Source organism: Streptomyces viridifaciens (assembly GCF_001888885.2).
Taxonomy (GTDB): Bacteria; Actinomycetota; Actinomycetes; order Streptomycetales; family Streptomycetaceae; genus Kitasatospora; species Kitasatospora aureofaciens.
In genome coordinates, this window is sequence record NZ_CP090841.1 from 1,909,579 (window position 1) to 1,966,547 (window position 56,969).

Below are 56,969 nucleotides of genomic sequence, written 5' to 3' on the forward strand. Positions count from 1 at the left end.
CGCAGCAGCCCGAGGCCGGAGCCCGCCGCGCTGAGCACGGCGGTGATGCCGAAGGCCTTGGCGAGGAAGCCGCTCCGGGGCGCCCGGTCGGGCCCGGGGACGGCGGCCTGGACGGGGGCGCTGCGCGGGGCGGGGAGGGTGCGGGTGAGCGCGGCCGGCTGGTCCGTGGTCACAGTGGCATCGCCCGCCCGTCGCTTCCGGCGGGCTCCGGGCCGGCCGCCCCCTGGAGGGCCGCACGCGCCGCCAGGCCGAGGACGACCGAGGTCAGCACGGTGGTGGTGCCGCCGATGTCGGCGTAGAGGAAGTCGACCAGCACCCAGGTGAGCAGGGCGAGAGCGGCGAGAACCGTGCCCCGGCGGTGGCGGAGGCAGCCGAGCAGCAGGGCGAGGAAGAGCGCGGCGTACGCGGTGATGCCGATCAGGCCCTGCTCGCTGAGCACCAGGAAGTACATGTTGTGCGGGGAGAGCAGCGGTTCGCGCTGGAAGCCGATGGTGGAGTCGGCGGCGTCGCTGCCGGAGGACAGCCGCAGCGGGGCGTGGCTGTCGCGCAGTTCGGGGAAGGCCTTCGGGCCGGCGCCGTGGACGGGGTGGTCCTGCCAGATCCGTCCGGCGGTGGCCCACAGGTCGTAGCGGTCGGAGACGGACTGGTCGGGCGCGGCGGAGACCGAGCCGATCGAGCTGAGCCGCTCGGTGACGCCGGAGGCGCCGAGGCCGAGGCCGCCGACCAGGACGACGGCGGCGGCCAGGCCCAGCACGGCGCCGCGGACCAGCAGCCGGGCGTCGGCGCGCAGCAGCAGCACGGTGGCGGCGACGCCGGTGGCGATCCAGCTGCCCCGGCTGAAGGAGACGGCGAGCGGGAGGACGAGGAAGGCCGCGGCGGCGAACATCGCCCGCCGGAGCCGGGCGTTGCCGCCCTCGCCGCGTTCGCCGAGGGCCAGGGCCAGGGCGGCGAGCAGTCCGTAGCTGACCACGGTGGACATCGCCATGATGTCCAGCGCGCCGAAGGTTCCGACGGCCCGGATCGGCTGGCCGGTGTAGGAGGCGCCGGTGCGGGTGAGGTACTGGTTCGCGCCGACCACGCCCTGGATCAGGGCGGCGAGCACGAAGGAGCCGAGGACCAGCCGCTGGTCGGTGCGGTCGCGCAGCGCGCAGAGCACGGCGACGGGCACCAGGACGAACACCTGGGTGAGCCGGACGAAGCCGGTGAGGCTGGTGGCCGGGTCGATCGAGCCGACGGTGGCGACGGCGGCGGCGGCGGCGATGCCGCCGAACAGCACTCCGGTGGTGCGGGTGATCGCGGGCAGCCGTCCGCGCAGCAGGTTGACCGCGGTGAGCGCGACCAGGGCGAGCGAGGCGACGTCGGCGGCGGTCACGTGGACGGCCGCGGTGACGTCCTTCTCCCCGGCGGGCACGCAGACCAGCAGGACGGTCGCCGCGGCGAGCAGGCTCGGCCGGTCCGCGAGCGCGGGCAGGGCCCGCCGTAGGGTCGGACGCGGAAGGGCCGGAAGGGTCAGGTCCACGCCGGGTCAGCTCCCGTCCGGGTGGAGCATCAGGGCGGCCGTGCGGCAGAGGATCTTGACGTCCTGCCAGAGGCTCCAGCTCTCGATGTAGCGGTTGTCGAACCGGGCCCGATCCTCGATCGAGGTGTCCCCGCGCAGGCCGTTGACCTGGGCGAGGCCGGTGAGGCCGACCGGGACGCGGTGGCGGTCGGCGTACTCGGGGTAGGCCTGGCTGAACCGCATGACGAAGTACGGGCGTTCGGGGCGCGGGCCGACCAGGCTCATGTCGCCGCGCAGGACGTTCCACAGCTGCGGCAGTTCGTCGAGCGAGCTCTTGCGCAGCAGGCGGCCGACGGCGCCCATCCGGTGGTCCTGGGCGATGTTCCAGCGGGTCGCCGACTCGTGCTCGTTGCTGGGGCGCAGGGTGCGGAACTTCAGGACGGTGAAGACCCGGCCGTCCAGGCCGGTGCGCTGCTGGCGGAAGAGCACCCCGGGGCCGGTGTCGAAGCGGACGGCGAGGGCGCACAGCGCGAGGACGGGGGCGAGCAGCAGCAGGCCGGTCCCGGCGGCGGTGACGTCCAGGGCGCGCTTGACGGCCCAGCCGGGGCGGCGCATCGCGGGGCTGCCGAGCCGTAGGCAGGGGAAGCCCCACAGGTGGTCGCCGCCGGCGATCGGGGCGGTGGGCAGGGAGCCGTGTTCGCGCAGCGCGGGCACCAGCCAGACCTGGCAGCCCAGCCGGACGGCGTCGCGCAGGGTGGCGGCGGTCTCGGCCTCGTCGGCGGCCCCGGCGGTGGCGATCACGTGATGGATCCGGTGCCGGTGGACCTCGCGCTCCAGCGCCTCGCGGCCGCCGAGGACGGGCAGGTCGGTGCCGCCGGCGAGCAGCGGGGGGTCGGCGTCCAGGAAGCCGACCGGGCGCATGCCGTACTCGCCGTGCTCGCGGAGGGCGGCGGCGACCGTGCGGCCCAGCCGGCCGGCGCCGAGCACCAGGACGGGGCTGGGGCGGCCGCGGCGGATCCGCCGGACCAGGTGGTAGAGGAAACCGCGGCCGACGGCGGCGATGAGCAGTTGGGCGCCGAGCAGGACGGTGAGGCGGGCCGGGGTGGCCGGGCCGCAGTCGGGCCAGCGGCCGTCCAGGCAGCCGGCCAGGGTGACGGCGAAGGCGGTCGCGACCACGGCCCTGACGGCCAGGGCGGGCAGTTCGTCCAGGACGGACAGGGTGAGCCGGGTGCGGTAGAGGCCGCCGGCCAGGTTGAGCACCAGGAGCAGGGGCAGGACGGCGGCGGCGCCGACCAACGGGGCGAGCGGGACGGTCGGGTCCATGACCCGGTTGGCGATGCCGGTGCCGGTGCACAGCGCGATCGCGTCGACCTGGACCAGCGCGAGCGGCAGGGCGAGCCGGGAGCGGGTCGTCCTGCGGTGCCGACGGGGCGACGGCACGGCCCGGGTGTACGCCGCCCCGGTCGGCCGGTCGAGCAGCCCGGTGGCGGGCAGACGAGGGCCGGACAGGGGCCCGCCGGATCGCGGCACACTCTCGTGGTCAATGGTCATCAGCGCACGAACTCCCCTGCTGTGTGCCCGGGGTGACGACCCCCCGGCGCCGATGGGCGAGGAGCGGCCGTCCCGGCCCGGTGGGCGCGGTCCTGACAGCACCTGCCATCGCTGGCGGCTCTCGGTGGTCCCGCGGAGGGGCCGGTCGCGGAACTGCCGGTCACCTTGGAAACGGCCGCGAGGGGCCCGGACGCGAATTTCCGGGACGAAATCGAAACGAGGCAGGCAAAATCCGACGATACCGAACCTGTCGATGGCGGCCGGAAGTTGACTTGCCGTTTCATTCCAGCCGCCCATTAATAGGTATTACGGATTTAACGCCTCGCCCTTATCCGGTTGAGGGTGCGAATACTCCGGCGCCGGAACGGCGGGGATTCACGGCATGTGAAACGATCAGATCCGCTCTGGGACACGGGCCCGGCGCCGTCCGGCCGCCGGTCCGGCGCCCAGCAGATCGCGGTACAGGGCGTCCACCTGTTCGACCACGGTACGGACGTCGTGCCGGGCGACCACGTGGTCCCGGAGCCGGGCACCGCGTCGCTCGCACTCGATCGGATCGGACAGCGCTTCCGCCATCCGGGTGGCGAGGGCCCCCACCCCCTCGGACGGCACCACCGACAGCGCCCGCTCCGCCTGCGGCAGGCACTCCCGGGCGCCCGGGACGTCGGTCAGCAGCACCGGACGGGCGGCCGCCATCGCCTCCAACGGCGCCAGCGCCATGCCCTCCCAGCGCGAGGGCAGCACCACCAGGTCGGCCGCCGCCAGCCACGGCCGCGGATCCGGCACGTCCCCGACCAGCCGGACCCGGCACGGCTCGGCCGACTCCCGGACCGTCTCCGCCATCCGCTGCTGCTCCGGCCCGCCGCCGACCAGCGCCAGCCGGGCCCGCGGCACCCGACGCAGCACCTCCGGCCAGGCGGCCAGCAGCACGTCCTGGCCCTTCTGCCGGCACAGCCGCCCGACGCAGACCGCCAGCGGGGCGTCCAGGTCCAGCCCGAGCGCGATCCGGGCGGCCCTGCGGTCGGCCGGCGCGTAGTGGCGGACGTCCACGCCGTTGGGCACCACCGCCCAGTCGGCGTGCACCCCGGCGGCCACCCCGTCCGCCCGCTCCTGGACACTGACGCACAGCAGCCGGTGTGCCCAGCGGGTCGCGAAGCGCTCCCAGCGCAGGGTGGCGGCGGCCATCGGGCCGTCCACGGCGGCGAAGGACCAGGCGTGCGGCTGGAAGACGGTCGGCACCGCGCCTCGCACGGCCAGCCGGCCGGCCAGCCCGGCCTTGGCGCTGTGCAGGTGGACCACGTCGGGCACGGCGGCCCGGACGATCCGGCGCAGCCGCCAGGCCTCGGCGGCGGTGGCCGGGCCGGGCGAGCGGTCGGCGGACCAGTCCCGGACCAGCGCGCCCACGGCGGCGGCCTCCTCGGCCAGCCGCCCGCCGCGCGGGCAGGCGACCAGCACCCGGTGCCCGGCCTCGCGCTGCCCCCGGGCCAGATCGGCGACGACGCGGGCGACTCCGCCGTCCACCGGCTGCGAAATGTGAAGGATCGTCATATGCACGGCGGCGAGCCTAGGGTGGCTCCCCCGTGCCGGGCGGCCCCCGTCACCCGCAGGTGGCGGGCCGTCCACCCGTACGGCTTGCGGCTCGTACGGGCGGACGAGCTGCTCGAAACTCCGGGCGATTCACCCGGTTCTCCGGAACGGCTGGTACTCCGGCCGGGTCGGCCGGGTCAGCGGACCTCGGCGGCCAGGTTGGCCAGCACCTGGTCGTGGATCCGGTTCAGGCCCTTGGGGGCGAAAGTGCGCTCGAAGAAGCCGCCGATGCCGGTGGCGCCCTGCCAGGTGGCGGTGACGGTGACCTTGGAGCGGCCCTCGCCGGCGGCCGCGACCGTCCAGGTGATCACCATGCTGGAGTTGGCGTCCTTCTCCACCAGCTGGTCCGGCTTCGGCGCCGAGACGGTGAACAGGCAGTCGCGCACCCGCTTCTCGGTGGCCTGCAGCTTCCAGTGCACCTGGGTGCCGGCGCCGGTGCCGCCGACCCGCACCTCGTACTCGCTGTACTGCGCCGGCAGCAGCTTCGGGCGGGTCACCTGGTAGTCGGCCAGCGCCTCGTACACCCGCTCAGGCGCGGCGTCGTAGACCCGCTCGGTGGTGGCCTGCACCTGTCCCATGACCTTGCTCTCCTCGTGTGGTGGGTACCGGTCCCCGGACCGTTCTCACCGGCAAGCCAATCACAGCGGCACCGCGCCCACGCGGCGGGATAGGCATCACCGGCCCGGGTGGCCACAGGCGTCACGACCACGGCATTCGAACGGACCGACAGCAGCCCCTGGCTACACCGATCCGCTATCAACGAATTAGGGTGGCCGGTGTGCTCGATCTGGTGACTGCGCTGCGCTACGTGGACCCGCTGCGTGCCGGGGGCTCGGTGCCCGGGGTCGTGGAGACCGACGACCTGGGGACGTACGTGGTCAAGTTCACCGGTGCCGCGCAGGGCCGCAAGGCGCTGGTGGCCGAGGTGATCGTCGGTGAACTGGCCCGGCGGCTCGGGCTGCGGGTGCCGGAGCTGCGGCTGGTGGACTTCGATCCGGTGGTGGCCGCGGACGAGCCGGACACCGAGATCCAGGACATGCTCAAGGCCAGCGCCGGCCTCAACCTCGGGATGGACCTGCTACCCGGGGCCGCGGACTACCGGCCGGGGATGATCCGGGTGGACTCCGCCGAGGCCGGGCGGGTGGTCTGGCTGGACGCGCTCACCGGCAACGTCGACCGCACCGTGCACAACCCCAACCTGGTGGTCTGGCACGGGCGGCTCTGGCTGATCGACAACGGCGCCGCGCTGATCTTCCACCACCGCTGGGCCACCGCCGAGGCCTCCGTCGGCAAGCGGTACGACCTCAGCGCCCACGCGCTCGGCGCCTGCGCCCCGGACGTCCGGCTGGCCGACGAGGATCTCGGGCCGCTGGTCACGGTCGAGCTGCTGGAGCAGGTGGTGGCGCTGGTCCCGGACGAGTGGCTGGCCGGCGAGCCCGGCTTCGACTCGGTGGACGCCGTCCGGCGCGCGTACGTCACCCACCTGGCCGCCCGGGCGGTCCTCTCCGAGGCGTGGCTGCCGGAGGGCTTCGCCACTGCCGAGCAGCTGCGCGAGGCGGAGCTGCGGCGTGCGGCCCGCACCCGGGCCGGTCGGCCGGCCTGGCTGCAGGAGGTGCCGGACCTGCACGGCAAGCCGTCGGTGGAGACGGTCTGGGAGCACCACTTCGAGGGCTGAGGCGCCGCCGGGTACCGGTGCCGGAACGCAGCCGGGGAGCGGGGCCCGTGGCCCCGCTCCCCGGCTCAGCACTCGTTGCTCAGCGCTTGGTGGTCAGCGCTTGGTGGTCAGCGCGTCAGCGCCACCACTGGACCGCCTTCTCTGCGTTGATGATGCCCGCGCCGTAGAAGCCGTTGTCGTCCGCGCCGCCCTCGCAGGTCGCCGTGAACTGGCCGGTGTTGCCCGGGTTGTACACGCCCTTCGGGCAGGCGTGGGACTCGGCCTGGTTGGTGAGCAGCTCGGTCAGCTCGTCCGGGCTGGCCCACGGGAAGGTGCTGGCGAGCAGCGCGACCACGCCGGTGACGTGCGGGGTGGCCATCGAGGTGCCCTGCATGTACCCGTACTTGTTGCCCCGGATGGTCGACAGGATGCGACCGTTCTTGTCCGGGGTGTTCGGGATCTGGTAGCGGGCGTCACCGCCCGGCGCGGCGACGGTGACGACGCCCTTGCCGTAGCTGGAGTAGTACGACTTGTCGCCGTTGACCCCTACCGCGGAGACCGCGACCACGCCGGGCAGCTCGGTCGGCAGCGACAGGCAGTCGTTGGTGATCGGGCGGCTGCCGGGCTTGGTGTCGTCCGGGCTGGAGACGTCGGTGGTCTTGTGCGCCAGGTCGATGTTCTCGTTGCCCGCGGCGGCGACGTTCAGGACGCCCTTGCGCTGCGAGAAGGCGACGGCCTTGCGGATCGCGTCCGAGATCGCGGCCTGGTCCTTGTCGTTCGGGCAGTTGAACATCCACGGGTCGACGTAGTAGCTGTTGTTCGTCACCTTGAAGCCGTGCTCGCCGGCCCAGACGAAGCCGCAGACCGCGTTCTCCGGGTAGATGAAGCCACCGTCGTCGACGACCTTGACCGCGGCCAGCTTCACGTTGGGGGCGATGCCGATGACGCCCTTGCCGTTCTTGGCCGCGGCGATGGTGCCGGCCACGTGGGTGCCGTGGTCGCTGGTGGTCGGCTGCCAGGCCTTCCAGTCGGTGTTCGTCCTGCCGTCGATGCAGGAGACCGACTGCGAGGCGTCCACGTTGGCCGCCAGGTCCTCGTGGGTGGCGTCGATGCCGGAGTCCAGCACGCCGACGGTGACGTTGCGGCTGCCGAGCGAGAGCTTGTGAGCCTTGTCGACACCGATCTGGCGCATGTCCCACTGGTTGGGCTCGTACGGCTCCTGGCCGTCGGCAGCGGCGGCGGCGCCGGTCGGCTCGGCGGCGACGTCGGCGTTGCCCTGGTCCGAGGCGAGGATGCCCTTGGTACGGCTGGCGCCGACGGAGTCGACGCCCTTGGCCAGGCGCAGCTTCTCCGCGAACTTGGTGTCGTTCGAGCGGGCGACCACGACGCCGACCTGCTCGTAGGACTGGACCACCGTGCCGCCGAGGCCGGTGATGGCCTTCTCGACCTTCTGCACCTGGCCGTGGTTGGCCTTGGTGTTGACGACGTAGCTGAGCAGCGGACCGGTCGTCGAGTCGCCGGTGGGCGCCGCGACGGCGGTGCCGGCCGGGAGCGCGAGGGCGCCGGCGGTGGCGAGCACGAGGCCCACTGCCGCGTACCGGGTCCGGCTGATCCGAGGAACTCTCATTGGGGTTGGCCCTCCCGAGTCGTCAAGCGGCAGCTGCGGTGCGGCAGGTGCGCTGGGATGACCGGGACGTTAATGAATATTCGCTGAAAAGCGCAAGAGGTAGTCATCTAATCGTCACATCTCAACCAACAGCGTCGGTTAGCGCTCCATCGGCCAACAACCGCAACAGAGCGGAAGATTGTTAAAAAGTGATGGTTCGCCGACGGGACGACCTGACTGGTCATGTACGCGAAGAGCAGCCGGAAGCGTCTACCGGAGCGCGTACAACCGGCGCGCATTGTCCGCGGCGATCAGCCGCGCCAGCCGCCGGGCGTCCGACGCCGAACAGGCGCCCCCCGCCTGCCAGTCGGAGAGCAGCATGCCCAGTCCGTACCGGAACTGTGCGGCGCCCACCGAGAACAGTTCGGGAAGTCCGTAGGCATCGGTGGAGAACAACAGTTTTCCGAACGGCACGAGTTCGAGCATCTCGCCGAGCACCGCCGCCACCCGCGGCCCGGTGTAGGAGGCCGTCAGCCCGAGATCCGTGTACACCGTCGGAAAGGCCTGGGCCAGCCAGGCGGCCTGCCGGTGGTACGGATAGCCGTGCAGCAGCACCAGCGGGACGCCGCTCGGCTCGGCGGCGCGGACGAAGTCGGCCAGCAGGGACGGGTCGGCGCGGTGCAGGGTGAGGTCGGGATCGCCGAAGCCCGTGTGGAGCTGGAGCGGCAGGCCCAGCTCGGCGCAGACGTCCACGGCCGTCCACAGCAGGTGGTGCAGCAGCACAGGGTCGGCCAGCCGGGCGCGTCCGTCGCGCAGTCGGGCCCCGGCGGCGGCCACCACGGCCGGGCGCGCGGGCCGTTCGGCCGGTACGGCCAGGCCGTACCGGTAGGCGAGCACCGACTTGACCGCGACCGCGCCGGTGGCGGCCGCCGCCAGCGCCTCGCCGACGGCCCGCGGCCAGTCCTCGGCGCCGGACGCCACCGTCTCGGCCACCGACTCCAGCCGGACCACCTCCCGCACCACCGCTCCGGTGGCCCCGGCGAGTTCGGTCAGCGGCAGCAGCTCGCGGCCCGCGGCGGCGGTCAGCCCGGTGTCCACCAGGCAGGTGTCCAGCCGGGCGGCCGCGAGCAGCCGGCGGGTCGCTTCGGCGGCGCCCAACTCGCGCCGCCGGGCCAGGTACTCGGCCGCCGGAGCGTGCGCGGGCAGGCCGAGCACGGGCGGGCACCAGCGCCGCACGGCCAGGCCGAGCGCGCTGTCGAAGGGCGAACAGCCGGGCGCGGGCGGCCGGTCGGACTCGGTGAGCAGCCCGGCCAGGGCGTCGTCGGTGAGTTCGGCGGCCACCACGCTGTGGCAGTGGTGGTCGACCAGCACCCCGACCTCCGGAAGCCGGTTCTCCGGGACCTCCGGGACCTCCGACCGGGCCACCGGTCAGTACCTCCAGCGCGTCGCCGCGACCAACTCCTCGGGGCCGGCGTCCGCGTACTGCTCGGCCTCGGCCCGGCGCACCGCCAGCACTGCCTGGTGGAGCGGCTCGCCGAGCGCCCCGCGCAGCACCGCCGAGCGCTCGTACGCGGCGATCGCCTCGGCCGGGCCCTGCGGCAGTCGGGGCACCGTTCCGGGCTCGGCGGCGGCCGGATCACCGGTGAACTCGGGGGGCAGCACGTGGCGTTGCTCCAGCCCGGCGAGGCCGGCGGCGATCACCGCGCCGACCGCCAGGTACGGGTTGGCGCTCGCGTCGAAGCACTTGACCTCGGCGTTCGCGGTGGCGGCCCGCTCCCCGGTGGAGCCGGTGACCAGGCGCAGCGCGGCCTCGCGGTTCTCCAGGCCCCAGCACTGGTACGCCCCGGCCCAGTGCGAGGGCACCAGCCGCAGGTACCCGGCGGGGCTGGAGCAGCCCAGCACCAGGAGTTCGGGCAGCGCCTGGAGCACCCCGGCGAGGAAGCCCTCGGCCTCGGCCGTCAGCCCGTGCGGACCGGAGCCGCCGTGGCCGAGGTTGCGGCCGTCCCGCCAGAGGCTGAGGTGCAGGTGCCCGCCGTTGCCGACCCCGTCGGGCTCGACCACGGGGGCGAAGGACGTCCGCAGGCCGTACTTGGCGGAGACGGCGCGGACGGTCTGCCGGACCAGGACGGAGGTGTCGGCGGCGCCGACCGGGCCCTCGGGGGCGACCGAGACCTCGAACTGGCCCGGGGCGTACTCGGGGTGGATCTGCAGCACGCCGAGCCCCTGTTCGCCGAGGGCGCGCACGACGTCCCGCAGGTAGTCGGAGAGGTCGGTGAGCCGGTGCATGCCGTAGGCGGGGCCGTGCGTCGGGTACTGCGGCGGCTCGTTCGGGGGGCCGGCCAGGGCGACCACCCACTCCACCTCGATGCCGGCCTTGAGGCTCAGCCCGCGGGCGGCGGCCGCGGCCTCCATCCGGCGGGCGAACAGCCGTTGGCAGCCGGGGTGCGGGACGCCGTCCTGGGCGTGGCGGTCCCCCGGGGCCCAGGCCCAACCGGGCTGGGCGGCCAGCGGGACGAGCCGGTCGAGGTCGGGGTAGAGCCTGAGGTCCCCGGTGGGGCCGCCGATGACCGGGCTGGTGGTGATGGCGTCGTCGGCGAGGAACACGTCGAAGCAGGGCGCGGTGCCGACGCCCCACTCGGCCGCGTGCACCAGGCCGCTGAGCGGCACGGCCTTGACCCGGGTGATGCCGGCGTTGTCCACCCAGGTGACGGCCACCGCCTCGACGGCGGCGGTGCGCAACCGGTCGACCGCCTCCTGGGCCCGTGCGGCGCGCTCGGCCCGCGGGGACAGCGCGACGGCGGCCGCGAGGGCGGCCTCGGACGCGCCGGGGCCGGACGGCTCGGCGGGGTCGGCGGCCTGGGAGGCGGTGACGGTGCCCATGCCACCATGCTGCCCCGCCGACGGGGTGCCGGTAACTCCCCTATCGAGTGGAACAAACGGACGCCCGTCCGCCCGTTCACTCGTTGGGGGAGCCACTGCTCGGCGCGGCGCGGGCCACCAACTCCCCTGCGGTGATCCGCCCCAGGGCGTTCGGTTTTCCGCCCCGCCCCCTTCCTACCGGCGAGTAGCTTCGCTACAGTGGCCGCACGCACCACCGCCGGGCTTCGGGAGCCGCACCGGCGGGAGGTCGCGGTCGCCGTGTCTGCGGCACCCGCGCGGTGCGTCTTCACCGGCCGGTGCCGCGAACCGCGGCGGGCCGGGTTTCCCTCCTCGTATCAGCGTCGCTTCCTTCACCTTCGAGCGCCTGAGTACCACGGCACACCCCGCAGTTCGGCCGGAGCGGACCGGCCGACGCCGGGTTGCCGGACCCGTCATCTCCCCAAGCCCCCGCGCGTGGACCCTCCTCCGGCGGCGGCCGCCCCCGTTTCGCCGACGGGCGCGGTGGCCCGCCCGTCGGAGCACGCGCGGGCCCTTCATGACTAGGAGTCAGGACATGGAGCGTCCCTTCCCCACCGTGGCCGTCGTCGGCCTCGGCACGATGGGTACCGGCGTCGCGGTCGCGGTCGCCAGGAGCGGCCGCCGGGTGATCGGCATCGAGGCCACCGAGGACTCGGCCGCCCGGGCACTGGCCCGGATCGAGGAGGCGACCGCGCACGCGGTCGACCGGGAGCGGATCACCGCCGCGGAGCGCACCGCGCTGCTGGCCCGGATCACGGTCGGGCACGCGCTGACGGCCGCCGCCGAGGCGGACCTGGTGATCGAGGAGGTCCCCGAGCAGCTGGAGCTGAAGCGGGAGGTCTTCGCCGAGCTGGACCGGATCTGCCCCGAGGGCACGGTGCTGGCCACCGGCACCACCGCCCTGTCGGTGACCCGGATCGCGGCCGCGACCGCCCGTCCGGAGCGGGTGCTCGGCCTGCACTTCTTCAACCCGGTGCACACCATGAAGCTGGTCGAGGTGGTGCGCACCGTGCTGACCTCCCCGCAGACGGCCGAGGACGCCGCCGCCTTCGCCCGGGACCTGGGCAAGGAGCCGGTGGCGGCCGGGGACCGGGCCGGGTTCGTGGTGAACGGCCTGCTGTTCGCGTACCTGAACCAGGCCGCCGCGATGTACGAGTCCAAGTACGCCTCCCGGGAGGACATCGACGCCGCGATGCGGCTCGGCTGCGGGCTGCCGATGGGCCCGCTGGCGCTGCTGGACCTGATCGGCGTCGACACCGCGCGCACCGTGCTGGAGGCGATGTACGAGCAGTCCCGCGACAAGCTGCACGCTCCCGCGCCGATCCTCGGCCAGCTGGTCTCGGCCGGGCTGCTGGGCCGCAAGTCCGGCCGCGGCTTCTACACCTACGAGGCGCCGGGCTCGTCCAGGGCCGTGGACGCGGCGACCGGACCGGCCCGCGCCAAGGTGCCCGGCCGCGCCGTGCACACGGTCGGGGTCTGCGGCTCCGGCACGATGGCCACCGGCATCGCCGAGGTGTTCGCCAAGGCCGGGCACCCGGTGCTGCTGGCCGCCCGCAGCCAGGAGAAGGCCGACCGGGCCAAGGCGCAGCTCGCGAGGTCGCTGGAGCGCTCGGTCACCAAGGGCCGGCTGAGCGGGGATCAGCGGGACGCCGCGCTGGCGCTGGTCACCCCGGTCGGCCAGTACTCCGAACTGGCCGAGGTGGACCTGGTGGTCGAGGCGGTCGCCGAGGACCTGGCGGTCAAGCGGGAGCTGTTCGCCATCCTGGACAAGATCGTCCGGCCGGGCGCGGTGCTCGCCACCACCACCTCCTCGCTGCCGGTGATCAGCTGCGCGACCGCCACCTCGCGGCCGCAGGACGTGATCGGCATGCACTTCTTCAACCCGGCCCCGGCGATGAAGCTGGTCGAGGTGGTCTCCACCGTGCTAACCGCCCCGGACGTCACCGCGACGGTGCTGGAGCTGACCGCGAAGGTGCGCAAGCACCCGGTGGAGTGCGGCGACCGGGCCGGTTTCATCGTCAACGCGCTGCTGTTCCCGTACCTGAACGACGCGGTTCGGATGCTCCAGGAGCACTACGCGACGGTGGACGACATCGACACCGCGATGAAGCTGGGCTGCGGCTACCCGATGGGCCCCTTCGAGCTGCTGGACGTGGTCGGCCTGGACGTCTCGCTGACCATCGAGCAGGTGCTGCACCAGGAGTTCCGCGAGCCGGGCCTGGCCGCCGCGCCGCTGCTGGAGCACCTGGTGGCGGCGGGCTGCCTGGGCCGCAAGACCGGCCGCGGCTTCCGCGACCACGCGCGCCGGTGACCACGGCACGGGCCGGGGGCGGGCAGCTGCCGTACGACCCGGCGGCGGGGCCGGGCGGCGCCCCGGGCAACGGCGGCGCCGCGTACGGCTCCGGGTCCGCCGCGCGCCCCGCCTGGACGCCGGGCGCGGTGTCCGCCCGCTGGCCCAGACCGGCCGTGACCGGTCCGGTCACGCCGGTGCGCCGGGGAAGGGCGGCGGGCGCGCAGCCCGGGCCGTGTAGCGTTCCGGGCATGGATCGGGTTCAGTCAGCCTCCCCGCAGCACTCCGCCGGACCGCGCGGCACCGACCGGACGGCCGGCCCGTCCGGGGGCGCCGCGCCGGAGGCGGGGCCGGGCAGCCGCCGGGCGGCGGCGCAGCGTCAGCAGATGCGCCAGGACCTGGCCGCGGCGGCGATGGAGCTGTTCGCCTCGCAGGGCTACGAGGAGACCACGGTCGACCAGATCGCCGCGGCCGCCGGGGTGGCCCGGCGCACCTTCTTCCGGTACTTCCGGTCGAAGGAGGAGGCGATCTTCCCCGACCACGACGACACCCTCGTCCGGGTGGCCGACCTGCTGGCCAGCGCCGAGCCCGAGGAGCACCCGCTGGACGTGGTCTGCCGCGGCATCAAGGAGGTGCTGCGGATGTACGCCTCCACCCCGGGAGTGTCGGTCGCGCGGTACCAGCTGATCCGTCAGGTCCCGGCGCTGCGCGAGCGGGAGATCGCCGTGGTGGCCCGGTACGAGCGGCTGTTCACCCGTTACCTGCTGGGCCGGTTCGACACCGGCGAGCCCATCCCGTCGGGCTGGCAGCGCGGCGGCGAGGACGACTCGATGCTGGCCGAGGTGTCGGCGGCGGCGGTCGTGGCGGCGCACAACCACGTGCTGCGGCGCTGGCTGCGGGCCGGCGGCCGGGGTGACGTGGAGGCGCAGCTGGAACACTCCTTCGATGTGATCCGGCGGACCTTCTGGGCCGCCAGCACGCCGGGTGCCAGACGCCGGGGCCCGGTGGTGGCACCGGGTGCCAGTGGGATGCCTGGGGACGGGGTGGCGGAGAGCGCACTGAGTGCCAGCCCCGGAGGTGAGGTGCTCATCACAGTCGCCCGGACGGACGCTCCGCTGGACGTCGTGGTGGACAGCATCCGGGCCGCACTGAGCGGCACCCGGGACGCCTGAGCCCAATAAAACAGCAGGTCAGCGGCAGAACGAGGGCCCGCGCTGGATCGCCGGCGCGGGCCCTCGGCACACCCGCACCACGCGCGTTCGGCGCCCTTCCGGAGCGTCGGAATTCCTGGCACCCGGTGTCTTTACGAGTGGCACAGGGTGCCACTACCTTGTTACTCACCAGTCGCGGCGCCGCGGCTCCCCACCTCGGCGCGCCGTCGGCCGGCGTTCCCACACCCCGGGAGCTGTGCCAGACCAAGCAGTGCCGGATCCGCCCGAACCACCCCGGGCGCCCGCCTGACCACCAACCACCCACCTCAGCGAAGCCGGTGTCCGCTCCCGGCTCCCCCAGACGCCCTGTGACCCTCACACAGGTACGCCTTCGGAGGCAGCCATGCAGGAAATCCTCGACGCGATCCTCAGCTCCGACGCCACGTCGGCGGACTTCGCGGCGCTCAAGCTCCCCGAGTCCTACCGGGCGGTCACGCTCCACAAGGACGAGGAGCAGATGTTCGCGGGTCTCGACAGCCGCGACAAGGACCCCCGCAAGTCCCTTCACCTCGACGAGGTGGCCCTGCCCGAGCTGGGCCCGGGCGAGGCCCTGGTCGCCGTCATGGCCAGCTCGGTGAACTACAACACCGTGTGGAGCTCGATCTTCGAGCCGGTCTCCACCTTCGGCTTCCTGGAGCGCTACGGCCGCCTCTCCCCGCTGACCAAGCGCCACGACCTGCCGTACCACGTCCTGGGCTCCGACCTCGCGGGCGTGGTGCTGCAGACCGGCGCCGGCGTCAACGCCTGGAAGCCCGGCGACGAGGTCGTCGCCCACTGCCTCTCGGTCGAGCTGGAGTCCCCCGACGGCCACAACGACACGATGATGGACCCGGAGCAGCGCATCTGGGGCTTCGAGACCAACTTCGGCGGCCTGGCCCAGATCGCCCTGGTCAAGACCAACCAGCTGCTGCCCAAGCCGAAGCACCTGACCTGGGAGGAGGCCGCCTCCCCCGGCCTGGTCAACTCCACCGCCTACCGCCAGCTGGTCTCGCAGAACGGCGCCGGCATGAAGCAGGGCGACAACGTCCTGATCTGGGGCGCCAGCGGCGGCCTGGGCTCCTACGCCACCCAGTACGCCCTGGCCGGCGGCGCCACCCCGATCTGCGTGGTCTCCAGCGAGGCCAAGGCCGACATCTGCCGCGCGATGGGCGCCGAGGCGATCATCGACCGCTCCGCCGAGGGCTACAAGTTCTGGAAGGACGAGAACAACCAGGACCCCCGCGAGTGGAAGCGCCTCGGCTCGAAGATCCGCGAGTTCACCGGCGGCGAGGACGTCGACATCGTCTTCGAACACCCCGGCCGCGAGACCTTCGGCGCCTCCGTCTACGTCACCCGCAAGGGCGGCACCATCGTCACCTGCGCCTCCACCTCCGGCTACATGCACCAGTACGACAACCGCTACCTGTGGATGTCCCTCAAGCGCATCGTCGGCTCCCACTTCGCCAACTACCGCGAGGCCTTCGAAGCCAACCGCCTCGTCGCCAAGGGCAAGATCCACCCGACCCTCTCCAAGGTCTACACCCTGGAGGAGACCGGCCAGGCCGCCCTCGACGTCCACCACAACAAGCACCAGGGCAAGGTCGGCGTCCTGTGCCTCGCCCCCGAGGAGGGCCTGGGCGTCCGCGACCACGAACTGCGCGAGAAGCACCTTCCGGCCATCAACCGCTTCAGGAACGTGTGATGACCGAGGCTCAGAAGCGCGACCGCCCCTGGCTGATGCGCACCTACGCCGGCCACTCCACCGCGAGCGACTCCAACGCGCTATACCGGCGGAACCTGGCGAAGGGCCAGACCGGTCTGTCCGTCGCCTTCGACCTGCCGACCCAGACCGGCTACGACTCCGACCACATCCTCGCCCGCGGCGAGGTGGGCCGGGTCGGCGTCCCGGTCGGGCACGTCGGCGACATGCGCACCCTGTTCGACGGCATCCCGCTCGAACGGACCAACACCTCCATGACGATCAACGCCACCGCGATGTGGCTGCTGGCGCTCTACCAGGTGGTCGCCGAGGAGCAGGGCGCCGACATCGCCAAGCTCACCGGCACCACCCAGAACGACATCGTCAAGGAGTACCTGTCGCGCGGGACGCACGTCTTCCCGCCCGGCCCGTCGGTGCGCCTGATCACCGACATGATCGCCTACACGGTCGGCCACATCCCCAAGTGGAACCCGATCAACATCTGCAGCTACCACCTCCAGGAGGCCGGGGCCACGCCCGTCCAGGAGATCGCCTACGCGATGTGCACCGCCATCTCGGTGCTCGACGCCGTCCGCGACTCCGGGCAGGTGCCCGCCGAACGGATGGGCGACGTGGTCGCCCGGATCTCCTTCTTCGTCAACGCCGGCGTGCGCTTCGTCGAGGAGATGTGCAAGATGCGCGCCTTCGCCCAGCTCTGGGAGAAGGTCACGCTGGAGCGGTACGGAGTCACCGACCCGAAGCAGCGCCGGTTCCGCTACGGCGTCCAGGTCAACTCGCTCGGCCTGACCGAGGCCCAGCCGGAGAACAACGTCCAGCGGATCGTCCTGGAGATGCTGGCCGTCACCCTCTCCAAGGACGCCCGCGCCCGTGCCGTCCAGCTGCCCGCCTGGAACGAGGCGCTCGGCCTGCCCCGCCCGTGGGACCAGCAGTGGTCGCTGCGGATCCAGCAGGTGCTGGCGTACGAGTCCGACCTGCTGGAGTACGGCGACCTCTTCAACGGCTCCGAGGTGGTCGAGGCCAAGACCGCCGCGCTGCTGGCGGGGGCCGAGGCGGAGATCGCCAAGGTGCTGGAGATGGGCGGGGTGATCCCGGCCGTCGAGTCCGGCTACCTCAAGTCCAACCTGGTCGCCTCGCACGCCGCCCGCCGGGCCCGGATCGAGTCCGGCGAGGACAAGATCGTCGGCGTCAACTGCTTCGACACCACCGAGCCCAGCCCGCTCACCGCCGACCTGGACACCGCGATCATGGTGGTCGACCCGGCCTCCGAGCAGTCCGTGCTCGCCGCCCTGGAGGCCTGGCGCGGCCAGCGCGACGAGGCCGCCGCCCAGCGGGCGCTGGCCGAGCTCAAGGCCGTCGCCGCCACCGAGGCCAACCTGGTGCCGGCCACCCTCGCCTGCGCCCGGGCCGGCGTCACCACCGGCGAGTGGTCCTTCGCCCTGCGCGAGGTGTTCGGCGAGTACCGCGCCCCCACCGGCGTGGGCGGCGCGCCCGTCGCGGTCGCCGCCGAGCCCGGCGGGGAGCTGGAGCAGGTCCGCGCCGCCGTCGCCGCCACCGCCGAGGAGCTGGGCGCCGGCAAGCTGCGCCTGCTGGTCGGCAAGCCCGGCCTGGACGGGCACTCGAACGGCGCCGAGCAGATCGCCGTCCGTGCTCGCGACGCCGGCTTCGAGGTGGTCTACCAGGGCATCCGGCTCACCCCGGAGCAGATCGTCTCGGCCGCCGTGGCGGAGGACGTGCACTGCGTGGGCCTGTCCATCCTCTCCGGCGCCCACTCCGAGCTGGTGCCGGACGTCCTGAAGCGGTTGCGCCGCGCCGGGGTGGAGGATGTCCCGGTGATCGTGGGTGGCATCATCCCGGCAGCGGACGGCGAGGCCCTCAAGGCCGCCGGCGTCGCCGCCGTGTTCACCCCGAAGGACTTCGGCATCACCACCATCATCGGCCGGATCGTGGACGAGATCCGGCTCGCCAACAAGCTCCAGCCGTGGACGCCCGCACCGACCGCGGCCACGAACTGACCAGCTGACCAGCTGACCACTGGGAAGGAACCGAACCACCCCCATGACGACCGTCAACCGCCTGCGCCCCCGCCGCTCCTGCCTCGCCGTACCGGGCAGCAACCCTCGCTTCCTGGAGAAGGCCCAGGGCCTCCCGGCCGACCAGGTCTTCCTCGACCTGGAGGACGCCTGCGCCCCGCTGGTCAAGGAGAGCGCCCGCCACAACATCGTCGACGCGCTGAACAACGGCGACTGGGGCAACAAGACCCGCGTCGTCCGCGTCAACGACTGGACCACCCACTGGACCTACCGTGACGTGATCACCGTGGTCGAGGGCGCCGGCCCCAACCTCGACTGCATCATGCTGCCGAAGGTCCAGGACGCCGGGCAGGTGAAGGCGCTCGACCTGCTGCTCACCCAGATCGAGAAGACCATGGGCTTCGAGGTCGGCAAGATCGGCATCGAGGCGCAGATCGAGAACGCCAAGGGCCTGATCAACGTCGACGCCATCGCCGAGGCCTCGCCCCGGCTGGAGACCATCATCTTCGGCCCCGCCGACTTCATGGCCTCGATCAACATGAAGTCCCTGGTGGTCGGCGAGCAGCCGCCCGGCTACGGCGCCGACGCCTACCACTACATCCTGATGCGCATCCTGATGGCCGCCCGCGCGAACGACCTCCAGGCGATCGACGGCCCCTACCTGCAGATCCGCAACCAGGAGGGCTACCGCGAGGTCGCCCGCCGCTCCGCCGCCCTCGGCTTCGACGGCAAGTGGGTGCTCCACCCGGACCAGGTCGCCGCCGCGAACGAGATCTACTCGCCCTCGCAGGAGGACTACGACCACGCCGAGCTGATCCTCGACGCCTACGACTACTGCACCTCCGAGGCGGGCGGCGCCAAGGGCTCCGCGATGCTCGGCGACGAGATGATCGACGAGGCCAGCCGCAAGATGGCCCTGGTCGTCGCCGGCAAGGGCCGGGCCGCCGGCATGCAGCGCACCACCAAGTTCGAACTGCCCGACACCGACAAGAAGGCGGAGGGCTGAGCCGTGCAGTTCGGACGCACCTACGAGGAGTTCGAGGTCGGCGCGGTCTACAAGCACTGGCCCGGCAAGACGGTCACCGAGTACGACGACCACCTCTTCTGCCTGCTCACCATGAACCACCACCCGCTCCACATGGACACCAACTATGCGGAGAAGACGACGGACTTCGGCAAGAACGTCGTGGTGGGCAACTACATCTACTCGCTGCTGCTCGGCATGTCCGTCCCGGACGTCTCCGGCAAGGCGATCGCCAACCTGGAGATCGAGTCGCTGCGCCACATCGCGCCGACCTTCCACGGCGACACCATCTACGGCGAGACCACCGTCCTCGACAAGTGGCCGTCCAAGTCCAAGGACGACCGCGGCATCGTCTACGTCGAGACCAAGGGGTACAAGCAGGACGGCACGGTCGTCTGCGTCTTCCGCCGCAAGGTGATGGTGCCGACCGAGACGTACATCAAGGCGCGCGGCGGCGAGCAGCCCGGGCGCCCCGAACCGCTCTCCTGATCCCCACCCCTATATAGAGACCCCGGACGGGGAGGCCGCCGTCATCGGCCGACCCCCACCCGGTCGGGGGCCCTGCTGCCGCAGCCACGCCGGCAGGGCCCCCGGAAATCCCCCCCCCCGCCCTCTTCAGACATTTCGGAGCCGCACGATGGGACGCCTCGCACAGACCGACGGCCTCACCGAGATCCAGCGGGACATCCTCGCCACCGTGCGGGATTTCGTCGACAAGGAGATCATTCCGGTCGCGACCGAGCTGGAGCACAAGGACGAGTACCCGACCGCCATCGTCGAGGGCATGAAGCAGCTCGGGCTGTTCGGCCTCACCATCCCCGAGGAGTACGGCGGCCTCGGCGAGTCCCTGCTCACCTACGCCCTGGTGGTCGAGGAGATCGCCCGCGGCTGGATGTCGGTCTCCGGCATCGTCAACACCCACTTCATCGTGGCGCACATGATCAACGCCCACGGCACCCAGGAGCAGAAGGACTACTTCCTGCCGAAGATGGCCGCCGGCGAGATCCGCGGCGCCTTCTCGATGTCCGAGCCCGGCCTCGGCTCCGACGTTTCGGCCATCTCCACCAAGGGCGTCAAGGACGGCGAGTTCTACGTCCTCAACGGCCAGAAGATGTGGCTCACCAACGGCGGCACCTCCACCCTGGTCGCGGTCCTGTGCCGGACCGACGAGGGCGGCAACACCCCGTACAAGAACATGACCACCTTCCTGATCGAGAAGACGGCCGGCTTCGGCCCGAACCCGACCGTCCCCGGACTCACCGTGCCCGGGAAGATCGAGAAGATGGGCTACAAGGGCGTCGACACCACCGAGCTGGTGCTGCAGGACGTGCGGATCCCCGCCGACCGCATCCTCGGCGGCATCCCGGGCCGCGGCTTCTACCAGATGATGGACGGCGTCGAGGTCGGCCGCGTCAACGTCGCCGCCCGCGGCTGCGGCGTCGCCCGGCGCGCCTTCGAGCTCGGCATCTCCTACGCCCAGCAGCGCTCCACCTTCGGCAAGAAGATCGCCGAGCACCAGGCGATCCAGTTCAAGCTCGCCGAGATGGCCACCAAGGTCGAGGCCGCCCACCAGATGATGGTCATGGCCGCCCGCAAGAAGGACAGCGGTGAGCGCAACGACCTCGAGGCGGGCATGGCCAAGTACCTGGCCTCGGAGTACTGCAAGGAGGTCGTCGAGGACGCCTTCCGGATCCACGGCGGCTACGGCTTCTCCAAGGAGTACGAGATCGAGCGCCTCTACCGCGAGGCCCCAATGCTGCTCATCGGTGAAGGAACTGCGGAGATCCAGAAGATGATCGTCGGGCGCCGGCTCCTGGAGGAGTACAAGATCGCCGAGTGACGGCCGGCCTCCCGCCCCGGGGCGGGACCGCCGAGTGAGTGCGGGACCGCCCCGATCGACGGGCGGCCCCCTCCGAACCGCCGGTCGACGGGCGTGCGGGCCCGTCCCGGCAGAGTGCCGTGCCCCGTCACGGGCCCGGCCTGGTCCGCCAGGGTCCGGCACGGCCTCCGGAAAGCGGCCGCAGGGCGTACAGCTGCAACGACGCGCCCTGCGGCCGCTTCCTTACACCTTCTTCCGGTCGCTGTCGGCCGTGTCCCCACCGGGTTCCGTGCGCCACCCTGCTGAGACAAGAGTCACCAGCCGTGTCCGGTGCCTTGGGAACCGGACCGGGGCGAGCTACGGTCGTAGAGGCGGGACGCGCACCCACGCTCCCGCCGGACACATGAACGAGCAGGCGGGTTGCCCACCCACCGTGTGCTCCCGATAGCATCCACCGGGACAGCAAGCCGTCCCTCTATTACCGATCCCGCGGTGGCCCCCGTCCAGCGGCCATGATCCCCCGCGACAAAGGTCTTCGATGCCCATCAGCCCGTCCCCTCACACCTCCGTCACGGACCGCGATGCCCTCGCATCCCCGACGGCCGGTCGGCGACCCCGCGTGACCATCGCGCGCGGAGCCACCCCCTGGTTCGTCCCCACCCTCGCCACGGCCGCCGTGACCACCGCCCTCACCCGGCGCAGCGGCAAGTGGGCCCTGGCGGCGGTGCCCGCCTGTGCGCTCAGCGCGGGCATGCTGTGGTTCTTCCGCGACCCCGAGCGTGAGATCGGCACGGGCAGAGTGATCTCCCCCGCCGACGGCGTGGTCCAGAGCATCGACGCCTGGCCGGACGGCCGTACCCGGGTGGCGATCTTCATGAGCCCGCTGAACGTCCACGTCAACCGCGCGCCCCTGCCGGGCACGGTGACGTCGGTCGAGCACGTCGCGGGCGGTTTCGTGCCGGCGTTCAACAAGGACAGCGACCAGAACGAGCGGGTCGTCTGGCACTTCGACACCGAGCTCGGCGACATCGAGATGGTGCAGATCGCGGGGGCCGTGGCCCGCCGCATCGTGCCGTACGTGGCCGCCGGAACCAAGGTCGAGCAGGGCGACCGGATCGGTCTGATCCGGTTCGGCTCCCGGGTCGACACCTACCTGCCGGCCGGCGTCGAGGTCGGCGTCGAGGTCGGCCAGAAGACCACAGCCGGGGTGACGCGCCTTGACCGTGACTGATCCTGAGACAATCGTCGGCCTGGACGACGAGGAGACGGCCCTGCGCCGCCGCCGCTGGGCGCGCGACCGCGAGCTGCGTGCCCCGCGCTCCCCTCAGCACCTGTCCACCGCCGACTTCCTGACCCTGGGGAACGCCGTCTGCGGCTTCCTGGCGATCTACTCGATCACCACCGGGGTCCTGATCCCGCACATCACCAACCCGGACGCCGCTCCGGACCGGCACAGCGCGGCCACCGCCGTCACGCTGCTGCTGATCGGCTCGATGTGCGACCTCTTCGACGGCCTGGTGGCGCGGAAGCTCCGCTCCTCCGCCCTCGGAGCCGAACTCGACAACCTGGCCGACCTGATCAGCTTCGGCATCGCGCCGGCCTACTTCGTCGCGGTCTGGGGCATGGTCTCGCAGGGCTCCAACCGGACGCTCTCCGCGCTGATCGCGCTGACCGTGCTGCTCGCGGTGGTCCTGCGGCTGGCCCGCTTCTCCGCCGTCAAGATGCGGCCCGGGGTGTTCCAGGGCATGCCCTGCCCGATGGGCGCGATGACGGTGATCGCCATCGTGCTGCTCGACCCGCCGTTCCTGCCCGGTCTGCTCGCCATCTTCGGCGCGGCGTACCTGATGGTCAGCCGGATCGAGTACCCGAAGCCGCAGGGGTTGCTGGCCACCGCGACGCTCTGCTGGGTCGTCGTGGCGATCGGCTGCCTGGCAGCCTGGGCGACCGGGCTGCCCGGCGGCGACACGCTGATGCACGTCGGCGCGTTCGCCCAGATCACGCTCGCCGCGATGGCGCCGCTGCTGGTCATCCGGCGCAAGGTCGGGCAGAAGGTCGGCGACGTCCGCGCCCGGCGGGCGGAGTCCCGGCTCGGCTGAGTCCGCCCCGCGATGTGGGAAGGGCCCGGAACCACCAGGTTCCGGGCCCTTCCCGCGTTCCGATGCGCCTCACGCGCCGCCGGTGTGGACGCTGAAGGCGGAGCGGCGGGCCGCCCGGGCCACGCCCGGGTCCGGGTGCACGCCGGAGACCGCCGTCAGCACCGAGGCCGCCCGGGGGTGACCGGACTGCCGGGCGCGGGCGAACAGCCGCACCGGGTCGCCCGCCGAGGCGCCCTCGACGTGTCCCACCAGCAGCTCCGTCTCGCCGTGGTCCAGCACCGCCGCCGCGGTGTCCACCCACAGCCAGGCCGCGTCCTCGGCGCCGAGCACGTCCGCCGGGGAGACCCCCTCGTCGGCGCGCTCGGCCAACCACAGCAGCGCGTACGGGCGCAGCACCGGCTCGTCCACCGACGCCCGTACCGCCTGCTCGGCCGGACCGCCGGCCACCCGCAGCGCCTCGAAGGCCAGGCCGCGCACCAGCGCGTCGTCGCCCTGGGCTGCGTCCAGCAGCTCGGCCACCGCGCGGTCCGCCGGTCGGGCCGCCACCCAGGCGCGGAACTCCGCCCGGGCCGGCCCGGGCGAGTAGTCCGCGCAGGCGTTCAGCAGCTCGAAGGCGCTCTGCTCGATGTGGCCGGCCGCGGTCTGGGCGACGGTGCAGATCTCCTCCAGCTTCGCCCGCACCGCCCAGTGGCCCAGCGGGGACAGCTCAGCGGCATCGTTCCTGCGCACGACGGCGCCGACCGCCGCCAGGCCGTCCAGCATCCAGTCCAGGACGGCGGCCACGTCGGAGGGCGCGGCCGGGGTGTCGATCTGCGGCGCCCGGCAGGTGCCGCGGACGGCGGACACCGCGGAGGCGGCGTGCGGCACCGGCGACAGGCCCGGGTTGCCGAGGCCGGCGCCGACGCGGCGCTCGTCCAGGCCGCGGCGCAGCAGTTCCAGCAGCTCGCTCTCGGCCACCGGGCCGTCCACCAGGTGCAGGAAGGACAGCAGCTGGGGGGCCTGGTCCACGGCCTGGCCGGCCAGGACGGCGAACACCCCGCGCAGCGCGGCGGGCGGCACCGGGGCGAGCAGCGTCCAGGCGTCGAACAGTCCGGACCAGCCGCGCACCACGGCCTCGTCGTCGTGCTCCCACGCGTGCAGGCGCCAACCGGGGCCCGCGCCGCCGTCCCGGGCCTCCACCAGGCCCACCAGCAGCGCCTGGCCCCACGCCTTGGCGGCGGCGCCGACCGTCATGGCCAGCGCCCGGCCGGCGGCGCGGGCGTCCTCGGGGAGCAGCTCGCCGCGCTTGTCGACCTCTTCCAGTTCCCCGGCCCAGCGGGCGATCCGGACGGCGTCCACCAGCATCCGGCGGGCCAGCGGCGCCAGCTCGGCCGGCGCGGGGAAGCCCTCCGGGACGGGAACCCGACCTCGGCCGGGTGCCGGCGCGGGCCCTCGTCGCCGGGGTACACCGGCCCCGCCCGGCCTGCCACCGGAGGGCCGGTGGGCCGTACCGGGGAGACGGGTCACCGTCGCACCGGTACCGATCGTCGGCGGGAGCGGGGCATCACGGTCGCGCGGGTTCCGAGACGTCACGTCGAGCAGTCTTCCCCTTGCACCGGCCTTCTGTCACATCCGGTTGTCCGTACGACCGCTGGACCGGGTACCGCACCTCCGCAAGATCGGGCAACAGTGGCAAACCGCCTGGCCGGAAACGTATGGCGGGGCCATGCCAGGGAGGCGGCGGGGCGTCGCGCTGCCCGTTCGAACGGTCACGCTCCGTGCCGGATGCGGGTCGGTCGGGATCCGGGGAGCCGGACCCGGAGGGAAGCGGAGGGCCGGAATCCGGCCAGGTGGCATGTGCCCGCTGGGTGAGAGCGGAACGCCGGAAGTCGGCGGGGCCGACTTCCGGTGCGGTGGTGGATGCCCCGGCTTCCACCGTTCGGGAGCAAATTTCTTCCTTTACCGCTTCGCCTTGTGCACCCGCCGGATTCAGAGCAGCGGGGTGAGCCAGCGCCGGAGGAGTTCCGTGTAGTGCTCGGGGGCCGAATTCCACAGGGCCGCGTGCTCGGCGCCCGGGAAGCGCTGGAGGTTCACCACGTCGTGCCGGGCGGCGGCCAGGCGCTCCACGGTGTCGAAGGGGGCTATCCGGTCGTCCGGGCTGTGCAGGACCAGGGTGGGCACCCGCAGGTCCGCGCCCTCGGCGAGGCGGGAGGAGTCCGCCAGGTCCACCCCCGTGCGGCCCTGCGCGGCCAGCGTGCCCAGCTCGGCGGAGACACCGGTGAAACCGGCCCGGGCGGCGTCCCGGCGCGCCGCGCTCGCGAGGTCGAGGACCGGCGAGTCGAGGATCAACCCGCTGATCGCGTGGGCCCAGGCGGAGCGGGCGGCGGTGTGCAGGACCATGGTGGCGCCCACCGACCAGCCGTGGAGGATCACCCGGCCCGCGCCGCTGTCGAGCGCCAGCCGCACCGCCGCCTCGACGTCCCGCCACTCGTCCTCGCCGAAGCGGCTGTAGCCGCCCGGCGGGGCCGGGGCGCCCTCGTCACCGCGGTAGGTGACGGCGAGGGCCGTCAGGCCGAGGCGGTGCAGGGTGGGCAGCACCGGGAGCGTCTGCTGGCGGTCGGCCTCGGGGCCGTGCACCAGGATCACCCAGGTGCCGCGCTTGCCGTCGAGCCGCCAGGCGGGCAGGGCCCCGAGTTCGCCGTCGGCGGCGGTCTCGGTGTAGGCCAGGCCGAACGCCTCGGTGGGGTCGCCCAGGTGCACGCGCGGGGTGAAGCGGACCTCGGTGCCCGGCGTCAGGGTGCCCCGGTCCGCCCGGACCAGCCGGCGGGTGACGCCCTGCGCGTCGCGGTACAGGATCTCCTCCACCACCGCGTGCCCGTTGCCGTCCCACTCGACCGCCCAGCGCCCGGGCCGCAGGCTCTCGGGGCGGCGGTTGAAGGTGACCCGGTCGACACCGAGGCCGTGCACCACCACCGGCCCGGCCTCCGGCTCGACCGGCCCCGGCACCCCGGGGCGGACCATCCGCTCGGAGGCCCGGCGGCCGACCACCAGGACGACGGCCCCCGCCCCGACGGCGGCGGCGGCCACGACGGCTGCGGTTCCCCAACGCATTTCGTTCCCCGCTCTGTTGCACGGACCGACCGGACGGTGTTCGAGCACCAGTCCACCGCGGCTCCGCCGCCCGGACCACCCGGACTGGTCCGTCCGGGGGACGCGCCGGGGCCCGCCTTCGAACCCGCGTCCGCAGGGCGGACGACGCGATTCCGAGGAGCGGCCCCGGGTCAGACCGGGATGGCGGGGTCCAGGGCGCTGAGGAGGTGCCAGAACCGGGGGACGAGGGGCGGCGTGGCGGTACGGGGCTGGGCGGTGGCGCCCCAGTGGGAGGGGACGTGGTGTTCCTGGTGGAGGACGGGGAGGACGGCGGCGAGGTCGGCCTCCGGGACGGGCACGAGGCGGGCGAGCGGGCGCAGGTGGGGCTGCCAGCGGCCGGCCACGCACTGGCGCAGCAGGCGGTCGAGGGCCTCGCCGCGCCCGGTCGCCTCGACGAGTTCGGTCAGCCGCAGGCCGAGCGCCTGGGCGAGGGCGTGGGTCTGGTCCCGGTCGCCGTCCCAGTGGCCGGTCAGTTCGGCCTGCCGGTAGGCGGGCAACGACACTCCGGTCCGCTCGGCGACCGCCTCCTGGCCGAGCTCCCGGGCGAGGCGGTGGTCGCGCAGGCTCACCGGGCGGCCGTCCATCAGCTGGGCGGCCGGGCACCACAGGGCCCTGGCCAGGGCGATGAACTCGGCCTCGCCGGGGCGCAGCTCGCCGTTCTCCCAGGCGAGCACGTGACCGGGCAGCAGCCGTACGCCGTGCGCGGCCATGCCCTCGGCGACCTGGTCGGGGCTCAGCCCGAGGCCGGCCCGGTGGGCGCGGGCGGCCTCGGGTGAGAACGGGACGGGGGAAGGGGCGGCAGTGGTGGGGGACTTTCTGCGGCGCATGGCACCGAACCGTAGGTGTGGCCCCCGGGCCGTCCCAGTCGCCGAACGCACGAAGCGGAGCTGACGGGCCCTTCCCCGCGCTGGGCGATCGCACAGGTCCGCTACCGGTCCCCCGGTGTGACCGACCCCTCCTTGACCTCGGTTGACTCCCGGTTCGGCCGCGTGATGGGATCCTGGGGCCAAACGGAGGCATGGAGAGGAAGCCGGTGCGAGTCCGGCGCGGTCCCGCCACTGTCACCGGGGAGCACGCTCGGAAGTGCCACGGCGGGCCGTCAGAAGCCGCTGGAAGGCCCGGGGGTGCGTCCGACCCGGAAGCCAGGAGACTCTCGCCCCCGGTACGTCGATCCAGGGCGCGGACCCTGAGTGAGGACACCCACGCGATGCAGGCTGCCCCGCCCCGTCGGACTACTGGCTTTTCGCCGCCGTGCGCCCGCTGACGCGGGCCGCCGCCTTCGCGCTGGGCGCCGTCGCGGGTTACGCCGCCGACGCCCGTTTCGCCGACCCGCGCCGCGGCCACCCGGTCGCCCTGTTCGGCAGCGCCGCGACCCGCCTGGAGCGGCGCGTGTGGCGCGACGACCGGGCCGCCGGAGCCGGGTACACGGCGCTGTGCGTGGGCGCGGTCGCGGCCGGCGCGCTGGCGCTGGACCGTACGGTCGGTCACCGTCCGCTGGGCCGGGCCGCGCTGGCGGCCGCCGCGACCTGGACGGTGCTCGGCGGCACCTCGCTGACCCGGGAGGCCCGCACCATCGGCCGCTCGCTGGCCGCGGGCGATCTGACGGCCGCCCGGGAGCGGCTGCCGCACCTGTGCGGGCGGGATCCGAGCGCGCTGGACGGGCAGCAGATCGCCCGGGCGGTGGTCGAGTCGGTCGCCGAGAACACCGCCGACGCCGTGGTGAACGCCCTGACCTGGGGCACCCTGGCAGGCACCCCGGGGCTGCTGGCTTTCCGCGCCGTGAACACCCTGGACGCCATGGTGGGCCACCGCTCGCCCCGCTACGGCCGCTTCGGCTGGGCCTCGGCCCGGCTGGACGACGTCGCGGGCTGGCCGGGCGCCCGGCTGACCGCGCTGCTGACGGTGGCTGCGGCGCCCGAGCCACGGACCGCCTGGCGGGTCTGGCGCCGGGACGGCTCCGCGCACCCGAGCCCGAACGCGGGCCAGGCCGAGTCGGCCTTCGCGGGCGCGGTGGGCGTACGGCTGGGCGGGACGCTCACGTACGGCAAGCGGGTGGAGCACCGGCCGGTGCTGGGCCGGGAGTTGCGGCCGGTGACGGTGGACGACATCGAGCGGGCCTGCACGCTGTCGCGGCGGGTGGGCGCGCTGGCGCTGGGTACGACGGTCGCGGGGCACGTCCTGCTGCGGGCGCTGTTCGGGAAGAGGAGGGCCCAGGCGTGAGTGAGCGCAGCGAGCTCATCATCGGAAGGTGCGCATTGTGCGAAGCGCCTGCCGAGCGAAGCGAGGTGGGTGCATGAGTGAGCGCAGCGAGCTCATCATCGGAAGGTGCGCATTGTGCGAAGCGCCTGCCGAGCGAAGCGAGGTGGGTGCATGAGCACGAGCAAGGCGCTGCTGGTCGCCGGGACGACCTCGGACGCGGGCAAGAGCGTGGTGACGGCCGGGATCTGCCGTTGGCTGGCCCGGCAGGGCGTGCGGGTCGCGCCGTTCAAGGCGCAGAACATGTCACTGAACTCCTTCGTCACCGCCGACGGCGCCGAGATCGGCCGTGCCCAGGCGATGCAGGCGCAGGCCGCCCGGGTGGAGCCGGAGGCGGCGATGAACCCGGTGCTGCTGAAGCCCGGCGCGGATGGCCGCAGCCAGGTGGTGCTGCTCGGCCGGCCGGTCGCCGAGGTGGGCGCGCTGGACTACCGCGAGCGCAAGCCCGTCCTGCTGGAGCGCGCCCTGGAGTGCCTGGCGGACCTGCGCCGGCGCTACGACGTGGTGGTGTGCGAGGGCGCCGGTTCGCCCGCCGAGATCAACCTGCGCGACCGGGACATCGCCAACATGGGCCTGGCCACGGCCGCCGCGCTGCCCGTGGTGGTGGTCGGGGACATCGACCGCGGCGGGGTCTTCGCGGCGATGTACGGGACGCTGGCGCTGCTGTCCGCGGAGGACCAGCGGCACGTGGCGGGCTGGTTCGTCAACAAGTTCCGCGGCGACGCCCGACTGCTGGCGCCCGGCCTGGAGATGCTGCACGAGCTGACCGGCCGTCCGGTGCTGGGCACGCTGCCGATGCTGCCGGGGCTGTGGCTGGACGCCGAGGACTCGCTGGACCTGTCCACGGTGGTGGACCGGGCGGACGGGCCCGGTCCGCTCGGGGCCGACGTGCTGCGGGTGGCCGTGGTGCGCTTCCCCCGGCTGTCCAACTTCACCGACGTGGACGCGCTGGCGCAGGAGCCGGGCGTGCTGGTGCGCTGGGCGACCCGGCCGGAGGAGCTGGCCGACGCCGACCTGGTGGTGCTGCCCGGCACCCGGGCCACCGTGGCGGACCTCGCCTGGCTGCGTGAACGCGGCCTGGAACCGGCGCTGAAGGCGCGGGCCGCGGCCGGGCTGCCGATCCTCGGGGTCTGCGGCGGCTACCAGATGCTGGCGCGCTCGATCGAGGACGAGGTGGAGTCCAGGGCGGGGCTCGTCGACGGGCTCGGGCTGCTGCCGACCGACGTCCGCTTCGGCGCCGAGAAGGTGCTGGCGCGCCCGGTCGGCGAGGCGTACGGGCAGCGGGTCGAGGGCTACGAGATCCACCACGGGATCGTGGCGGTCGAGGGCGGGGAGACGTTCCTGGACGGCTGCCGGGTCGGCTCGGTCTGGGGCACGACCTGGCACGGCGCACTGGAGAACGACGGCTTCCGCCGCGAACTCCTGCGCGAGGTAGCGGAGTTGGCCGGACGGGCGTTTGTGCCGGCGCCGGACACCTCCTTCGCCGCGGCGCGCGAGGCCCGGCTGGACCGGCTGGGCGACCTGATCGAGGAGCACGCGGACACCGACGCGCTGTGGAAGCTGATCGAGGGCGGGGTGCCGGCGGCCGGAACGCTGCCGTTCCTCCCGCCCGGGGCACCTGGGAGTGACGCATGAGTGACGTCCGCTATCCGTTCACCGCGATCGTCGGCATGGCCGACCTGCGACTCGGGCTGCTGCTGAACGCGGTCTCGCCCGCCGTGGGCGGCGTGCTGGTGCGCGGCGAGAAGGGCACCGCGAAGTCGACCATGGTGCGCGCGCTGGCCGGGCTGCTGCCCTCCATCGCCGCGGTGGACGGCTGCCGCTTCGCCTGCGACCCGGCCGCGCCGGACCCGCAGTGCCCGGACGGGCCGCACACCTCCTTCGGGAGTCACGAACGCCCCTCCCAGCTGGTCGAGTTGCCGGTAGGCGTGGCCGAGGACCGGATCGTCGGCTCGCTCGACCTGGAGCGCGCACTCGCCGAGGGCGTCAAGGCGTACGAGCCCGGGCTGCTGGCCAAGGCGCACCGCGGCGTGCTCTACATCGACGAGGTGAACCTGCTCCAGGACCACGTGGTGGACCTGCTGCTGGACGCCGCCGCGATGGGCCGCTCGTACGTCGAGCGCGAGGGCGTGTCGGTGCGGCACGCGGCGCGGTTCCTGCTGGTCGGCACGATGAACCCGGAGGAGGGCGAGCTGCGGCCGCAGCTGCTCGACCGCTTCGGCCTGACCGTCGAGATCGCCGCCACCCGGGACCCGGCCGAACGCGCCGAGGTGGTCCGGCGCCGGCTCGCGTACGACGCCGACCCGGCCGGCTTCGCGGCGCGGTTCGCGGCGCAGGAGCGGGAGCTCGCCGAACACATCACCGCCGCCCGCGAGTTGCTCCCCAAGGTCGAACTGACCGATGTGGCCCTCCGTCAGATCACTGCCGTGTGCGCCGCGTTCGAGGTGGACGGGCTGCGCGCGGACATCGTGATGGCCCGCACCGCGGTCGCGCTGGCCGCCTGGGCCGGGCGGGTGGAAGTGCTGGAGGAGGACGTCCGCAAGGCCGCCCAGCTGGCCCTGCCGCACCGGCGCCGACGCAACCCCTTCGACGCTCCGGGGCTGGACGAGGAGCAGTTGGACAGGACGCTGGAGGAGCACTCCCAGCCGGAGGACCCGGAGCCCGAGGGCGACGGGCCCGGTCCGGACGGGGACGGTGACGGCGGTGACGGCGGCCCCGACAGCGGCGGCGGTCCGGAGGGCGGCGGCCCCGACGGCGGCGGCGCCCCCGAGCCGTTCGACGGCGGCACCCCCGAGACGTCCGCCCCGGAGAGCGGCGCCGCCGACCCCGAGCTGCCCGCACAGCAGCCCGTACCCGCCCAACACCCATCCCCCGCACGGGAGTCGGCGCCGGTCGCGGCCGGGGACCCGTACCGGACCCGGTTGTTCACCGTGCAGGGCACCGGCCACGGCGCCCAGGGCCGGCGCTCCCCCGCCGAGACCACCGGCGGGCACACCATCCGGGCCCGTCGGCCGCAGGGCACCCTGAGCCGGCTGCACCTGACCGCGACCCTCCAGGCCGCCGCGCCGCACCAGGTGGCGCGCGGGCGGGCCGGCCGGGCGCTGGTGCTGCACAAGGACGACTTCCGCGAACAGGTCCGCCAGGGACGGGAGTCCAACCTCGTCCTGTTCGTGGTGGACGCCTCCGGCTCGATGGCCGCCCGGCAGCGGATGACCGCCGTCAAGGGCGCGGTGCTGTCGCTGCTGATGGACGCCTACCAGCGCCGGGACAAGATCGGCATGATCACCTTCCGGGGCGCGGACGCCGAGCTGGCACTGCCGCCCACCTCCTCGGTGGAGGTCGGCGCGGCCCGGCTGGAGTCGCTGCCCACCGGCGGGCGCACCCCGCTGGCCGCCGGCCTGCTGCGCGCCCACGAGGTACTGCGGGTGGAGCGGCTGCGCGACCCGAACCGGCGCCCGCTGCTGGTCGTCGTGACCGACGGCCGGGCCACCGGCGGGCGGGACGCGCTCGCCCGCTCGCAGCGCGCGGCCGCGCTGTTCGCCGCCCAGGGCACGGCGAGCGTGGTGCTGGACTGCGAGTCCGGACCGGTCCGCCTGGGCCTGGCCCGTACCCTGGCCGGACTGCTCGGCGGCAGCGCCGTCAGCCTGGACGAGCTGCGCGCGGAGGGCGTGGCCTCGCTCGTCCGCGAGAACCACGCGAACCGCACGAACCGTACGAACCGTGCGACCACCACTTCGATCGCTTCGCTGCGAAAGGTGGCCTGACCGACATGCCCAAGGGTGTCCCCGAGAGCGTTCCCGACGACGGCCTGACCACCCGCCAGCGCCGTACCCAGCCGATCACCGCCGTGCACACCGGCCCCGGGAAGGGCAAGTCCACGGCCGCCTTCGGCATGGCGCTGCGGGCCTGGAACCAGGGCTGGTCGGTCGGGGTCTTCCAGTTCGTGAAGTCCGCCAAGTGGAAGGTCGGCGAGGAGAACGCGCTGCGCGTGCTGGGCGCCTCCGGCGAGGGCGGCAGCGTCGACTGGCACAAGATGGGCTCCGGCTGGTCCTGGATCCAGCGCTCCGCCGAGCAGGAGATGACCAGCGAGGAGGCGGCCAAGGAGGGCTGGGAGCAGGTCAAGCGGGACCTCGCGGCCGAGACCTACCGCTTCTACGTGCTGGACGAGTTCACCTACCCGATGCACTGGGGGTGGATCGACCCGGAGGAGGTCGTCTCGGTGCTCAAGGACCGCCCGGGCAGCCAGCACGTCGTCATCACCGGCCGCTACGCGCCCGAGGCACTGACCGGATTCGCCGACCTGGTCACCGAGATGACCAAGGTCAAGCACCCCATGGACGCCGGCCGCAAGGGCCAGCGCGGCATCGAGTGGTGACCACTTGAGCACCGTCCCCCGCCTCGTCGTCGCCGCGCCCTCCTCCGGCGCCGGCAAGACCACCGTCGCCACCGGCCTGATCGCGGCGCTCGCCGCGCGCGGGCTGGCGGTGTCCCCGCACAAGGTCGGCCCGGACTACATCGACCCGGGCTACCACGCGCTCGCCGCCGGGCGCCCGGGCCGCAACCTGGACGCCTTCATGTGCGGGCCGGAGCGGATCGCCCGGCTGTTCCTGCACGGCGCCGCGGGGGCGGACGTCGCCGTGGTCGAGGGGGTCATGGGCCTGTTCGACGGGGCCTCCGGGCGTGGGGAGCTGGCCTCCACCGCGCACGTCGCCAAGCTGCTGCGGGCACCCGTGGTGCTGGTCGTGGACGGCTCCTCGCAGTCCCGCTCGGTGGCCGCGCTGGTGCACGGCTTCGCGTCCTGGGACCCGCAGGTGCGGCTGGCCGGGGTGATCCTCAACCGGGTCGCCTCCGACCGGCACGAGCAACTGCTGCGCGAGGCCCTGGAGGAGGGCTCCGGGGTGCCCGTGCTGGGCGCGCTGCGCCGCTCGGCGGCGGTGGCCACGCCGTCCCGCCACCTCGGGCTGATCCCGGCGGTGGAGCGCTCGGCGGAGGCGCTCAAGGCCGTCGCGGACATGGGCTCCCTCGTCGCTGCCTCGGTCGACCTGGACGCCGTACTGGAACTCGCCCGGACCGCACCGGAGTTGGCCGACGACCCGTGGGACCCGTCGGCGGAGGTCGCGCCGGTCGGCGGACGGCCGCGGATCGCGGTGGCGGGCGGCGCCGCGTTCTCCTTCTCGTACGCCGAGAACGCCGAACTGCTCGGCGCGGCGGGTGCGGAGGTCGTGCCCTTCGACCCGCTGCACGCCTCGGCACTGCCGGAGGGCACCGCCGGACTGGTCGTCGGCGGCGGCTTCCCGGAGCTGTACGTACGGGAGTTGAGCGGGAACGCCGCGCTGCGCTCGGCCATCTCCGCGTTCGCCGCCGCGGGCGGCCCGATCGCCGCCGAGTGCGCCGGACTGCTCTACCTGGGAGGGGAGTTGGACGGCCTGCCGATGTGCGGAGTGCTGGACACCACCGCCCGGATGACCGAACGGCTCACCCTCGGCTACCGGGAGGCCGTCGCCCTGCACGACTCCCCGCTCGGCCCGGCGGGCACCCGGGTGCGCGGGCACGAGTTCCACCGGACGGTCTGCGAACCGGGCGCGGGCGACCACCCCGCCTGGGGCTGGCGCCTGCCGACCGGGCCCCGCACGGAGGGCTTCGCGGGGGGCAACGTGCACGCCTCGTACCTGCACCTGCACTGGGCGGGGACGCCCGAGCTGGCCTCGTCGTTCGCGGCGGCCGCAGCGGCCTTCGATGCCGGGACGGGGCCGGGGACCCGCACGTAAGGTGGGCTCATGGATGTGATCGTCCTCAACGGCGGCTCCAGCTCCGGCAAGTCGAGCATCGCCCGGCGCCTCCAGGAGCTGCTGCCGGAGCCCTGGCTGCACCTCGGCGCGGACACCATGGTGAGCGCGCTGCCGCCGTGGCTGCTCGGCGGGGGCGAGGGCATCGGCGGCCTGGACGACGGCGACGGGACGGTGGCGGTCGGGCCGGTCTTCGCCCGGCTGGACGCCGCCTGGACACTCGGCGTGGCGGCGATGGCCCGGGCCGGGGCTCCCGTCGTGGTGGACGAGGTGTTCCTCGGCGGGGCCGCCTCGCAGCAGCGGTGGCGCGCGGCGCTGGAGGGCCTTGACGTGTTCTGGGTGGGGGTGCGCTGCGACCCGGCGGTGGCCGCCGCCCGGGAGGCGGCGCGCGGCGACCGGGTCGCCGGGATGGCCGCCGCGCAGGCCTCGTTGGTGCACGAGGGCGTCACGTACGACCTGGTCGTGGACACCTCGCGGGCCTCGGCGGACGAGTGCGCCGCGGCGATCCGCGCACGGGTCGCCGCGCCGCGTTGAGCCCCGCCCTCCCAGTGCCACCGGCTCTCGTGCCGGTACCGGTGCGCGGTGAACGGGGTCGTGGTGACCTCGTACGTCGACCGGCCGGTGGGCGCCGTGGCGGTGTCGCCGGAGGACGGGCAGTTCACCTCCGTCAGGCGCAGTGGGTCGGGGCGTCGATCACAGCGCGAGTGTCTGCCAGCCGCGGGTGATCTGGTCGTGGACGGCCGACGGGTCCGGCGGCGTCGGCTGGGCCGCCGCCAGCGCCGCCAGCAGGCCCGTACCGTCCGCCGGGCGCTGCTCGGGGTCGATGGCCAGGGCGCGGGTGACGACGGCGGCGAGCGCCGGGTCGAGGGCCCGGACCGCCTCCAGCGCCACCGGCTCGGGCCCGGTCTCGACGATCCGGCGGATCACCGCGCCCGTGTTGGTCGCCGCGAACGGGCTGGCGCCGTGCGCCGCGCACACCACGCAGCAGGCCCAGGCCCACACGTCGGCCGCCGGGCCGACCCGCTCCTCACCGAACTGCTCCGGCGCCATGTAGGTCAGGGTGCCCGGGCCGCCGCCGGTGGCGGTCAGCCGGGTGCCGTCCACGATCGCCGCGATGCCGAAGTCCAGCAGGCGCGGGCCGGCCGTGGTCAGCATGATGTTGGCGGGCTTGAGGTCCCGGTGGACCAGCCCCAGCCGGTGCACGCCGGACAGCGCCACGGCCAGCGCCAGCGCGAGGGCGCGCAGCGCCTCGGCGGAACGGATCGGCCCCTGCTCGCGCAGGTGGGCGTCCAGCGGGCGGCCGTCCAGCAACTCCATGGCCAGGTACGGGCGTCCGGAGTCCACGCCGGTGTCGAGTACCCGGGCGGTGTAGGCGCCGGGGACCATGGCGAGCACCTCGGACTCCCGCTGGAAGCGGCGCAACAGGTCGGCGTCGTTCAGGAGCTCGATGTTGATGGTCTTCAGCGCGACCTGGGTGGCGGAGCCCTGGCGCCGGGCGAGGTAGACCGTGCCCATGCCGCCGGAGCCGATCCGGCCGAGGAGTTGGTAGCCGCCGATCGTGCGGGGCTCGTGGGCGCTGAGGGGGCTGCCGAGGGGCGGGCTCGACGGCACGGGCGGGGCGGTCGGGGGCTGCGGGGCGGGCGGGGTGAACTGCGTGGGGACATAAGGGGATTGCGGGGTGTGCGGGGTCTGCGGCCAATGCGGTGGCGCGGTGGGGCCGTACGGGTTCAGCGGCGCCTGGGCGGCTCGGGCGGCGTCGGCCGCCGGGGTGGCCGCCCCCTCCGTGCCGACCGGCCTGGGACGGCGACTCACCAGCAGGGCGGTCGCCTGGAAGACCAGGGCGGAGAAGAGCAGGCCGACCGGCAGCAGGAACACGCCGATCACCGCGCGGAGCAGCACCTGTCCGATCAGCCGCGCCCGGGTCGAACCCGACGACCAGGCCTCCCGGGGCAGGCCCTTGGTCAGCAGCTTGCGCTGGGTCAGGTACCAGAGCAGCAGCCACAGCAGCAGGAACCCGATGAAGAGGGCGACGTACCAGGTCCGCGCCACGCCCGGGGAGATGCGCCATTCGTGGGCGAGGTACACGGCGTTGTCGAGGTCGAACGGCCGCTCCAGCAGGAAGTAGCTGTGGAGGTCCTCGAGGTACACGGCGAAGTAGGCCCCGACGGCGGCGACCAGTGCGATCGCCAGCTCGCCGAAGGTCGCCCCGAGGCCGCCCGGCGCTCCCCCGGTCGCATCGGCGCCGGTGGCCGCCAACGCCCGCCGGCGGGTGGCGGTCTGGGCGCGCACCAGTACCGGAAGTGTCGCCAGCCGTACCAGCAGCGCCAGTCCGACCGTGATCAGTAGCGCCATGTCGAGCAAGTCCAGCATGTCCCCCCTGCCTGATCGGGCACACGGAGTATAGGGGGACGCCCGGGGCGGTCGTCCTCCCGTGCCGGCCCCCTGCCGGCCCCTCCGCTACGCCGTCCCTCCGCCCTCCCCCTCTCAGCGCTCCTCTTCCAGCAGCGCGGCGAGGTAGCGGTCGAGGTCGACGCGCAGTTCCTCCGGCATCGGCACCTGCCAGTGCCCGCTACCGGCCGTCGCGTTGAACAGCACCCCGTCGCACCAGCGGATCAGCCGACGGGCGTCCACCTCCGGGTCGGTGGAGCCGGAGGCGGCGAGCAGGTCGGCGGCGAACCGGGTGAAGCGGGCGCCCAGGCGGTCGTAGACGGAGCGCAGTTCGGGCCTGCGGGTGGCCTCCAGGGCGAGTTCCAGGCGGGCCAGGGTGAGCCTGCGGCCGCTGGTGAGCGCCTGGAAGAGCGCCTCGGCGCCGACCTCGACGAGCAGGTCGCGCGGCGGAAGGGTGGTCGCCGACAATCCGCCGCCCTCGGCGAAGGCCGGGTAGTCGGCGGTCTCCCGCTCAAGGATCCGGACGAGCACGAGTTCCAGCAAAGCGGCCCTGGTCCGGGCCAGGTTGGAGGTCGACCCGGCGGGCAGGCCGGACGCGTCGTCCACGGCGCGGTGGGTGAGCCCGCGCAGGCCGGCATCGGCGATCAGGTCGATGGCGGCGTCGGCGATCAAGGTCGGTCGCGGGGGCGTCAGCGGGGCTGTCATGGGTCCGATCATGGCCTTTCCGGCCAGGCTCCCCCAACTCACTACAGCCGTAGTTTACGGCTCACTACATGTGTAGTAGCGTGCCGACGCAGTGGCCACTACACCTGTAGTGCCTCGGATCGTGCGAGAAGAGGAGCCCCTCATGCCTCCCATCGGCCTGCACCAGGCGATCGTCATCGGCGGCGGCATCGGCGGCCTCACCGCCGCGCTCGCCCTCCACCGGCAGGGCATCCCCGTCACTGTGCACGAACGCGCCGCCTCACTGGAACCGGTCGGCGCCGGGCTCGCCCTGGCCCCCAACGCGCTGCGCGCCCTCGACCGGCTCGGCGTCGGCCCCCGGCTGCGCGCCCTGGCCGCCCCGCACCCCGCCATCGGTGTGCGCCACCCTTCCGGTCGGTGGCTCGCCCGCACCAGCACCGCGGCCCTCGAGGCGTACTTCGGCGACCCGGTAGCCGCCGTCGCCCGCGCCGAGGTCATCGCCGCCTTGGTCGACGCCCTCCCGGAGGGCACCGTCCGCACCGGCTCCCCCGCCACCGTCGTCGATCCCGGCGACGACCGGCAGCCCGCCGTCGTCCGCACCACCGACGGGGACCGGCCCGCCGCACTGGTCGTCGCCGCCGACGGCATCCGCTCCGCCACCCGCGGCCTGCTCTTCCCCGAACACCCCGGCCCCCGCTACAGCGGCTTCACCACCTGGCGCGTCATCGTCACCCCGGACCGCCGGCCCGCCACCGCCGGCGAGATCTGGGGCCCCGGCCGGCTCGTCGGAATCGTCCCGCTCGCCGACGGCCGGGTGTACCTCTACGCCGCGACACTCGCCCCGGCCGGCGCCCGGGCGGCCAGCGAACACGCCGAACTCCAGCGCCTCTTCGGCGACTGGTGCTCGCCCGTCCCCCAGCTGTTCGCTCTCGCCGACCCCGACCGGATGCTCCGCAACGACATCTGGGACCTCTCCGACCCCCTGCCCGCCCACCACCACGGCCGCGTCGCCCTGCTCGGCGACGCCGCCCACGCCATGAGCCCCTTCCTCGGCCAGGGCGCCTGCCAGGCCATCGAGGACGCCGTCGTCCTCGCCTCCCTCCTCACCCCCACGGCCGACCCGGTCGCCGCCCTCCCCGCCTACACCGCCGCCCGTCTCCCCCGCACCACCGCCGTCGTCACCGCCTCCCGCCGCACCGGCGCCCTCATCGCCCTCCACACCCCCGCCGCCACCCTCCTGCGCACCACCGCCCTCACCCTCGCCGGCCTCCTCCCCACCCGCACCCTCCTCCGCCGCTCCGCCCCGATCTACGACTGGCAGCCGCCTGCGCCGGCCGGCCAGGGGTGAAGGAGTCGCCCCCCCGCAGGACGAACCGTGCCCGGGACGAGCACCCTTGCCCCGGCGCCGTGGCCTCACACGGCGATCGGAAAGGCCTTCGCCCCAACTACGCGGCCGGACCGGCAAGGTGACTCGGGTGTCGGTGGGGGTTGGGAGGATGGGCGGCATGGGTGATCCGAGTCGGGCCATTGCTGATTACTGGGACGCTGCCGCGCCGGGGTTCGATGACGAGCCCGATCACGGGCTGCGGGCGGCCGGGACGCGGGAGGCGTGGGGGCGGCGGGTGCGGGGGTGGCTGCCGGCCGGGGCGGTGGACGTGCTCGATGCCGGGTGCGGGACGGGCTCTTTGGCGGAGCTGGTCGCGGCGGACGGACACCGGGTGACCGGGGTGGATCTGGCGCCGCGGATGGTGGCGCGGGCAAGGGCGAAGCTGGCGGCGGCCGGTGCGGCGGGGCGCTTCGTGGTGGGGGACGCGGGCGCGCCCCCGGTGCGGGACGGCAGCTTCGACGTGCTGCTCTGCCGGCATGTGATCTGGACGCTGCCCGCCCCGGAGCGGGCCCTGCGCGCCTGGGTGCGGCTGCTGCGCCCGGGCGGGCGGCTGGTGCTGGTCGAGGGGCGCTGGCGCGAGGCGGGTGCGGGGGCGCAACCGTACGTCGCCGGGGCGGAGCGGCTGCCGTGGAACGGTGGCGTCGGGGCGGAGGAACTCGCCGCGGCGGTAAGGCCGTTGGTCGCGGAACTGCGGATCGAGCCGCTCAGCGGGGACGCCGCCCTGTGGGGCGGTCCGGTGGACGACGAGCGCTACGCGGTGGTCGCGGACCTGTAGCGGACGCGGCCGGGCCGGCCGTCGGCCGCGCGACCACCGCACTGTTGCGGCGGTTCAGTCGAAGAGGGACTCGGTGTCGCCGTGGGCGATGAGGAGTTTGCGCAGCAGGGCGTCGAGCTGGGCTCGTTCGTCGGCGTCGAGGGCGGTGAGGATGCGCTCCTCGTTGCGGAGGTGGCCGGGCAGGGTGGCGTCGATGAGCGCCTTGCCGGCCGGGGTGAGGCGGACCAGGACGGCGCGGCGGTCGGTGGGGCAGGGATTGCGTTCGACCAGGCCCTTGGCGCAGAGCTTGTCCACGCGGTTGGTGATGGCGCCGGAGGTGACCATGGCGGACTTGAGCAGTGCGCGGGCGTTGAGTTCGTAGGGCTCGCCGGAGCGGCGCAGGGTGGCGAGGACGTCGAACTCGGAGGAGTCCAGGCCGCAGGCGAGGAAGTACTCGCGGAGGGCGCTGTCGACCCGCACGTTGAGCCGCCGGAGGCGGCCGATCAGAGCCATGGCCTCCAGGTCGAGGCCGGGGTCGACCCTCCGCCACTGCTCGGCGATGTCGTCGACGGTGTCGCGCTGCTGCATGACCGTGTCATCTCCCTCTCGTCGCGGCCGGTGCAGATATCTTAACATTCACATACTTGACGTTCACTGACCTCGGGCGTAGAAATATCTCAACGTTCAGATAATCAACGTTGAGGGGATCGGGATCATCATGGACCGCAAGCGCGCAGGGATCGCCGCCACCGCCGCACTGGCCCCGGCCGCCTGGGGCACCACCTACCTGGTCACCACCCAGCTGCTGCCCGAGGGCCGTCCGCTGCTGCTCGCCGCCCTGCGGGCGCTGCCGGCCGGGCTGCTCCTGCTGATGATCGGCCGCAAACTGCCCAGGGGGCGCTGGTGGGGGCGGGCGGCAGTGCTCGGGATGCTGAACATCGGGCTGTTCTTCCCGCTCACCTTCGTCGGCGCCTACCGCCTTCCCGGCGGTGTCGCGGCCACCATCGGGGCGATCCAGCCGCTGCTGGTCGCCGGGCTCTCGATCGGGGTGCTCCGCGTTCGGCCCGGACGCCGGGCACTGCTCGCCGGGCTGGTCGGGGTCGGCGGGGTGGCACTGCTGGTGCTCAAGAGCGGGGCTGAGCTGGACGGCCTCGGGATCGCGGCGATGGTCACCGCGATCGGCCTGATGGCCATGGGCACCGTCCTCACCCGGCGCTGGGGCCGCCCGGAGGGTGCCACCATGGTCGACCTCACCGCGTGGCAGCTGCTCGCCGGCTCGGTCTTCCTGGTCCCGCTCGCGGCGCTGGTCGAGGGCGCGCCGCCGGCGCTGAGCGCCTCCAACCTGGCGGGCTTCGCCTACCTCGGCCTGTTCAGCACCGCTGTCGGGTACGTCCTGTGGTTCCGCGGCATCGACCGCCTCGGCGCCGGGCCCGCGTCCTTCCTGGGACTGATCAACCCGGTGGTGGCCACCGTCGGCGGCCTGGTCGTGCTCGGCCAGACCCTGACTCCGTGGCAGGTGCTGGGCCTGGTGCTGGCGCTGGGCGCCATGCTCATCGGCCAGGCCCCGGCCCGCCGGGGTGCGGCGGCAAACCCGGCGCCCGCGACTCCGGCACCCGTCGCCCGGACCGAGGCGCTCCGGACGGCGGCCGCCCGCTGACGCTCCCCACCCCTTCTCAGCCCCGCCGGCCACCGCCGGCGGGGCTGAGGCGTCGTAGCGGAGGGCGTGGCGGTGGCGTGGGGGCCGGGACAGGCGACGCGGGGGTGGGGCGGTGGCGTGGGGGCGGCACGCAGGTGTCCTCCGGCGCCGCCTCAGCCCGTGGCGCGGATGTAGATGTCGGCGGCCCCCGGCAGGCCGCCCGGGATGGCGGCGACGTAGATCCGGCGGGCCGTCGGGGCGTGGGTGGGGACGGCGGACGGGGTCGCGGTGGGCGTCCAGGTCGGGGTGGGGCCCGGGGTGGGCGTCCGGGTCGGGGTGGCGCTGGGACTGGGCGCGCCGTCCCCGGGGGCGTCCTCCTCGGGCTCACCGTCCGCAGCCACGCCTCCCGCACCTCCCGCGCCTCCCATGCCTCCCGCGCCGTCCGGGTCGTCCTCGGTCGGCGTGGGTGTGGGCGTGGGTGTGGGTGTTGGCGTCGGCTCCGCCGCGATCGCCAGGGGCACGGCGGACGCCTGCGGGGAGCCCGGGGCCGCCGAGACCGCAGGCCCGCTCGGCCCCGAGGGGGCCGGGGCCGGCTCCTCCGGCAGCTCCGGGGCCTGCGCCGGCTCGTCGCCCCCGAGCGCGGCGGCGAGGTCCGGCGGCAGCGGCGCGGCGGGGCCGGGCTCGGGGAGGTCGTAGGTGCGCAGGAAGTCGTCGAGGCCCGGTTCCTTGCCGCCGCCGAGCCGGTAGTGCAGGTAGGCGATGGGCGCGCCGTCCGAGGTGCGGGTGTAGACGGCGCCGACCGGAACGTAGTAGCGGCCCGCGCCGGGGTGTTGGGAGGGGTGGAGGCCGGCCAGCCGCTCGGCGCGGTCGCGGTCGGTCTCCCGGCCGCCGACCCCGCCGACGGTGAGTGCGTTGACGCCGCGCACCACCAGGGCGGCGGCGACGGAGATGGACAGCACCAGGCTGACGGCGACGGTGCGCCGCAGGACCGGGCGGCCGTGCAGGGCCGGCCAGGAGTCGGTGACCATGCGCTCGGGTGGGATGCCGTCCACGGTGTCTCGCTCCCCGTTTCGATCAGGACGCCCGACCGGACCCTTCGGCCGGGGCGTCACACTCTGCTCGACGTGGGACGGTAGCGGAGAGTTCCTCAGCCCAGGTAGGCGGGGGCGACGGCAGCCTTGGTGACCAGCCGCGCGGCGCCGGAGCCGTCCGCCGGGACGGTCCACAGGTCGGCGCCGTAGTCCCCTGGCAGGGCGTAGAGCAGGGTGCCGTCGTCGGACCAGAGCGCCTGGTCGTCGATGTTGCGCTGCTCGGCGGTGGCGGTCTCCGCCCCGGTCGCGAGGTCGAGCACGTACAGCCGCCAGGGGGCGTCGGGGGACAGGCCGGGGACGCGCTTCTTGTAGGCGATGCGGGTGCCGTCCGGGGAGAGGGAGGGGCATTCGACGTTGTCGTGCAGGGTGGTGAGGGTGCGGGCGGCGAGGTCGCCGCGGACGAGGTGGGTCTGCCCCGAGGTCGCGAGGGTGGCGTAGAAGGTGTTGTCGTCGGCGAAGGTGACGCCCCAGATGTTGACGTCGTGCGCCTGGTACGGGCGACCGTCCTTGATGACGGCGAAGTCCTCCAGGTTCTCCCGCAGGTTCCAGTCGCGCACGTCCACGATCGAGGTGCGGGTGGAGAAGTTGGTGCCCGCGTAGGAGTCGCCGCTGACGAAGACCGTCCAGGCCGCGAGGTGCCCGGACGGGGAGACCCGGGCGCGGGTGGGGATGCCGGCGGCGGGGAAGGAGCGCCGTTGGTGCAGGTGGTCGTCGAGGACGACGGCGCGGTAGGTGTCCTCCAGCGCTCCGTGCTCCGCCTGGAGGCAGATGCCGGTGCCGGCGGCGGCGTGGAAGCGCAGGCACTGGGTGCCGGAGGCGGTGCGCGGGCCGTCGGGGTGGTCGGCGGGGACGGTGGTGATCTCGTCCCGGTGCGGGCCCCAGGCCATGTTGCGGAAGAGCAACTGGCGGCCGGCGGAGGGGGCTTGGAGGGAGACGTTCCCGGGCGTGACGGCCGGACCACCGGACTGGGGCTGGTCCCGGCGGGCGGTGCGGTCGGCCGCGTAGAGGACGGCTCCGGTGCCGACCGCGCCGAGCACCAGAACGGCGACCAGCAGCACGATCACCCTGGTGCGGTTGTTCTGCGGGTTCACGCACGCTCCTCGGCAGCATCGGCGGCAACGGTCGAGTCGGCGGCGACGGTCCCGGGCGAGCGCAGCACCACCGCCGCGCCGGCCACGCACAGCGCCAGCGCCCCCGCCGACCAGGCGAGCGCGGTCGGGCCGCCCAGGGCGCTCCACAGCGCGCCGAACAGCAGCGAGCAGGCGAACCGGGCCAGCGCCTGCCCGGTGCCGACCAGGGCGAGCCCGGCGCCGCGCTGCTCGGCGGGTACGGCGTCGGCCGCGGCGGCGGCGAGCACGCCGTCGGTGGCGGCGTAGAACGAGCCGTGCAGCACCAGCACGCAGAGCACGGCGGGCAGTCCGCGCAGCGGCGAGAGCAGCAGCCCGTACGCGAGCAGCAGGACCCCGTGCCCGAGCAGGAAGAGCCGGCGGCGCCCGACCCGGTCGGCGAGCGAACCGAGCGGGACGGCGAGCAGCAGGAAGGCGGCCGCGGTGCCGAGCGGCAGCAACGGGAACAGGTTGACGGACAGGCCGAGCCGGCGCTGGACCAGCAGGTAGAGGAAGGAGTCGCTGACGGTGGTGAGCCCGAGCAGCACGGCGCACCCGGTGAGCCGGCGCAGTCCGGGCAGGCGCAGCAGGGTGAGGCTGCCGCGCAGGGACGGAGCCGTATTCGACGGGTCGTCGCCTTCCTGCCGGGTGGGCACGAACAGCAGCAGGATCAGCACGCCCAGTGCGGCGACGCAGGCGCTGACCGTGAACACCGCGTCGTAGCCGTGCCGTTCGCCGCCGTCGGCGAGCATCGGCCCGCCGGCCAGGCGCAGCACCAGGAAGGCGGTGAGCGGGCCGAGCAGGGCGCCGGCCGTGTCCATCGCCCGGTGCACGCCGAACGCCCGTCCGCGGTGGGCGGGTTCGGTGGCCAGCGAGATCATCGCGTCCCGGGGCGCGGTGCGCAGGCCCTTGCCGGTGCGGTCGACGGCGATGACGGCACCGATCAGCGGCACGGTGTGGACGAACAGCAGCAGCGGCCGGCACAGCGCGGACAGTCCGTAGCCGACGGCCGCGACGGCCTTGTGGCGGGCGGCCCCGTCGCGGCCGCGGCGGTCGGCGAGGTGGCCGCCGACGAGCCGGACCAGGGCGCTGAAGCCGTTCTGGATGCCGTCGAGCAGGCCGAAGCCGAGCGGGGAGAGGCCGAGTCCGGTGAGCAGGTACAGCGGGAGCACGGCGTTGACCATCTCGGAGGAGACGTCGGTGACCATGCTGACGGTGCCGAGGGCGAGGACCGTCCCCGGCACGGCGCGCAGGGCGGCGCCCCGCCGCACCTGGCCGGCGGCCGGTGCGACGGGGGCCTTGGAGCTGCGGGAGTCCGCGACGTACACGGGCGTCAGTTCCAGATGCCGGTGATGTCGGAGGCGTTGGCGGAGTTGCCGGCGTGGGCGTTGACGCCGGCCAGGTCCTCCAGGGTGTGGAGCACGTCGTAGTGGTTGTAGGTGGTGGCGGTGGAGCTGCCGGGGGCGACGTGGGCGCCGTAGACCAGGGTCGGGATGCGGTTGCCGGCCAGGCGGTTGTCCTCGTCGAAGGTCACCACCAGCAGGCTGTTGTTGCTCCTGGCCCACTGGGCGTACGCGTCGAGGTTGCTCTGCAGCCAGGAGTCGCCGGTGCCCACCGAACAGTCGTGCATGTCGTCGCACAGGTCCGGGATGACGAAGGAGACCTTGGGCAGGGTGGTGAAGTCGGTCGGGAACTCGTCCATGCCGTAGGCACTGGAGGTGGGCACGTTGCCGAAGCCGAACCACGGGTTGTGCTTCTGCGCGTAGTTGCCGCTGCTGCAGTCGGTGGCGCCGACGGCGGGCAGGCCCTCGTTGTAGCTGGCCCAGGTCTGGTTGGCGGCGAGCAGCTCGGAGGCCAGGTTGGGCTGCTGCAGCGCGCCGACGTCCACGCAGCTGTCGTCCGTGACGCCCTGGGCGCTGCCGGAGAACAGCATGTAGTAGTTGGGCTGGCTGGGGTGGGTGAGCGCGTACGACTGGGTCAGCGTCGCGCCGCCGGCGGCCAGGGTGCGGTTGATGTACGGCGCCTTCGAGCTGCCGATGACCTGCGAGTACGCGTGGTTCTCCAGCATGACGACGACGACGTGGTCGGGCGAGGGCAGAGCGGCGGCGGTGTCGGCGGCCGCGCTGCCGCCCGCGGCCCACAGGCCGAGCGAGCCGGCGACCAGGCCGAGGCCGGTGGCGAGGGCGGTGATCGGGCGGAGCCTGCGGCGACGGGCGGGGCGCGGACCGGCGCTAGTGGTGGGGGCGGGGGTGCCGGGGGTGCGGAGTCGTGCGAAGGCCATGGGGTCCTCCGGGTGTCGGGGCTTCCGGGGCGGGAGCGCCGAGAACAGTAGGATCGCGGCGGTGTCGTGTACCGCACAAGACAGGTGAAGAACAGAAGAACAGCTGCGGGGCGGTCCCGGTACGGAGCACCCGGCGTCCGCGTCCGATGTCACACCCGCCGCGATTGACCCGTTTCGACCGCGCGTGGTGGGATCACGGGGGCCCGTCAGCGTAGGGCCGGGGACGGCAAGGAGTGCGGTACGTGATCGGACTGGTCGCCATCTACGGGCCGGGCCGCCCGCTGGCCGACGAACTGCAAGCGCTCTGGCCGGAGAGCAGCCACGCCTACCGGGCCTCGCGCGGCAACTGCTTCCAGGCGCCGGAGGCGATGCAATTCGCCCTCAGCCGACACCGGCAGGTGATCGCCGTCGGCTCGCTCGCCGTCGTCGTCGGACTGTTGGCCGACGAGCGCGTCGACGTCCCGCGCGGCGCGGAAGTGCTCTGCGTGGACCCGGGGCGGCGCTGGGTGATCCCGCTGACCCACACCGACTCGGCCGAGGAACTGGCCCGCGAGGTGGCGGCCGCCCTCGGGGTCACCCCGGTGTTCACCGGCCCGCCGGCCGCCCCCGCGAACCCGCTGGACGTCCTGACCCCGCACGCCGTGCGCTACTACCGGGCCGGTGCCACCGCGACCGCCGAGGCGGCGGCGGACGGACGCCCCGTCCGACTGGTCACCGAGGTGCCGTACCCGCTGCCCGCGCTGCCCCCGAACGTCCGGACGGACGCGCCCGAGGACGCCCCCGTCCTGCGGGTCACCGATCAGGAGGACCCGGACGGCAGCGACCTCCTGGTCGTCCCGCGCACATTGGTCGTCGGCATCGGCGCGGGCAGCGGCACCGAGTCGGCCGAGGCCATGCAGTTGCTGATGGCCGTGCTCAAGGAGACCGGGCACCTGCGCTCGGCCATCGCCAGGGTGGCCACCCTGGCGGGCAAGGCGGACCACCCGGCGGTGCGCTGGGCGGCGCGCTGCCTGAACGTGCCGGTGGACGAGCACCCGGCGGAGGAGCTGGCGCGGTACACGGTGCCCAACCCTTCCGAGGCCGTCGGCACAGCAGTCGGCACCGCGAGCGTGGCCGAGGCGGCGGCGCTGGCCAGCGCGAACGGCGGCCACCTCGTGGTCGCCAAGCGGAAGTCCGCGACGGCCACGGTGGCGATCGCCCGGGCCGCGGTGCGCGGGCGGCTGGCGCTGGTCGGCCTCGGGCCGGGGGCGCACGACCTGCTGGTGCCGCGCGCGCTGGCGGAACTGCGGCGCGCCTCGGTGGTGGTGGGCCGGCCGGAGGCGGTCGAGGCGGTGGCTGAGCTGCTCCGGCCGGGGACCCGGCAGGTCGCGGTGCCGGAGCCCGGGACGGTACTGAACACCCGCGGAGTGCCGCTGGACTGGGCCGGAGTGGCGACGGACGGAACCGGACAGGTCGTCGACCACGTCGGGGCGGCCGTCACCCTGGCCGCGCACGGGCACGCCGTCGCCCTGGTCGCGCTCGGCGACGGCTCGGGGCTCACCGTGCCGCCCGGCGCCTACGAGATCCTGCGGGTTCCCGGGCTGCCCGCTCTGCCTGTTGACGGAGACCCCGCATGACCGCCCACGAGCCCGACCTGCGCCACCACGGCGACGCCGAGGTGCGGGCGGGCGGACGCGGCCTGGTCGACCTCGCCGTCAACGTCCGCACCGGCACGCCGCCGACCTGGCTGCGCGAACGCCTGGCCGCCACCCTCGGCGACCTCGCCGCCTACCCCGACCAGGGCGCCGCCCGCGCCGCGGTGGCCGCCCGGCACGGGCGCCCGGTCGAGGAGGTGCTGCTCACCTCGGGGGCGGCGGAGGCCTTCGTCCTGCTCGCGCGAGTTCTGACTGCACGTCACATCGTCGTGGTGCACCCGCAGTTCACCGAACCGGAGGCCGCGCTGCGGGATGCCGGGCACCGGGTTCACCGGGTGCTGCTCTCCCCCGAGGACGGCTTCCGACTGGGCGCCGTACCCGAGGAGGCGGATTTGGTCGTCCTCGGCAACCCGACCAACCCGACCTCCGTCCTGCACCCCGCCGAGGCCGTCGCCGCGCTCGCCCGGCCCGGACGCACCCTGGTGGTGGACGAGGCGTTCATGGACACCGTGCCGGGCGAACGGGAGTCCCTCGCCCCGCTCCGGGACCTGCCCGGCCGGGTCGTCGTGCTGCGGAGCCTCACCAAGACCTGGGGCCTGGCCGGGCTGCGGATCGGCTACGTGCTCGGACCGGCGCCGCTGATCGCCGCCCTCGGCGCCGCACAGCCGCTCTGGCCGGTCTCCACCCCGGCCCTGGTCGCCGCCGAGGTGTGCAGCGGCCCGCCGGCACTGGCCGAGGCGGAGCAGGCGGCCGCCGAACTGGCCCTTCGGCGCGCGTACTTGGTGAAGTGCCTGGCCGCCTTCCCGGCGCTGCGGGTGTACGGCGAACCGGCCGCCTCCTTCGTCCTGGTCCGGCTGCCGGGCGCGGCCGCCGTCCGCGAGCGACTGCGCGAGCACGGCTTCGCGGTCCGGCGTGGGGACACCTTCCCCGGCCTCGGCGAGGACTGGCTGCGGATCGCCGTACGGGACGAGGAGACCACCGACCGCTTCCTCAACGCCCTGGAAGCGGTGCTCAGTTCAACCTGACCTCGGCACCCGGCTCGACCCTGCCCGGTGCCAGGACCTGCGCGTACACCCCCGCGCAGGGCAGCGCCGGCATCCCCTCCAGCGGGACCAGCCGGTTGCGCTCGGCCGGCACCCGCAGCGCCTCCGCCCGGCGGGGCAGCGACCCGTGCCCCAGGGTGGGGACGGCGCAGCGCGGGGTGGGTGCCACGATGCGCAGCCACAGCGTCTCCCCCACCGCCAACTCCCGCCCCACCCAGGCGTTCTCGACGAACCCCTCACCCTCGGTGCGGAGCACCAGGTTCGGCCGGTAACGCTCGGCCTCGACGCCGACGGCGCGCAGCGTGGCCTCGGTGATCAGGTGCACCGGGGCGAAGTCGAAGAAGCCGCCCTCCGGCGCGGCACGACCCAACTCGCTGACCGTCACCGCGACTTCGGCCTCGATTCCGCGCGCCAGCACCTCCTCGGGCACCGCCCGCTCGACCGTCGCGCCGGGCGGCCGTTCGGCGATCAGGGCGAGCTTGCGGCCGAGCTCCTCGGACAGCTCCGCCTCGTCCGCGGCGCGCCCGTCCGGGCCGGTGATCGCCACCCGGCCGTCCGCGGTGGCCGCCGCCGAGTACCTCAGCAGGCCCGCCCACAGCCGGGGGTGCTTCGCGCTGGCCACCCGCCCGGTCGCCAGGTCCAGCAGCGCCCGCTCACGGTCCCCGGCCACCCCGCGCCCGGTCACCTCCGCCGCCGAAAGCTCCTCCCCCAGCAGCGACTTCACCGGGTAGCGGCGCAACCGCTCCACCTGACCGATCAGCACGGAGCCTCCTCCGCCCACTCCCGCAGCGCCGCGAAGTGCAGCTCGTGCAGCCCCGCCCGGGGGTCGACCCACAGCGGCAGCGCCTCGCCCGGGTGGTTCGCCGCGATCCACTCGATGTCCTGCGGCCCCAACTCGTCGTCCAGCCACACGAAGGGCCGCCCGTCCGCCCAGGCGACCACGTCCCTGGTCTTCCAGTGCAGCCCGTCCGGATCGCTGCCGAACAGCTCCGTCCAGGCGATGTACGGCAGTTCGGGCAGGCCCAGATTCGGCCCGATCAGCGCGTTCGCCTCCGCCATCCAGGTCGTCGCCCACACCAGCTCGTACGGCAGCGCCAGCAGCTCCACCCCGTGCGCCGGGTTCAGCCACACCCGCAGCGGCTTCGCCTCCCCCTCCGCCCACCGCGCCTGCCGCTCCGCCCACCACGCGGGCATCAGCTCGTGGCTCCGGTACCCAGCCGGCCGCCGGAGCCTCGGCGCGGCATAGGGATTGAGCGGTCCGTCCACGTCGAGCAGGAGCAGCGGCTGTCTGGTCATGCCGTGAATTGTCCGGTGGCCGAACGGGATTGACCAGCGATTTGCACTCATGACACCAGGCGCTTCGGCTTTGCCGAACAAGGGATCGAACAGGCGAAATCATTCCCTGTACGACGGATGAGCTGGGGGGCGCTGTTGTCGGACTACCGAGTGTCGACAAACCAACTCGTACTGACGTCCAGGGGATACAGCCAACTGCGCCACCGGGTCGAGGAGATCGCCACCGGCCTGATGGGCGATCTGAGCATGGCGGCAGGCATGGCGGGCAACGACGCGGGCGGCCGCGCGTTTGCGGCCGCCTACGAGGCTGCCGCAGCCGAAACGTTCGACAAGATCGCGTTCGCCGCGTTCGTGATGGCCGAGTCCGCCACGAACCTGATGAAGACCGCCTTCAACTACCTCGCGGCCGAGGACCAGCACTCACCGATCATCTCGCCGAGGTCGAGGCCGAGGAGTGAGCGAACGCCCGCAGGCCCTCCCCCGGTGGGGGAGGGCCTGCGGGCTCACGTACCTCAGGGGCGGATCAGACCTGGCCGGCCTTCTCCAGGGCCTCGCAGCAGGTGTTGATCAGGAGGCGGGTGACGACGTAGGGGTCGACGTTGGCGTTCGGGCGGCGGTCCTCGATGTAGCCCTTCTGCTCCACCTCGACCTGCCACGGGATGCGGACCGAGGCGCCGCGGTTGGAGACGCCGTAGCTGTAGACGTTCCACGGGGCGGTCTCGTGCTTGCCGGTCAGGCGGGACTCGATGTCGGCGCCGTACTGGGTGACGTGCTCCAGCACCTTCTCCTGGGAGGCGCCGAGCGACTCGCAGGCGGTGATGATGGCGTCGTAGCCCTCGCGCATCGCCTTGGTGGAGAAGTTGGTGTGCGCACCCGCGCCGTTCCAGTCGCCACGGGCCGGCTTGGCGTCCAGGGTGGCGTCGATGCCGAACTCCTCGGCGGTGCGGTAGAGCAGGTAGCGGGCGATCCACAGGTCGTCCGAGACGGTCAGCGCGTCGACCGGGCCGATCTGGAACTCCCACTGGCCGGGCATGACCTCGGCGTTGATGCCGCAGATCGCCAGGCCGGCGTCGATGCAGCGGTCGAGGTGCAGCTCGACGATCTCGCGGCCGAAGACCTCCTCGGCGCCGACGCCGCAGTAGTAGCCGCCCTGCGGGGCCGGGAAGCCACCCTCCGGGAAGCCGAGCGGGCGGGAGCCCTTGAAGAAGGTGTACTCCTGCTCGATGCCGAAGATCGACTCCTGAGCGGTGTACTTCTCCTCGACCTCGCGCAGCAGGGCGCGGGTGTTGGACTCGTGCGGGGTACCGTTCGTCTCCAGGACCTCGCAGAGGACCAGGATGTTGTCACCGCCGCGGATCGGGTCCTTGACGACCTTCACCGGCTCCAGCACGCGGTCCGAGGCGTGGCCCTCGGCCTGGTTGGTCGAGGAACCGTCGAAGCCCCAGGTGGGGATCTTGTCGGCGTTCGGCAGGACGCGAGTCTTGGAACGGAGCTTCGCGGTCGGCTTGGTGCCGTCGATCCAGATGTACTCGGCCTTGATTGCCACGACTGGGTCCCTCGCATTGCTGGGTGGGGGTGGGTGCCCGCGTAGCGTCGCAAGCCGCCGTTTCCCGGTTGTTCCTCTCGTGTAACGCGCATGTGAACCAACCGTCCGCGTTGGCACGGTTACGGTGCGGGAGTGCCGGGCGTGGCACCCCGCACCGCTCCGGGTGGCCGGGAGCGGCCCGCGGGAGCGCTCAGGGCCGACGGGCGTGCGCGGCCCGGCGGCGCCGGGTGGCCCACAGGGCGGCCGCGCCGCCCGCGACCAGGGCGGCGGCCCCGGCGGCCAGCGGGCCGGTAGCGCTGCTGCCGCCGGTGCTGGCGAGCGTCTCGGGCTTCCCGCCCTTCCCGGGCTTCTCCACCGCCGCCTGCGGCACCGCGGCCGGCGAGGTGGTGGTGTCGGCGACCGGCTGGGCGCTGGGCGCCGCGCTCGGGGTGTCCGTGGGCGCGGGGGCGCCGGGCTTCTCGCAGCTCACCGACGCGACGGTGACCGTGCCGGTGACCTTGGCGACGTTCAGGTTCAGCGGGTTCACCTCCACCTGCACCTCCAGGGCCGAGGCGGCGGCGGTGGTCGTGGTGGTGGTCTTCCTGGAGAACTCCACCGACACGCTGCCGACCAGCGGCACGTCCACCTTGGTCGGGCCGTACAGCCCGACGGTGACGGGCTTGCCCAGCACGGTCAGCTTGGCGGGCGCGACCACGTTCGCGGTCGGTTGCCCGTCGACCGGGCAGGTGACCTCGGCGCTCATCGCCTCCAGGCCGAGCAGCGCGGTGGTGGGCAGGCCGGGGGCGTGTACGTCGGCGTTGACCAGCTTGACGGAGGCGGCGGTGCCCTTGGCGTCGGAGCGGGTGACGGACTTGCCGACGTCGGCCTTGACCAGTTCGACCGGGCCGCGCTGGTCGACGCCGTCGACCTTGGCGGTGAGGACGGAACCGTCGCGCTGCGCGGGTGTCTCCACCTTGTTGAGCGCGATGTCCACCGGGACGTCCACGGCGTTGTTCAACAGCTTGACGTCCAGGGCGACTTCGGCGGTGACGGCGCGCGCCTTGCCCGGTGAGGAGGCCCCCGGCGCAGGAGCCGCCTGGACGGGCGCGGCGGTGAGCAGCGTGCACGCCACCGTGGCGGCGGCGGCAGAAACGATTCGACGAGAAGACAAGGCGATACCTCAAGGCAGATGAAACGATGAGCCGCCAGTCTTCTCGAACGATCCGTCACATGAGCACCACAGAACGTCGTTTCACCCGTTGGAGTGAGATTGACGTTCCGCACCGACCCGGATCTGCTACGGGCCGGCGCGGCGCCGCCCGGACGCGTCAACTCCCCTACGGCAGCCGCCAGTCCACCGGCTGCGCGCCCTGTCGCACCAGCAGCTCGTTCGCCCGGCTGAACGGACGCGAGCCGAAGAAGCCGCTACTGGCCGAGTACGGGCTCGGGTGCGCCGACTCGATCGCCGGGACGTCCCCGAGCAGCGGCCGGAGGTTACGGGCGTCGCGGCCCCAGAGGATCGCCACCAGCAGGCCGCCGCGCGCCACCAGCGCCCGGATCGCCTGTTCGGTGACCTCCTCCCAGCCCTTGCCCCGGTGCGCGGCGGGCTTGCGCGGGGCGGTGGTCAGCGCCCGGTTGAGCAGCAGCACGCCCTGGTTCGTCCACGGGGTGAGGTCACCGTTGGAGGGCTGCGGCAGGCCGAGGTCGTTGCCGTACTCCTGGAAGATGTTGATCAGGCTCGCCGGGATCGGTCGCACCTCCGGCCCCACCGAGAAGCTGAGCCCGACGGCGTGGCCGGGGGTCGGGTACGGATCCTGCCCGACGATCAGCACCCGCACGTCGGCCAGGGGCTGCTGGAAGGCCCGCAGCACGTTCGGCCCGGAGGGCAGGTAGGTACGACCGGCGGCGATCTCGGCGCGCAGGAAGTCGCCCATCGCGGCGACCCGGCCGGCGACGGGCTCCAGGGCGGCGGCCCAACCGGGCTCGACGATCTCATTCAGTGGACGCGGTGCCATGGGCGTCACCCTATCGGCCGATACCGACAGGGCGTCACCGCGAACGATGACCGCGCGGGGTCACCCCACCGGCCGCCCCCGCAGCACCACCAGCAGCGGGTCCGCGAGCACCCGCACGTCCGCCCGCGGGTCCTCCGCGTACACCACGAAGTCGGCCGGCGCGCCCTCCTCCAGCCCCGGCCGCCCGAGCCACGCCCGTGCTCCCCAACTCGCCGCCGACAGCGCCTCGGCCGGGCTCAGCCCCGCCTTCACCAGCTCCGCCACCTCGTCCGCGACCAGCCCGTGCGCCAGCGAGCCGCCCGCGTCCGTGCCGACGAACACCGGGATGCCCGCGTCGTGCGCGGCGCCGACGGTGTCGTAGCGGCGCTCGTGCAGCCGCCGCATGTGCGCCGACCAGGCCGGGAACTTGGCCTCCCCGCCGGCCGCCAACGCCGGGAAGGTGGCGATGTTGACCAGCGTCGGGACGATGGCCACCCCGCGCTCGGCGAAGGCCGGGATCAACTCCTCGGTCAGCCCGGTGGCGTGCTCGACGCAGTCGATCCCGGCCGTCAGCAGGTCCGGCAGCGACTCGGCCGCGAAGCAGTGCGCGGTGACCCGCGCCCCCTCCTCGTGCGCCGCCGCGATCGCCTCGGCCAGTGCGTCGCCGGGCCAGCAGGCGGCGAGGTCGCCGCGCTCCCGGTCGATCCAGTCGCCGACCAGCTTCACCCAGCCGTCGCCTCGCCGGGCCTCGGCCCGCACGTACGCGGCGAGGTCGCCGGGCTCGATCTCGTGGGCGTAGTTGCGGATGTAGCGGCGGGTGCGGGCGATGTGCCGCCCGGCCCGGATGATCCGGGGCAGGTCCTCGCGCTCGTCGATCCAGCGAGTGTCGGCGGCCGAACCGGCGTCGCGGATCAGCAGGGTGCCGGCGTCACGGTCGGTGAGCGCCTGCTTCTCGCTGGTCTCCGCGTCCACGGCACCGTGCGCGTCCAGTCCGACGTGGCAGTGCGCGTCCACCAGGCCGGGCAGTACCCAGCCGGTCACCGTCCGGACGTCTTCGACGGTCGGCGGGCGGGTGAAGCTCACCCGGCCGTCCACCACCCAGAGTTCGTCCCGGACCTCCTCCGGACCGACCAGCACCCGACCCCGGACGTGCAGCACCGCGCCATCACTCATGGCCGCACTCTACCGACGGGCGGGTTCCGTGTAAGCAGTCAGAATGCGGCAGACTCGTTGCCGCACCCGTCGTCCCCGCTGCGAAAGGCCGCATGCCGTGAGCCACTTCCTCGACCTCCCCCCGCTCAGCGCCGCCGGGTTCGCGGCGATCGAGGACCAGGTGGCCGCGCTGCTGCACACCGAAGCCGACGTCATCGTCACCCAGGGTGAGGCCCTGCTCCCGCTGGAGGCCGCGATCCGCGGCGCCGCCCACCCCGGCTCCACCGCACTCAACATCGTCACCGGCCCGTACGGGCAGACCTTCGGCAACTGGCTGCGCTCCTGCGGGGCCACGGTCGTCGACCTCGCCGTGCCGTTCGACAGCGCGGTGAGCGCTCAGCAGGTCGCCGAGGCGCTCGAGAGCCACCCCGAGATCGACTTCGTCTCCCTGGTGCACGCCGAGGCCGCCACCGGCAACACCAACCCGGTCGCCGAGATCGCCGCCGTGGTCCGCGAGCACGGCGCCCTGCTGATGCTCGACGCGGTCGCCTCGGTCGCCGCCGAGCCGCTGCTCACCGACGAGTGGGGCATCGACCTGTGCGTGATCGGCGGCCAGAAGGCGATGGGCGGCCCGGCCGGGGTCTCCGCCGTCTCCGTCTCCGGGCGCGCCTGGGAGCGGATCGCCGCCAACCCGGCCGCCCCGCGCCGCTCCTACCTCTCGCTGCTCGACTGGAAGGAGCGCTGGACGGACGCCGGGCGCACCGTACTCCCGCACGCCCCGGCCCAGTTGGAGATGCTCGCGCTCGGCGCCTGCCTGGACCGGATCGCCGCCGACGGCCTGCCGACCGTGATCGCCCGCCACCGCGCCGCCTCCGCCGCCACCCGGGCCGGCGTGCGCGCGCTCGGCACGCTGACCCCGTTCGTCCGCGAGGACGCCCACGCGGCCCCGGTCGCCACCACCGTGCGCACCCCGGCCGGCCTGCACGCCGCCGAACTCGCCGCCACGCTCGACCCCGCGCTGCCGATCCAGCCCGGCGGCGGTGCGCTGGCCGCGGAGATGCTGCGGGTCAACCACTACGGCCAGGCGTCCGGGCTGGACACCGTCCGCGCCTGCCTCACCGCGCTCGCCGACGCCACGGAGGCCGACGGCGCGAAGGCCCTGGCGGCCGCCGAGGCGGCCTGGGACGCGGCCGTCTGACACAAGCGAGCGGCCCCCGGTTCGGACGAACCGGGGGCCGCCGCAGACCGGGAAGGTCAGTGTCCGCCCGCGTCCACCACCTCGACGCCGCGGATGTTCCGCTCGATGTCCTCCGCCGGCAGGGCGACGGACAGCGCCCAGTAGTAGACGACCAGCGAGAACACCACCACCACCCCGATGTCCCACCACAGCGGCAGGTTCCCCTGCGCGCCCACGCCGAAGCTGCCCTGCCAGGAGACGATCCCCATCCCGATGAGGTAGACGGGCAGCCACTGCCCCGCCCTGAAGTCCATCCGCGGCGCGTTCGGCACCCCCTTCGACGCGGCGTACGCGGAGTACCCGCCGAGCAGCAGGTACCCGATCACGATCGCCAGCCCGAGGCGCCACAGGGTGTCCCAGCCCGCCCAGTAGATGACCAGGCTCGCCACCACGAAGGCGATCGGCGAGACGACCGTGCCACCCGGCAGGTTGTACGAGCGCTCCATCCCCGGCAACCGCTTGCGCAGCACCCCGAAGGCCAGCGGCGCGCCCGCGTACATCAGCACGACGGCCGAGGTGATGAAGCCGACCAGCCGCTGCCAGCTCGGGAACGGCAGGAAGCAGATCACCCCGGCGATCCAGGCGATGAGCAGCCCGAGCCAGGGCACCGAGTTGCGGTCGGTGTACTGGAGGGCCCGCGGCGCGTAGCCGTTGCGGCTGAGGCCATAGGTGACCCGCGAGCTGGAGGTGATGTAGACCAGCCCGGTGCCGGCCGGTGAGACCACCGCGTCGATGAACAGGATCGTGGCCAGCCAGCCCAGGCCGATCAGCGTCGCGAGGCCCGCGAACGGGCCGCTGACGCCGGGGTAGGTGAGCTTGGTCCAGCCGCCCGCGACGGTCTCCGGCGGCAGCGCGCCGATGAACACCACCTGGAGCATCACGTAGATGATCGTGCCGATCACCACCGAGCCGATCACCGCCCGGGGAATGTCCTTGCGGGGGTTGCGGCTCTCCCCCGCCCACTGGATGGCCTGCTCGAACCCGAGCAGCGCGAAGATCACCCCGCTGCTGCTGATCGCCGCCAGCACGCCCTTGGCGCCGTCCGGCGCGAACCCGTGCACGGTGAAGTTGGAGCCGTTGAACCCGGTGATCCCGAGCGCGAAGATCGTCAGGACCGGGATCGCGACCTTCCAGACGGTGGCGGCGCTGTTGGTGTGGGCGAGCAGTCGGACACCGAGGAAGTTGATCGCGACGAACACACCCATCAGCACGGCGGCGACCACGAATCCCGTCGCGGTCAGCGTCAGGTCCTTGTTCAGGAAGCCGTCCGCCCAGGACCAGTGCTGGGCGTAGTTGATCATCGCCTGCACCTCGATCGGCGCGATGGTCGCCGCCTGCAGCCAGGTGAACCAGCCGAACGACATCCCGGCGAAGCCACCGAAGGCGTAGTGGGGGTAGCGCGCGGTGCCGCCCGCGACCGGGAACAGCCCGCCCAGCTCCGCGTGGACCAGCGCCAGCAGGACGATCGCCACCGCACCGATGCCCCAGGAGAGCAGGGCGGCGGGCCCGGCCGCCACCGCCGCCTTCTGCGCCCCGAACAGCCAGCCGGACCCGATGATCGCCCCGACCGACGCCCAGAGCAGCCCGGCGAGGCCGACCTCACGCTTCAGCCCGCCGTGCCCCGCGG

General features: G+C 73.8%; 48 protein-coding genes and 1 riboswitch (2 of these 49 only partly in view). Of the genes, 23 read left to right on the forward strand and 25 right to left on the reverse strand.

Annotated elements, in window-relative coordinates; genetic code table 11:
• From BOQ63_RS15810 to BOQ63_RS15830, 5 genes are all read right to left on the reverse strand, one after another.
• Window positions 1-173: the start of a lipid II flippase MurJ gene (locus BOQ63_RS15810; protein ID WP_051746965.1), read on the reverse strand. It extends 1,657 nt beyond the left edge of the window; the window shows 173 of its 1,830 coding nt (coding positions 1-173); the start codon lies at window positions 171-173; its stop codon lies beyond the left edge, outside the window.
• On the reverse strand, window positions 170-1,519 hold the full coding sequence (locus tag BOQ63_RS15815; RefSeq protein WP_072654499.1) for an O-antigen ligase family protein: 1,350 nt from the start codon (window positions 1,517-1,519) through the stop codon (window positions 170-172). Before BOQ63_RS15815 ends, BOQ63_RS15810 begins: the two co-directional genes overlap by 4 nt.
• Window positions 1,520-1,525: 6 nt before the next feature.
• Window positions 1,526-3,049, reverse strand: coding sequence for a sugar transferase (locus BOQ63_RS15820; protein WP_030554612.1), 1,524 nt, complete (start codon window positions 3,047-3,049; stop codon window positions 1,526-1,528).
• Between the two features lie 393 nt (window positions 3,050-3,442).
• The gene (locus BOQ63_RS15825; RefSeq protein ID WP_030285620.1) at window positions 3,443-4,597 is read right to left on the reverse strand and encodes a glycosyltransferase; all 1,155 of its coding nucleotides are present in this window, start codon (window positions 4,595-4,597) and stop codon (window positions 3,443-3,445) included.
• Between the two features lie 176 nt (window positions 4,598-4,773).
• Window positions 4,774-5,214, reverse strand: a complete 441-nt coding sequence (locus tag BOQ63_RS15830) for an SRPBCC family protein (protein WP_030285618.1) — start codon at window positions 5,212-5,214, stop codon at window positions 4,774-4,776.
• Between the two features lie 200 nt (window positions 5,215-5,414).
• On the opposite strand from BOQ63_RS15830, the gene BOQ63_RS15835 reads away from it, so the two are divergent.
• Window positions 5,415-6,311, forward strand: a complete 897-nt coding sequence (locus BOQ63_RS15835) for a HipA family kinase (protein ID WP_030285616.1) — start codon at window positions 5,415-5,417, stop codon at window positions 6,309-6,311.
• 115 nt (window positions 6,312-6,426) lie between these two features.
• On the opposite strand, the gene BOQ63_RS15840 is transcribed toward BOQ63_RS15835, so the two are convergent.
• The 3 genes from BOQ63_RS15840 to BOQ63_RS15850 form a co-directional block, all read right to left on the reverse strand.
• Window positions 6,427-7,917: a S8 family peptidase gene (locus BOQ63_RS15840; protein ID WP_030285613.1), complete on the reverse strand. Its 1,491-nt coding sequence runs from the start codon at window positions 7,915-7,917 to the stop codon at window positions 6,427-6,429.
• A gap of 249 nt (window positions 7,918-8,166) precedes the next feature.
• Window positions 8,167-9,321 (reverse strand): amidohydrolase family protein, encoded by a 1,155-nt coding sequence (locus BOQ63_RS15845; RefSeq protein ID WP_223885947.1) that lies wholly within the window; start codon window positions 9,319-9,321, stop codon window positions 8,167-8,169.
• 3 nt (window positions 9,322-9,324) lie between these two features.
• Entirely contained in the window at window positions 9,325-10,776 is a 1,452-nt protein-coding gene (locus BOQ63_RS15850; protein ID WP_079183627.1) for a type I glutamate--ammonia ligase, read from the reverse strand.
• 553 nt (window positions 10,777-11,329) lie between these two features.
• Between BOQ63_RS15850 and BOQ63_RS15855 the strand changes: the two genes are divergently transcribed.
• The 9 genes from BOQ63_RS15855 (at window position 11,330) to BOQ63_RS15895 (ending at window position 22,963) form a co-directional block, all read left to right on the forward strand.
• Complete coding sequence (locus tag BOQ63_RS15855) at window positions 11,330-13,105, forward strand: 3-hydroxyacyl-CoA dehydrogenase family protein (protein WP_030285607.1); 1,776 nt, start codon at window positions 11,330-11,332, stop codon at window positions 13,103-13,105.
• Between the two features lie 230 nt (window positions 13,106-13,335).
• Complete coding sequence (locus tag BOQ63_RS15860; protein ID WP_150475929.1) at window positions 13,336-14,256, forward strand: TetR family transcriptional regulator; 921 nt, start codon at window positions 13,336-13,338, stop codon at window positions 14,254-14,256.
• Window positions 14,257-14,638: 382 nt separating this feature from the next.
• Window positions 14,639-15,976, forward strand: a complete 1,338-nt coding sequence (gene ccrA, locus BOQ63_RS15865; protein ID WP_030285603.1) for a crotonyl-CoA carboxylase/reductase — start codon at window positions 14,639-14,641, stop codon at window positions 15,974-15,976.
• Complete coding sequence (locus tag BOQ63_RS15870) at window positions 15,976-18,006, forward strand: protein meaA (RefSeq protein WP_030554618.1); 2,031 nt, start codon at window positions 15,976-15,978, stop codon at window positions 18,004-18,006. The genes ccrA and BOQ63_RS15870 overlap by 1 nt, the downstream gene beginning before the upstream one ends.
• Window positions 18,007-18,049: 43 nt before the next feature.
• The gene (locus BOQ63_RS15875; protein WP_030285599.1) at window positions 18,050-19,030 is read left to right on the forward strand and encodes an HpcH/HpaI aldolase/citrate lyase family protein; all 981 of its coding nucleotides are present in this window, start codon (window positions 18,050-18,052) and stop codon (window positions 19,028-19,030) included.
• 3 nt (window positions 19,031-19,033) lie between these two features.
• Window positions 19,034-19,537 carry a MaoC family dehydratase gene (locus tag BOQ63_RS15880; protein ID WP_030554620.1) on the forward strand — a complete coding sequence of 168 codons (504 nt, stop codon included), beginning with the start codon at window positions 19,034-19,036 and terminating at the stop codon, window positions 19,535-19,537.
• Window positions 19,538-19,685: 148 nt separating this feature from the next.
• On the forward strand, window positions 19,686-20,888 hold the full coding sequence (locus BOQ63_RS15885) for an acyl-CoA dehydrogenase family protein (protein ID WP_030554622.1): 1,203 nt from the start codon (window positions 19,686-19,688) through the stop codon (window positions 20,886-20,888).
• 517 nt (window positions 20,889-21,405) lie between these two features.
• Window positions 21,406-22,098, forward strand: a complete 693-nt coding sequence (locus BOQ63_RS15890) for a phosphatidylserine decarboxylase (RefSeq protein ID WP_030285593.1) — start codon at window positions 21,406-21,408, stop codon at window positions 22,096-22,098.
• The gene (locus BOQ63_RS15895; protein ID WP_030285592.1) at window positions 22,085-22,963 is read left to right on the forward strand and encodes a CDP-alcohol phosphatidyltransferase family protein; all 879 of its coding nucleotides are present in this window, start codon (window positions 22,085-22,087) and stop codon (window positions 22,961-22,963) included. Before BOQ63_RS15890 ends, BOQ63_RS15895 begins: the two co-directional genes overlap by 14 nt.
• A gap of 69 nt (window positions 22,964-23,032) precedes the next feature.
• On the opposite strand, the gene BOQ63_RS15900 is transcribed toward BOQ63_RS15895, so the two are convergent.
• The 3 genes from BOQ63_RS15900 to BOQ63_RS15910 form a co-directional block, all read right to left on the reverse strand.
• Window positions 23,033-24,307 (reverse strand): hypothetical protein, encoded by a 1,275-nt coding sequence (locus BOQ63_RS15900; protein WP_046387263.1) that lies wholly within the window; start codon window positions 24,305-24,307, stop codon window positions 23,033-23,035.
• A 624-nt stretch (window positions 24,308-24,931) separates the two neighbouring features.
• A complete protein-coding gene (locus tag BOQ63_RS15905; RefSeq protein WP_072654504.1) occupies window positions 24,932-26,053 on the reverse strand; it encodes an alpha/beta hydrolase family protein in 1,122 nt (373 codons plus the stop codon).
• A 170-nt stretch (window positions 26,054-26,223) separates the two neighbouring features.
• Window positions 26,224-26,919, reverse strand: coding sequence for a helix-turn-helix domain-containing protein (locus tag BOQ63_RS15910; protein WP_050366526.1), 696 nt, complete (start codon window positions 26,917-26,919; stop codon window positions 26,224-26,226).
• 197 nt (window positions 26,920-27,116) lie between these two features.
• Window positions 27,117-27,244, forward strand: a riboswitch (cobalamin riboswitch).
• 99 nt (window positions 27,245-27,343) lie between these two features.
• Between BOQ63_RS15910 and BOQ63_RS15915 the strand changes: the two genes are divergently transcribed.
• From BOQ63_RS15915 to cpt, 6 genes are all read left to right on the forward strand, one after another.
• Window positions 27,344-28,312, forward strand: a complete 969-nt coding sequence (locus tag BOQ63_RS15915; RefSeq protein ID WP_223885948.1) for a cobalamin biosynthesis protein — start codon at window positions 27,344-27,346, stop codon at window positions 28,310-28,312.
• A 150-nt stretch (window positions 28,313-28,462) separates the two neighbouring features.
• The gene (locus tag BOQ63_RS15920) at window positions 28,463-29,983 is read left to right on the forward strand and encodes a cobyric acid synthase (RefSeq protein ID WP_030285586.1); all 1,521 of its coding nucleotides are present in this window, start codon (window positions 28,463-28,465) and stop codon (window positions 29,981-29,983) included.
• On the forward strand, window positions 29,980-32,112 hold the full coding sequence (locus BOQ63_RS15925; protein WP_150475931.1) for a putative cobaltochelatase: 2,133 nt from the start codon (window positions 29,980-29,982) through the stop codon (window positions 32,110-32,112). Before BOQ63_RS15920 ends, BOQ63_RS15925 begins: the two co-directional genes overlap by 4 nt.
• Before the next feature lie 5 nt (window positions 32,113-32,117).
• Entirely contained in the window at window positions 32,118-32,723 is a 606-nt protein-coding gene (gene cobO, locus BOQ63_RS15930; protein ID WP_030285582.1) for a cob(I)yrinic acid a,c-diamide adenosyltransferase, read from the forward strand.
• A gap of 4 nt (window positions 32,724-32,727) precedes the next feature.
• The gene (locus BOQ63_RS15935) at window positions 32,728-34,116 is read left to right on the forward strand and encodes a cobyrinic acid a,c-diamide synthase CobB (protein ID WP_072654505.1); all 1,389 of its coding nucleotides are present in this window, start codon (window positions 32,728-32,730) and stop codon (window positions 34,114-34,116) included.
• 9 nt (window positions 34,117-34,125) lie between these two features.
• Window positions 34,126-34,668, forward strand: a complete 543-nt coding sequence (cpt, locus tag BOQ63_RS15940; RefSeq protein WP_030285578.1) for a chloramphenicol phosphotransferase CPT — start codon at window positions 34,126-34,128, stop codon at window positions 34,666-34,668.
• A 159-nt stretch (window positions 34,669-34,827) separates the two neighbouring features.
• Here cpt and BOQ63_RS15945 read toward each other — a convergent pair whose 3' ends face one another.
• On the reverse strand, window positions 34,828-36,504 hold the full coding sequence (locus BOQ63_RS15945) for a serine/threonine-protein kinase (RefSeq protein ID WP_150475933.1): 1,677 nt from the start codon (window positions 36,502-36,504) through the stop codon (window positions 34,828-34,830).
• Window positions 36,505-36,618: 114 nt separating this feature from the next.
• Complete coding sequence (locus BOQ63_RS15950; protein WP_107488644.1) at window positions 36,619-37,227, reverse strand: TetR/AcrR family transcriptional regulator; 609 nt, start codon at window positions 37,225-37,227, stop codon at window positions 36,619-36,621.
• Between the two features lie 142 nt (window positions 37,228-37,369).
• On the opposite strand from BOQ63_RS15950, the gene BOQ63_RS15955 reads away from it, so the two are divergent.
• Entirely contained in the window at window positions 37,370-38,554 is a 1,185-nt protein-coding gene (locus BOQ63_RS15955) for an FAD-dependent monooxygenase (protein WP_072654507.1), read from the forward strand.
• Window positions 38,555-38,711: 157 nt separating this feature from the next.
• On the forward strand, window positions 38,712-39,368 hold the full coding sequence (locus BOQ63_RS15960) for a class I SAM-dependent methyltransferase (protein WP_030285571.1): 657 nt from the start codon (window positions 38,712-38,714) through the stop codon (window positions 39,366-39,368).
• A gap of 54 nt (window positions 39,369-39,422) precedes the next feature.
• Here the strand turns inward: BOQ63_RS15960 and BOQ63_RS15965 are convergent, their stop codons facing one another.
• Window positions 39,423-39,935 (reverse strand): MarR family winged helix-turn-helix transcriptional regulator, encoded by a 513-nt coding sequence (locus BOQ63_RS15965; RefSeq protein ID WP_030285569.1) that lies wholly within the window; start codon window positions 39,933-39,935, stop codon window positions 39,423-39,425.
• Between the two features lie 130 nt (window positions 39,936-40,065).
• Here BOQ63_RS15965 and BOQ63_RS15970 point away from each other — a divergent pair, with 130 nt between their 5' ends.
• On the forward strand, window positions 40,066-41,004 hold the full coding sequence (locus tag BOQ63_RS15970; RefSeq protein WP_046387482.1) for an EamA family transporter: 939 nt from the start codon (window positions 40,066-40,068) through the stop codon (window positions 41,002-41,004).
• Between the two features lie 152 nt (window positions 41,005-41,156).
• Here the strand turns inward: BOQ63_RS15970 and BOQ63_RS15975 are convergent, their stop codons facing one another.
• The 4 genes from BOQ63_RS15975 to BOQ63_RS15990 all read right to left on the reverse strand — a co-directional run bounded on the left by BOQ63_RS15975 (window position 41,157) and on the right by BOQ63_RS15990 (window position 45,461).
• Complete coding sequence (locus tag BOQ63_RS15975; RefSeq protein ID WP_030285565.1) at window positions 41,157-42,035, reverse strand: hypothetical protein; 879 nt, start codon at window positions 42,033-42,035, stop codon at window positions 41,157-41,159.
• A gap of 95 nt (window positions 42,036-42,130) precedes the next feature.
• Window positions 42,131-43,165: a PD40 domain-containing protein gene (locus BOQ63_RS15980; RefSeq protein WP_030557628.1), complete on the reverse strand. Its 1,035-nt coding sequence runs from the start codon at window positions 43,163-43,165 to the stop codon at window positions 42,131-42,133.
• Window positions 43,162-44,508, reverse strand: a complete 1,347-nt coding sequence (locus tag BOQ63_RS15985; protein ID WP_046385426.1) for an MFS transporter — start codon at window positions 44,506-44,508, stop codon at window positions 43,162-43,164. The genes BOQ63_RS15980 and BOQ63_RS15985 overlap by 4 nt, the downstream gene beginning before the upstream one ends.
• A 5-nt stretch (window positions 44,509-44,513) precedes the next feature.
• Window positions 44,514-45,461: an alkaline phosphatase family protein gene (locus BOQ63_RS15990; protein ID WP_078867401.1), complete on the reverse strand. Its 948-nt coding sequence runs from the start codon at window positions 45,459-45,461 to the stop codon at window positions 44,514-44,516.
• Between the two features lie 242 nt (window positions 45,462-45,703).
• Between BOQ63_RS15990 and BOQ63_RS15995 the strand changes: the two genes are divergently transcribed.
• Complete coding sequence (locus tag BOQ63_RS15995; protein ID WP_150475935.1) at window positions 45,704-47,077, forward strand: cobalamin biosynthesis protein; 1,374 nt, start codon at window positions 45,704-45,706, stop codon at window positions 47,075-47,077.
• Window positions 47,074-48,120 carry an Rv2231c family histidinol phosphate aminotransferase CobC gene (cobC, locus tag BOQ63_RS16000; RefSeq protein ID WP_030285553.1) on the forward strand — a complete coding sequence of 349 codons (1,047 nt, stop codon included), beginning with the start codon at window positions 47,074-47,076 and terminating at the stop codon, window positions 48,118-48,120. Before BOQ63_RS15995 ends, cobC begins: the two co-directional genes overlap by 4 nt.
• Here cobC and BOQ63_RS16005 read toward each other — a convergent pair.
• Together BOQ63_RS16005 and BOQ63_RS16010 are read right to left on the reverse strand one after the other, a co-directional pair.
• On the reverse strand, window positions 48,107-48,901 hold the full coding sequence (locus tag BOQ63_RS16005) for an MOSC domain-containing protein (protein ID WP_223885949.1): 795 nt from the start codon (window positions 48,899-48,901) through the stop codon (window positions 48,107-48,109). The genes cobC and BOQ63_RS16005 overlap by 14 nt on opposite strands.
• The gene (locus BOQ63_RS16010) at window positions 48,895-49,434 is read right to left on the reverse strand and encodes a hypothetical protein (RefSeq protein WP_072654511.1); all 540 of its coding nucleotides are present in this window, start codon (window positions 49,432-49,434) and stop codon (window positions 48,895-48,897) included. Before BOQ63_RS16010 ends, BOQ63_RS16005 begins: the two co-directional genes overlap by 7 nt.
• 117 nt (window positions 49,435-49,551) lie before the next feature.
• Between BOQ63_RS16010 and BOQ63_RS16015 the strand changes: the two genes are divergently transcribed.
• On the forward strand, window positions 49,552-50,001 hold the full coding sequence (locus BOQ63_RS16015) for a hypothetical protein (RefSeq protein WP_072654512.1): 450 nt from the start codon (window positions 49,552-49,554) through the stop codon (window positions 49,999-50,001).
• Here the strand turns inward: BOQ63_RS16015 and glnII are convergent.
• From glnII to BOQ63_RS16035, 4 genes are all read right to left on the reverse strand, one after another.
• Window positions 49,958-50,980 carry a glutamine synthetase gene (gene glnII, locus BOQ63_RS16020; RefSeq protein ID WP_030285540.1) on the reverse strand — a complete coding sequence of 341 codons (1,023 nt, stop codon included), beginning with the start codon at window positions 50,978-50,980 and terminating at the stop codon, window positions 49,958-49,960. The genes BOQ63_RS16015 and glnII overlap by 44 nt on opposite strands.
• Before the next feature lie 190 nt (window positions 50,981-51,170).
• The gene (locus BOQ63_RS16025; protein ID WP_030598115.1) at window positions 51,171-52,130 is read right to left on the reverse strand and encodes an SCO1860 family LAETG-anchored protein; all 960 of its coding nucleotides are present in this window, start codon (window positions 52,128-52,130) and stop codon (window positions 51,171-51,173) included.
• Window positions 52,131-52,296: 166 nt separating this feature from the next.
• Complete coding sequence (locus BOQ63_RS16030; protein WP_072654514.1) at window positions 52,297-52,974, reverse strand: uracil-DNA glycosylase; 678 nt, start codon at window positions 52,972-52,974, stop codon at window positions 52,297-52,299.
• A gap of 60 nt (window positions 52,975-53,034) precedes the next feature.
• Window positions 53,035-54,126 carry an amidohydrolase family protein gene (locus BOQ63_RS16035; protein ID WP_030285530.1) on the reverse strand — a complete coding sequence of 364 codons (1,092 nt, stop codon included), beginning with the start codon at window positions 54,124-54,126 and terminating at the stop codon, window positions 53,035-53,037.
• Between the two features lie 97 nt (window positions 54,127-54,223).
• Here BOQ63_RS16035 and BOQ63_RS16040 point away from each other — a divergent pair, with 97 nt between their 5' ends.
• Window positions 54,224-55,303, forward strand: a complete 1,080-nt coding sequence (locus BOQ63_RS16040) for a pyridoxal-phosphate-dependent aminotransferase family protein (protein ID WP_030285528.1) — start codon at window positions 54,224-54,226, stop codon at window positions 55,301-55,303.
• Window positions 55,304-55,359: 56 nt separating this feature from the next.
• On the opposite strand, the gene BOQ63_RS16045 is transcribed toward BOQ63_RS16040, so the two are convergent.
• A protein-coding gene (locus BOQ63_RS16045) for an APC family permease (protein ID WP_078938865.1) crosses the window boundary here: on the reverse strand, window positions 55,360-56,969 show its 3' portion. 31 nt of this gene lie beyond the right edge of the window; the window shows 1,610 of its 1,641 coding nt (coding positions 32-1,641); its start codon lies beyond the right edge, outside the window — the gene reads right to left on this strand; its stop codon occupies window positions 55,360-55,362.

Excerpts from the sequence above, each read along its gene's own strand:
- BOQ63_RS15820 (WP_030554612.1), bottom strand. The coding sequence starts at position 3,049 with ATGACCATTGACCACGAGAGTGTGCCGCGATCCGGCGGGCCCCTGTCC.
- BOQ63_RS15825 (WP_030285620.1), bottom strand. The coding sequence starts at position 4,597 with ATGACGATCCTTCACATTTCGCAGCCGGTGGACGGCGGAGTCGCCCGC.
- BOQ63_RS15830 (WP_030285618.1), bottom strand. The coding sequence starts at position 5,214 with ATGGGACAGGTGCAGGCCACCACCGAGCGGGTCTACGACGCCGCGCCT.
- BOQ63_RS15840 (WP_030285613.1), bottom strand. The coding sequence starts at position 7,917 with ATGAGAGTTCCTCGGATCAGCCGGACCCGGTACGCGGCAGTGGGCCTC.
- BOQ63_RS15850 (WP_079183627.1), bottom strand. The coding sequence starts at position 10,776 with ATGGGCACCGTCACCGCCTCCCAGGCCGCCGACCCCGCCGAGCCGTCC.
- BOQ63_RS15855 (WP_030285607.1), top strand. The coding sequence starts at position 11,330 with ATGGAGCGTCCCTTCCCCACCGTGGCCGTCGTCGGCCTCGGCACGATG.
- BOQ63_RS15860 (WP_150475929.1), top strand. The coding sequence starts at position 13,336 with ATGGATCGGGTTCAGTCAGCCTCCCCGCAGCACTCCGCCGGACCGCGC.
- ccrA (WP_030285603.1), top strand. The coding sequence starts at position 14,639 with ATGCAGGAAATCCTCGACGCGATCCTCAGCTCCGACGCCACGTCGGCG.
- BOQ63_RS15870 (WP_030554618.1), top strand. The coding sequence starts at position 15,976 with ATGACCGAGGCTCAGAAGCGCGACCGCCCCTGGCTGATGCGCACCTAC.
- BOQ63_RS15875 (WP_030285599.1), top strand. The coding sequence starts at position 18,050 with ATGACGACCGTCAACCGCCTGCGCCCCCGCCGCTCCTGCCTCGCCGTA.
- BOQ63_RS15885 (WP_030554622.1), top strand. The coding sequence starts at position 19,686 with ATGGGACGCCTCGCACAGACCGACGGCCTCACCGAGATCCAGCGGGAC.
- BOQ63_RS15890 (WP_030285593.1), top strand. The coding sequence starts at position 21,406 with ATGCCCATCAGCCCGTCCCCTCACACCTCCGTCACGGACCGCGATGCC.
- BOQ63_RS15900 (WP_046387263.1), bottom strand. The coding sequence starts at position 24,307 with ATGCTGGTGGACGCCGTCCGGATCGCCCGCTGGGCCGGGGAACTGGAA.
- BOQ63_RS15905 (WP_072654504.1), bottom strand. The coding sequence starts at position 26,053 with ATGCGTTGGGGAACCGCAGCCGTCGTGGCCGCCGCCGCCGTCGGGGCG.
- BOQ63_RS15910 (WP_050366526.1), bottom strand. The coding sequence starts at position 26,919 with ATGCGCCGCAGAAAGTCCCCCACCACTGCCGCCCCTTCCCCCGTCCCG.
- BOQ63_RS15920 (WP_030285586.1), top strand. The coding sequence starts at position 28,463 with ATGAGCACGAGCAAGGCGCTGCTGGTCGCCGGGACGACCTCGGACGCG.
- BOQ63_RS15925 (WP_150475931.1), top strand. The coding sequence starts at position 29,980 with ATGAGTGACGTCCGCTATCCGTTCACCGCGATCGTCGGCATGGCCGAC.
- cobO (WP_030285582.1), top strand. The coding sequence starts at position 32,118 with ATGCCCAAGGGTGTCCCCGAGAGCGTTCCCGACGACGGCCTGACCACC.
- cpt (WP_030285578.1), top strand. The coding sequence starts at position 34,126 with ATGGATGTGATCGTCCTCAACGGCGGCTCCAGCTCCGGCAAGTCGAGC.
- BOQ63_RS15945 (WP_150475933.1), bottom strand. The coding sequence starts at position 36,504 with ATGCTGGACTTGCTCGACATGGCGCTACTGATCACGGTCGGACTGGCG.
- BOQ63_RS15950 (WP_107488644.1), bottom strand. The coding sequence starts at position 37,227 with ATGACAGCCCCGCTGACGCCCCCGCGACCGACCTTGATCGCCGACGCC.
- BOQ63_RS15955 (WP_072654507.1), top strand. The coding sequence starts at position 37,370 with ATGCCTCCCATCGGCCTGCACCAGGCGATCGTCATCGGCGGCGGCATC.
- BOQ63_RS15960 (WP_030285571.1), top strand. The coding sequence starts at position 38,712 with ATGGGTGATCCGAGTCGGGCCATTGCTGATTACTGGGACGCTGCCGCG.
- BOQ63_RS15965 (WP_030285569.1), bottom strand. The coding sequence starts at position 39,935 with ATGCAGCAGCGCGACACCGTCGACGACATCGCCGAGCAGTGGCGGAGG.
- BOQ63_RS15970 (WP_046387482.1), top strand. The coding sequence starts at position 40,066 with ATGGACCGCAAGCGCGCAGGGATCGCCGCCACCGCCGCACTGGCCCCG.
- BOQ63_RS15990 (WP_078867401.1), bottom strand. The coding sequence starts at position 45,461 with ATGGCCTTCGCACGACTCCGCACCCCCGGCACCCCCGCCCCCACCACT.
- cobC (WP_030285553.1), top strand. The coding sequence starts at position 47,074 with ATGACCGCCCACGAGCCCGACCTGCGCCACCACGGCGACGCCGAGGTG.
- BOQ63_RS16010 (WP_072654511.1), bottom strand. The coding sequence starts at position 49,434 with ATGACCAGACAGCCGCTGCTCCTGCTCGACGTGGACGGACCGCTCAAT.
- BOQ63_RS16015 (WP_072654512.1), top strand. The coding sequence starts at position 49,552 with ATGAGCTGGGGGGCGCTGTTGTCGGACTACCGAGTGTCGACAAACCAA.
- BOQ63_RS16030 (WP_072654514.1), bottom strand. The coding sequence starts at position 52,974 with ATGGCACCGCGTCCACTGAATGAGATCGTCGAGCCCGGTTGGGCCGCC.
- BOQ63_RS16035 (WP_030285530.1), bottom strand. The coding sequence starts at position 54,126 with ATGAGTGATGGCGCGGTGCTGCACGTCCGGGGTCGGGTGCTGGTCGGT.